The 55,499-nt window shown below is 43.5% G+C and carries 64 protein-coding genes and 2 riboswitches (1 of these 66 running past the window's edge); of the genes, 30 read left to right on the forward strand and 34 right to left on the reverse strand.

The window, feature by feature from the left end; translation table 11 throughout:
* Positions 1-937 precede the first annotated feature (937 nt).
* On the reverse strand, positions 938-3,121 hold the full coding sequence (locus D1B31_RS19620; RefSeq protein WP_118923613.1) for an MMPL family transporter: 2,184 nt from the start codon (positions 3,119-3,121) through the stop codon (positions 938-940).
* Positions 3,122-3,275: 154 nt separating this feature from the next.
* Between D1B31_RS19620 and D1B31_RS19625 the strand changes: the two genes are divergently transcribed.
* The 4 genes from D1B31_RS19625 to D1B31_RS19640 all read left to right on the forward strand — a co-directional run bounded on the left by D1B31_RS19625 (position 3,276) and on the right by D1B31_RS19640 (position 5,604).
* Positions 3,276-4,232, forward strand: a complete 957-nt coding sequence (locus tag D1B31_RS19625; protein WP_158587628.1) for a sugar-binding transcriptional regulator — start codon at positions 3,276-3,278, stop codon at positions 4,230-4,232.
* Between the two features lie 86 nt (positions 4,233-4,318).
* A complete protein-coding gene (gene deoC / locus D1B31_RS19630) occupies positions 4,319-4,993 on the forward strand; it encodes a deoxyribose-phosphate aldolase (protein ID WP_118923615.1) in 675 nt (224 codons plus the stop codon).
* Between the two features lie 24 nt (positions 4,994-5,017).
* A complete protein-coding gene (locus tag D1B31_RS19635; RefSeq protein ID WP_118923617.1) occupies positions 5,018-5,188 on the forward strand; it encodes a XapX domain-containing protein in 171 nt (56 codons plus the stop codon).
* A 20-nt stretch (positions 5,189-5,208) separates the two neighbouring features.
* Positions 5,209-5,604, forward strand: a complete 396-nt coding sequence (locus D1B31_RS19640) for a cytidine deaminase (protein ID WP_118923619.1) — start codon at positions 5,209-5,211, stop codon at positions 5,602-5,604.
* 61 nt (positions 5,605-5,665) lie between these two features.
* Here the strand turns inward: D1B31_RS19640 and D1B31_RS19645 are convergent, their stop codons facing one another.
* Entirely contained in the window at positions 5,666-6,280 is a 615-nt protein-coding gene (locus D1B31_RS19645; protein WP_118923621.1) for a DNA-3-methyladenine glycosylase, read from the reverse strand.
* A 215-nt stretch (positions 6,281-6,495) separates the two neighbouring features.
* Here D1B31_RS19645 and aspA point away from each other — a divergent pair, with 215 nt between their 5' ends.
* The gene (gene aspA, locus D1B31_RS19650) at positions 6,496-7,938 is read left to right on the forward strand and encodes an aspartate ammonia-lyase (RefSeq protein WP_118923624.1); all 1,443 of its coding nucleotides are present in this window, start codon (positions 6,496-6,498) and stop codon (positions 7,936-7,938) included.
* Between the two features lie 47 nt (positions 7,939-7,985).
* Here aspA and D1B31_RS19655 read toward each other — a convergent pair whose 3' ends face one another.
* Positions 7,986-8,984, reverse strand: coding sequence for an inorganic phosphate transporter (locus D1B31_RS19655; protein ID WP_118923626.1), 999 nt, complete (start codon positions 8,982-8,984; stop codon positions 7,986-7,988).
* An 11-nt stretch (positions 8,985-8,995) separates the two neighbouring features.
* Positions 8,996-9,613, reverse strand: a complete 618-nt coding sequence (locus tag D1B31_RS19660; protein ID WP_118923628.1) for a DUF47 domain-containing protein — start codon at positions 9,611-9,613, stop codon at positions 8,996-8,998.
* 277 nt (positions 9,614-9,890) lie between these two features.
* Between D1B31_RS19660 and D1B31_RS19665 the strand changes: the two genes are divergently transcribed.
* Both D1B31_RS19665 and D1B31_RS19670 read left to right on the forward strand, forming a co-directional pair.
* Positions 9,891-10,718 carry an aldo/keto reductase gene (locus tag D1B31_RS19665; protein WP_118923630.1) on the forward strand — a complete coding sequence of 276 codons (828 nt, stop codon included), beginning with the start codon at positions 9,891-9,893 and terminating at the stop codon, positions 10,716-10,718.
* A 274-nt stretch (positions 10,719-10,992) separates the two neighbouring features.
* Entirely contained in the window at positions 10,993-11,250 is a 258-nt protein-coding gene (locus tag D1B31_RS19670) for a GlsB/YeaQ/YmgE family stress response membrane protein (RefSeq protein ID WP_118923632.1), read from the forward strand.
* Positions 11,251-11,295: 45 nt separating this feature from the next.
* Here D1B31_RS19670 and D1B31_RS19675 read toward each other — a convergent pair whose 3' ends face one another.
* On the reverse strand, positions 11,296-12,216 hold the full coding sequence (locus tag D1B31_RS19675; RefSeq protein WP_118923634.1) for an RluA family pseudouridine synthase: 921 nt from the start codon (positions 12,214-12,216) through the stop codon (positions 11,296-11,298).
* A gap of 163 nt (positions 12,217-12,379) precedes the next feature.
* Here D1B31_RS19675 and D1B31_RS19680 point away from each other — a divergent pair, with 163 nt between their 5' ends.
* On the forward strand, positions 12,380-12,775 hold the full coding sequence (locus tag D1B31_RS19680) for a DUF5365 family protein (protein ID WP_240035359.1): 396 nt from the start codon (positions 12,380-12,382) through the stop codon (positions 12,773-12,775).
* A 104-nt stretch (positions 12,776-12,879) separates the two neighbouring features.
* On the opposite strand, the gene D1B31_RS19685 is transcribed toward D1B31_RS19680, so the two are convergent.
* Both D1B31_RS19685 and D1B31_RS19690 read right to left on the reverse strand, forming a co-directional pair.
* The gene (locus tag D1B31_RS19685; RefSeq protein WP_118923638.1) at positions 12,880-13,353 is read right to left on the reverse strand and encodes a thioredoxin family protein; all 474 of its coding nucleotides are present in this window, start codon (positions 13,351-13,353) and stop codon (positions 12,880-12,882) included.
* A 2-nt stretch (positions 13,354-13,355) separates the two neighbouring features.
* Positions 13,356-13,784 (reverse strand): disulfide oxidoreductase, encoded by a 429-nt coding sequence (locus D1B31_RS19690; protein ID WP_118923640.1) that lies wholly within the window; start codon positions 13,782-13,784, stop codon positions 13,356-13,358.
* Positions 13,785-13,974: 190 nt separating this feature from the next.
* On the opposite strand from D1B31_RS19690, the gene D1B31_RS19695 reads away from it, so the two are divergent.
* The 3 genes from D1B31_RS19695 (at position 13,975) to D1B31_RS19705 (ending at position 17,640) form a co-directional block, all read left to right on the forward strand.
* A complete protein-coding gene (locus D1B31_RS19695; protein ID WP_118923642.1) occupies positions 13,975-15,699 on the forward strand; it encodes a phospho-sugar mutase in 1,725 nt (574 codons plus the stop codon).
* Between the two features lie 164 nt (positions 15,700-15,863).
* On the forward strand, positions 15,864-16,982 hold the full coding sequence (locus D1B31_RS19700; RefSeq protein ID WP_118923644.1) for a GAF domain-containing sensor histidine kinase: 1,119 nt from the start codon (positions 15,864-15,866) through the stop codon (positions 16,980-16,982).
* Positions 16,983-16,995: 13 nt separating this feature from the next.
* On the forward strand, positions 16,996-17,640 hold the full coding sequence (locus D1B31_RS19705; protein WP_118923646.1) for a response regulator: 645 nt from the start codon (positions 16,996-16,998) through the stop codon (positions 17,638-17,640).
* A 260-nt stretch (positions 17,641-17,900) separates the two neighbouring features.
* On the opposite strand, the gene D1B31_RS19710 is transcribed toward D1B31_RS19705, so the two are convergent.
* Positions 17,901-18,155, reverse strand: coding sequence for a YhdB family protein (locus tag D1B31_RS19710; RefSeq protein ID WP_118923648.1), 255 nt, complete (start codon positions 18,153-18,155; stop codon positions 17,901-17,903).
* A gap of 176 nt (positions 18,156-18,331) precedes the next feature.
* Between D1B31_RS19710 and D1B31_RS19715 the strand changes: the two genes are divergently transcribed.
* Positions 18,332-18,670, forward strand: a complete 339-nt coding sequence (locus D1B31_RS19715) for a DUF3889 domain-containing protein (RefSeq protein ID WP_118923650.1) — start codon at positions 18,332-18,334, stop codon at positions 18,668-18,670.
* A gap of 85 nt (positions 18,671-18,755) precedes the next feature.
* Complete coding sequence (locus tag D1B31_RS19720) at positions 18,756-20,162, forward strand: SpoVR family protein (protein WP_118923652.1); 1,407 nt, start codon at positions 18,756-18,758, stop codon at positions 20,160-20,162.
* 314 nt (positions 20,163-20,476) lie between these two features.
* Here D1B31_RS19720 and D1B31_RS19725 read toward each other — a convergent pair whose 3' ends face one another.
* Entirely contained in the window at positions 20,477-21,016 is a 540-nt protein-coding gene (locus D1B31_RS19725; RefSeq protein ID WP_118923654.1) for a helix-turn-helix domain-containing protein, read from the reverse strand.
* 244 nt (positions 21,017-21,260) lie between these two features.
* Here D1B31_RS19725 and D1B31_RS19730 point away from each other — a divergent pair, with 244 nt between their 5' ends.
* From D1B31_RS19730 to arsC, 7 genes are all read left to right on the forward strand, one after another.
* Entirely contained in the window at positions 21,261-21,902 is a 642-nt protein-coding gene (locus tag D1B31_RS19730; RefSeq protein ID WP_118923656.1) for an alpha/beta hydrolase, read from the forward strand.
* 51 nt (positions 21,903-21,953) lie between these two features.
* Complete coding sequence (locus D1B31_RS19735) at positions 21,954-22,385, forward strand: DoxX family protein (RefSeq protein ID WP_118923658.1); 432 nt, start codon at positions 21,954-21,956, stop codon at positions 22,383-22,385.
* Between the two features lie 291 nt (positions 22,386-22,676).
* Entirely contained in the window at positions 22,677-24,245 is a 1,569-nt protein-coding gene (locus D1B31_RS19740; RefSeq protein WP_118923660.1) for a hypothetical protein, read from the forward strand.
* A gap of 372 nt (positions 24,246-24,617) precedes the next feature.
* Positions 24,618-24,911 (forward strand): hypothetical protein, encoded by a 294-nt coding sequence (locus D1B31_RS19750; RefSeq protein WP_158587622.1) that lies wholly within the window; start codon positions 24,618-24,620, stop codon positions 24,909-24,911.
* Between the two features lie 123 nt (positions 24,912-25,034).
* Positions 25,035-25,379 (forward strand): ArsR/SmtB family transcription factor, encoded by a 345-nt coding sequence (locus D1B31_RS19755; RefSeq protein ID WP_118923666.1) that lies wholly within the window; start codon positions 25,035-25,037, stop codon positions 25,377-25,379.
* A 14-nt stretch (positions 25,380-25,393) separates the two neighbouring features.
* Positions 25,394-26,692, forward strand: a complete 1,299-nt coding sequence (locus D1B31_RS19760) for an arsenic transporter (protein WP_118923668.1) — start codon at positions 25,394-25,396, stop codon at positions 26,690-26,692.
* 28 nt (positions 26,693-26,720) lie between these two features.
* Positions 26,721-27,140: an arsenate reductase (thioredoxin) gene (gene arsC / locus D1B31_RS19765; protein WP_118923670.1), complete on the forward strand. Its 420-nt coding sequence runs from the start codon at positions 26,721-26,723 to the stop codon at positions 27,138-27,140.
* Positions 27,141-27,192: 52 nt separating this feature from the next.
* Here arsC and D1B31_RS25080 read toward each other — a convergent pair whose 3' ends face one another.
* From D1B31_RS25080 to D1B31_RS19775, 4 genes are all read right to left on the reverse strand, one after another.
* Positions 27,193-27,327 (reverse strand): hypothetical protein, encoded by a 135-nt coding sequence (locus tag D1B31_RS25080; protein ID WP_275670733.1) that lies wholly within the window; start codon positions 27,325-27,327, stop codon positions 27,193-27,195.
* Positions 27,328-27,353: 26 nt separating this feature from the next.
* On the reverse strand, positions 27,354-28,220 hold the full coding sequence (locus tag D1B31_RS19770; RefSeq protein ID WP_118923672.1) for a permease: 867 nt from the start codon (positions 28,218-28,220) through the stop codon (positions 27,354-27,356).
* Positions 28,221-28,235: 15 nt separating this feature from the next.
* Positions 28,236-28,412, reverse strand: coding sequence for a hypothetical protein (locus D1B31_RS24450; protein ID WP_158587623.1), 177 nt, complete (start codon positions 28,410-28,412; stop codon positions 28,236-28,238).
* Positions 28,413-28,480: 68 nt separating this feature from the next.
* Positions 28,481-28,807 (reverse strand): ArsR/SmtB family transcription factor, encoded by a 327-nt coding sequence (locus tag D1B31_RS19775; RefSeq protein ID WP_118923674.1) that lies wholly within the window; start codon positions 28,805-28,807, stop codon positions 28,481-28,483.
* A gap of 153 nt (positions 28,808-28,960) precedes the next feature.
* Here D1B31_RS19775 and D1B31_RS19780 point away from each other — a divergent pair, with 153 nt between their 5' ends.
* The 3 genes from D1B31_RS19780 to cotJC are packed head-to-tail and all read left to right on the forward strand — an operon-like array spanning position 28,961 to position 30,086.
* Complete coding sequence (locus D1B31_RS19780; RefSeq protein WP_118923752.1) at positions 28,961-29,236, forward strand: spore coat associated protein CotJA; 276 nt, start codon at positions 28,961-28,963, stop codon at positions 29,234-29,236.
* Between the two features lies 1 nt (position 29,237).
* A complete protein-coding gene (locus D1B31_RS19785) occupies positions 29,238-29,504 on the forward strand; it encodes a spore coat protein CotJB (protein ID WP_118923676.1) in 267 nt (88 codons plus the stop codon).
* Positions 29,505-29,516: 12 nt separating this feature from the next.
* Positions 29,517-30,086: a spore coat protein CotJC gene (cotJC, locus tag D1B31_RS19790; RefSeq protein ID WP_118923678.1), complete on the forward strand. Its 570-nt coding sequence runs from the start codon at positions 29,517-29,519 to the stop codon at positions 30,084-30,086.
* Between the two features lie 139 nt (positions 30,087-30,225).
* Here the strand turns inward: cotJC and D1B31_RS19795 are convergent, their stop codons facing one another.
* The 6 genes from D1B31_RS19795 to D1B31_RS19815 form a co-directional block, all read right to left on the reverse strand.
* Positions 30,226-30,696: a flavodoxin domain-containing protein gene (locus D1B31_RS19795; protein ID WP_338036496.1), complete on the reverse strand. Its 471-nt coding sequence runs from the start codon at positions 30,694-30,696 to the stop codon at positions 30,226-30,228.
* Positions 30,686-31,732 carry a ribonucleotide-diphosphate reductase subunit beta gene (locus D1B31_RS19800; RefSeq protein ID WP_118923682.1) on the reverse strand — a complete coding sequence of 349 codons (1,047 nt, stop codon included), beginning with the start codon at positions 31,730-31,732 and terminating at the stop codon, positions 30,686-30,688. The genes D1B31_RS19795 and D1B31_RS19800 overlap by 11 nt, the downstream gene beginning before the upstream one ends.
* 23 nt (positions 31,733-31,755) lie before the next feature.
* Positions 31,756-33,966 (reverse strand): ribonucleoside-diphosphate reductase subunit alpha, encoded by a 2,211-nt coding sequence (locus D1B31_RS19805; RefSeq protein ID WP_118923754.1) that lies wholly within the window; start codon positions 33,964-33,966, stop codon positions 31,756-31,758.
* 70 nt (positions 33,967-34,036) lie between these two features.
* The gene (locus D1B31_RS24455) at positions 34,037-34,228 is read right to left on the reverse strand and encodes a hypothetical protein (protein ID WP_158587624.1); all 192 of its coding nucleotides are present in this window, start codon (positions 34,226-34,228) and stop codon (positions 34,037-34,039) included.
* Positions 34,186-34,381, reverse strand: a riboswitch (cobalamin riboswitch). It overlaps the preceding gene by 43 nt.
* A 167-nt stretch (positions 34,382-34,548) precedes the next feature.
* The gene (locus tag D1B31_RS19810) at positions 34,549-34,878 is read right to left on the reverse strand and encodes an ArsR/SmtB family transcription factor (protein WP_118923684.1); all 330 of its coding nucleotides are present in this window, start codon (positions 34,876-34,878) and stop codon (positions 34,549-34,551) included.
* A gap of 21 nt (positions 34,879-34,899) precedes the next feature.
* Positions 34,900-36,657 (reverse strand): SulP family inorganic anion transporter, encoded by a 1,758-nt coding sequence (locus D1B31_RS19815; RefSeq protein ID WP_118923686.1) that lies wholly within the window; start codon positions 36,655-36,657, stop codon positions 34,900-34,902.
* 185 nt (positions 36,658-36,842) lie between these two features.
* Here D1B31_RS19815 and D1B31_RS19820 point away from each other — a divergent pair, with 185 nt between their 5' ends.
* Entirely contained in the window at positions 36,843-37,532 is a 690-nt protein-coding gene (locus D1B31_RS19820; protein WP_204563046.1) for a copper homeostasis protein CutC, read from the forward strand.
* A 133-nt stretch (positions 37,533-37,665) separates the two neighbouring features.
* Here D1B31_RS19820 and D1B31_RS24460 read toward each other — a convergent pair whose 3' ends face one another.
* The 5 genes from D1B31_RS24460 to D1B31_RS19845 form a co-directional block, all read right to left on the reverse strand.
* Positions 37,666-37,893: a hypothetical protein gene (locus D1B31_RS24460; RefSeq protein WP_118923688.1), complete on the reverse strand. Its 228-nt coding sequence runs from the start codon at positions 37,891-37,893 to the stop codon at positions 37,666-37,668.
* A 94-nt stretch (positions 37,894-37,987) separates the two neighbouring features.
* Entirely contained in the window at positions 37,988-38,395 is a 408-nt protein-coding gene (locus D1B31_RS19830) for a hypothetical protein (RefSeq protein ID WP_118923690.1), read from the reverse strand.
* A 57-nt stretch (positions 38,396-38,452) separates the two neighbouring features.
* The gene (locus tag D1B31_RS19835; protein WP_240035360.1) at positions 38,453-38,740 is read right to left on the reverse strand and encodes a hypothetical protein; all 288 of its coding nucleotides are present in this window, start codon (positions 38,738-38,740) and stop codon (positions 38,453-38,455) included.
* Positions 38,741-38,810: 70 nt separating this feature from the next.
* Entirely contained in the window at positions 38,811-39,113 is a 303-nt protein-coding gene (locus tag D1B31_RS19840; protein ID WP_118923692.1) for a hypothetical protein, read from the reverse strand.
* Between the two features lie 72 nt (positions 39,114-39,185).
* Positions 39,186-39,524 (reverse strand): hypothetical protein, encoded by a 339-nt coding sequence (locus D1B31_RS19845; protein WP_118923694.1) that lies wholly within the window; start codon positions 39,522-39,524, stop codon positions 39,186-39,188.
* Positions 39,525-39,709: 185 nt separating this feature from the next.
* Between D1B31_RS19845 and D1B31_RS19850 the strand changes: the two genes are divergently transcribed.
* From D1B31_RS19850 to D1B31_RS19860, 3 genes are read left to right on the forward strand one after another with little or no spacing between them, the layout of a single operon-like run.
* The gene (locus D1B31_RS19850; protein ID WP_118923696.1) at positions 39,710-40,078 is read left to right on the forward strand and encodes an ArsR/SmtB family transcription factor; all 369 of its coding nucleotides are present in this window, start codon (positions 39,710-39,712) and stop codon (positions 40,076-40,078) included.
* Positions 40,071-42,191 carry a heavy metal translocating P-type ATPase gene (locus D1B31_RS19855; protein WP_240035361.1) on the forward strand — a complete coding sequence of 707 codons (2,121 nt, stop codon included), beginning with the start codon at positions 40,071-40,073 and terminating at the stop codon, positions 42,189-42,191. The genes D1B31_RS19850 and D1B31_RS19855 overlap by 8 nt, the downstream gene beginning before the upstream one ends.
* A gap of 20 nt (positions 42,192-42,211) precedes the next feature.
* A complete protein-coding gene (locus D1B31_RS19860; protein WP_118923698.1) occupies positions 42,212-42,829 on the forward strand; it encodes a class I SAM-dependent methyltransferase in 618 nt (205 codons plus the stop codon).
* Between the two features lie 613 nt (positions 42,830-43,442).
* On the opposite strand, the gene D1B31_RS19870 is transcribed toward D1B31_RS19860, so the two are convergent.
* From D1B31_RS19870 to D1B31_RS19885, 4 genes are all read right to left on the reverse strand, one after another.
* On the reverse strand, positions 43,443-44,399 hold the full coding sequence (locus tag D1B31_RS19870) for a DUF3939 domain-containing protein (protein WP_118923702.1): 957 nt from the start codon (positions 44,397-44,399) through the stop codon (positions 43,443-43,445).
* Position 44,400: 1 nt separating this feature from the next.
* A complete protein-coding gene (locus tag D1B31_RS19875) occupies positions 44,401-44,784 on the reverse strand; it encodes an ATP synthase F0 subunit B (protein ID WP_158587625.1) in 384 nt (127 codons plus the stop codon).
* Between the two features lie 14 nt (positions 44,785-44,798).
* Positions 44,799-45,512, reverse strand: coding sequence for a F0F1 ATP synthase subunit A (gene atpB, locus D1B31_RS19880; protein ID WP_118923706.1), 714 nt, complete (start codon positions 45,510-45,512; stop codon positions 44,799-44,801).
* A gap of 277 nt (positions 45,513-45,789) precedes the next feature.
* On the reverse strand, positions 45,790-46,107 hold the full coding sequence (locus D1B31_RS19885; protein ID WP_158587626.1) for a HesB/YadR/YfhF family protein: 318 nt from the start codon (positions 46,105-46,107) through the stop codon (positions 45,790-45,792).
* A gap of 233 nt (positions 46,108-46,340) precedes the next feature.
* On the opposite strand from D1B31_RS19885, the gene D1B31_RS19890 reads away from it, so the two are divergent.
* Complete coding sequence (locus D1B31_RS19890; protein ID WP_118923710.1) at positions 46,341-46,700, forward strand: hypothetical protein; 360 nt, start codon at positions 46,341-46,343, stop codon at positions 46,698-46,700.
* Positions 46,701-47,120: 420 nt separating this feature from the next.
* Here D1B31_RS19890 and D1B31_RS19895 read toward each other — a convergent pair whose 3' ends face one another.
* From D1B31_RS19895 to D1B31_RS19905, 3 genes are all read right to left on the reverse strand, one after another.
* Positions 47,121-48,473 (reverse strand): hemolysin family protein, encoded by a 1,353-nt coding sequence (locus D1B31_RS19895; RefSeq protein ID WP_118923712.1) that lies wholly within the window; start codon positions 48,471-48,473, stop codon positions 47,121-47,123.
* 58 nt (positions 48,474-48,531) lie between these two features.
* Positions 48,532-48,966 (reverse strand): MerR family transcriptional regulator, encoded by a 435-nt coding sequence (locus D1B31_RS19900; RefSeq protein ID WP_240035362.1) that lies wholly within the window; start codon positions 48,964-48,966, stop codon positions 48,532-48,534.
* Between the two features lie 140 nt (positions 48,967-49,106).
* Positions 49,107-49,655 carry a GNAT family N-acetyltransferase gene (locus D1B31_RS19905; protein WP_118923714.1) on the reverse strand — a complete coding sequence of 183 codons (549 nt, stop codon included), beginning with the start codon at positions 49,653-49,655 and terminating at the stop codon, positions 49,107-49,109.
* 209 nt (positions 49,656-49,864) lie between these two features.
* On the opposite strand from D1B31_RS19905, the gene D1B31_RS19910 reads away from it, so the two are divergent.
* Positions 49,865-51,142, forward strand: coding sequence for a dicarboxylate/amino acid:cation symporter (locus tag D1B31_RS19910; RefSeq protein WP_118923716.1), 1,278 nt, complete (start codon positions 49,865-49,867; stop codon positions 51,140-51,142).
* A 47-nt stretch (positions 51,143-51,189) separates the two neighbouring features.
* Here the strand turns inward: D1B31_RS19910 and D1B31_RS19915 are convergent, their stop codons facing one another.
* Positions 51,190-52,095 (reverse strand): cation diffusion facilitator family transporter, encoded by a 906-nt coding sequence (locus D1B31_RS19915; protein ID WP_118923718.1) that lies wholly within the window; start codon positions 52,093-52,095, stop codon positions 51,190-51,192.
* 178 nt (positions 52,096-52,273) lie between these two features.
* Positions 52,274-52,380: riboswitch (TPP riboswitch) on the forward strand.
* Positions 52,381-52,551: 171 nt separating this feature from the next.
* Between D1B31_RS19915 and thiT the strand changes: the two genes are divergently transcribed.
* Positions 52,552-53,133 (forward strand): energy-coupled thiamine transporter ThiT, encoded by a 582-nt coding sequence (gene thiT, locus D1B31_RS19920; RefSeq protein WP_118923720.1) that lies wholly within the window; start codon positions 52,552-52,554, stop codon positions 53,131-53,133.
* Between the two features lie 74 nt (positions 53,134-53,207).
* Here the strand turns inward: thiT and alr are convergent, their stop codons facing one another.
* The gene (gene alr / locus D1B31_RS19925) at positions 53,208-54,404 is read right to left on the reverse strand and encodes an alanine racemase (RefSeq protein WP_118923722.1); all 1,197 of its coding nucleotides are present in this window, start codon (positions 54,402-54,404) and stop codon (positions 53,208-53,210) included.
* Positions 54,405-54,702: 298 nt separating this feature from the next.
* A protein-coding gene (gene ald / locus D1B31_RS19930; RefSeq protein WP_118923724.1) for an alanine dehydrogenase crosses the window boundary here: on the reverse strand, positions 54,703-55,499 show its 3' portion. Its footprint extends 337 nt past the window's final position; only the last 797 of its 1,134 coding nucleotides appear in the window; the start codon falls outside the window, past its right edge; the stop codon is at positions 54,703-54,705.

The raw sequence follows: 55,499 nt of genomic DNA on the forward strand, positions 1-55,499 counted from the left end.
TATCGTATGCATGAATGATTTTGATTTTATCTTGGAGGGAAAGTGCCCTTTTTGACATAATAAAAACTCCCCTTAAAGTAAACAGATTTTTATTTTTTAATCTGTCTACCTTAAGGGGAGCATATCAATGAGAGGGAGCAGGCACTTTTTTTATTGTTTAGGAAACCACCAAGCGCCGATTCTCGCCGCCACCGTCTGGTTTTTTTATTCTGAGGTCGTTTAGAAGCTAGTTATGCGACAACCATCCCGATTTTTACTTCGTTTCTGCCGCATAGAGCCTTGTTATGCGACACCGCCCTGGGTTTTCACTGGATTTGTGTCGCATAGAGCCTTGTTATGCGACACCGCCCCGTGTTTTCACTGGGTTTGTGTCGCAAAGAGCCTTGTTATGCGACACCGCTCCGGGTTTTTACTGGATTTGTGTCGCATAGAGCCTTGTTATGCGACACCGCTCCGGTTTTTTACCGGATTTGTGTCGCATAGAGCCTTGTTATGCGACACCGCCCCGGTTTTTTCCTGGATTTGTGTCGCATAGAGCCTTGTTATGCGACACCGCTCCAGATTTTTAATGGGTTTCTGTCGCATAGAGCCTTGTTATGCGACACCGCCCCGGTTTTTCACTGGGTTTGTGTCGCATAGAGCCTTGTTATGCGACACCGCCCCGGGTTTTTATTGGATTTGTGTCGCATAGAGCCTTGTTATGCGACACCGCTCCGGTTTTTTACCGGATTTGTGTCGCATAGAGCTTCGTTATGCGATACCGCCCCGGGTTTTTTCAGGATTCCAGTCGCATAGAGCCTTCATATGCGACAAGAACACAGGGTTTTTATAGCTCTCCTGTCCCATGGAACCAACCCTTCTTTGCAAAAACAACCGATACTGATTGCGAAGGCTCGTTAGTTCATGATTTCAAGCAAAAAAGCACCCGGCACTATCACTAGCTCTCTCGCTGTACTTTCTTCTTTCCGTGCCCAAAAAACCACCAGTTCCAGTCGCCCAGCAGCTTCATCAGCGACGGGACGAGAACCATCCGGACGAGTGTTGCATCAATGAAAATCGCAATCGCGATCCCGACTCCAAGCTGTTTCACAGGCATTACACCGGTAAAGGCAAAAGCGCCGGTTACGACAATCATGATGGCCGCTGCGGATGTAATAATCTTACTTGTTGTTGTCAGCCCAAGGATTGTTGATTTGCTGTTGTCACCAGTCTCAAGATAGAACTCCTGAATACGCGAAATCAAGAACACCTCATAGTCCATTGACAGCCCGAAGACGAGCGAAAAAACAAAGACAGGCAGGATGAGGGCGATATCAACCGGCTCCGTCCCCAAGTGCCCCTGTTGGAAAGTGTAGACGACAATCCCGAAAGTCGCGCCAAGGCTTAGCACATTCATTAAGATGGCTTTTAGTGGAATCAGAATCGAACGGAACGCCATCATCAGTATGATAAACGTAGAAAGAAAGATTAATGCCAATCCGTATGGTGCTTTTTCATAGATTTCATCGAAGATTTCCTGTTCAAATTTGATGTGTCCGCCGAAGTAAGTTTTGAGACCATAGTCCTTTTCAGACCACTCCCTTACCCATGCCCGGGCTTTGTTCGAATGCTCCCCTGTCTTCAAAAAGACATTTACAAGCATCTTATTTTCCTTGATAAAATGTTCCTCAGCCATGGCAAACTTTTGAGCCGCTGCTGCCTCACCCGAAGACAGGATCTTGGCTTGTGTATATTCCACTCCATTTGAAATCCCGGTGGCGGTGAAAATTGATTCAATGGAATTGACTAGTTTGCTGTCCTCCAAATTGGCAATCGCCTTACTAGCCGCATCCAGATTCTCCTCATCTACCATCCTTCCATTTGCTTCAAACACAACGGTGATTTTTTGATAGTCCCGTTTGTCCTCTGGCTGGAATTCCTTTCTGAATGTTTCATAAGCAACTCTGGACTCAACATTTTTTGGCAGTGAATCGGTCCCAGGAATCGTCAGCCGCATATCCATGGCTGGAATAAGGCAAGCAATCAGGATGGCGAAAGCCGCGAGCATCATGATAACTGGATGCTTCATGACCGTTTTGGCAAAAGAATGCCACCAGCTCTTCTTATTCTTGCCAGGTTTAATGAGAGTAAATTTATGGATTCGCTCGCCTAGGAGCGACAGGAAAGCGGGCAGAAACGTAACGGCGCAAAGTGCAGATACGAATACCACGACCATGCCGCCAAGAGCGACATTTTGGAATATATCAATTTGGATGAACAGAAGTCCCGACAGCCCGATAAAGACGCATAATGCAGAAAAAATGATTGCCCTGCCAGCAGTTGCAACTGTTATTTCAATGCTTTCCCGTACAGATTTCGTCTGCAGTTCTTCCTTATATCGGTTAATAATTAACAGCGCGAAATCGATACTTAATGCAAGCCCAATCATCGGGACTATATTTAAAACAAAAATCGATAAATTTGCTGTATAGCTGAAGAAATACATGATGCCCATCGTCGTTAAAATGGAGACGATCCCAATAATCAGAGGGATGGAAGCAGCGACGAGGCCGCCAAATGCAAGAATTAAAACAACTAATGCAATCGGGAGGCCAATCATTTCCGCCCGGGCAAGATCCTTCTGGCTTGCTTCATTCAAGTCTTTTACTATTACCGGCTCTCCGGTCATTTTGACACGGATGCCCTTGTCACTTTTCAAAAAAGTTTTTAACTCGCGGATTTCATCTGCAAGGCTGCCCGCATCTTTATCATAGGAAATGACTCCATAGGCGTAATTTCCCTTGAACATCCCTTCCATTTCAAAAGGGGATGTCACGCTTGAAGCAGATTTGACCTTTTTAAGCCGTTTAAAAGTATCCTGAATATAAGCATGCCATTCCTGTTCCGGCACTCCTTTTTCTTTCTCAAAAAGAAGAATGACGGTTGATTCCGGCTGCCCAAAGTCTTTTTCAAGGATGTCCCTTGTTTCATTATATGTCCCTTCGTAGTCGAAACCATTACCGCTTAATACAGATGGAAGCTTGAAGGCAAATAATGCGAAAAAAACAATGATTGCCACCCATACCGCCAATACCGAAAATTTATATTGATCTGCAAGCCGTCCGAGCCTACCCAAACCCATGACCTCCTTTTCTACTCTCCCTTATACTCATTCTTTCATATTTAAACGCAATTTTAGCTGAATTTTTAAACAGAATGATGAAATAAATTGGAATGCCGCATTCACCATTCCTTTTTGGTAAAATAAAGCTATGACTAGGATGCGGGTGATTTATTTGGAAAAAGAAAAACTGGCCAAAATAATAGAAGCGGCCAAGCTTTATTATCTTTTAGACTACAACCAACATGATATAGCAAAAGTGCTCGGTGTTTCCAGGCCGACGGTTTCCCGGCTTCTGCAAACGGCAAAGGAAGAGGGCATTGTCCAAATTACGATCAAAGACCCTACAGAGAACGTTGAAAACCTGTCTGCCGCACTTGAGGAGAGATTCGGGCTGAAAAAAGCCATCGTTGTTTCGATTCCGCAGTACGAGGGAAATATTATTAAAACATTTCTTGGTGAAGTCGCGGCAGGCTACCTTCATGAAATCGTACAGGACGGAGATACGATTGGCGTGACGTGGGGAACAACCCTACACCATGTAGCTGTTGAACTGAAGCAGAAGGCAGTAAAAGATGTGAAGGTTGTCCAGCTAAAAGGCGGGGTCAGCCACTCGGAAACAAATACGTACGCTTCTGAAATCCTCTATTTGTTCGGGAAGGCGTTCAATACGGCTCCACATCACTTGCCGCTGCCGGCGATTGTCGATCACCCGGTTGTGAAGCAGGCGATGGAGGCGGACAGGCATATTAGGAAAATACTCGAACTTGGCAAGAAAGCGAATATCGCCATGTTTACGATTGGTCCGGTTAAGGAAGAAGCGCTTCTCTTCCAGCTTGGCTATTTTTCAAAAAGCGATCTCGACACCTTGTATGGGAAAGCGGCCGGCGATATTTGTTCGCGCTTTTTCGATAAGGACGGCAAGATTTGCAATGAAAGTCTAAATGAACGGACTCTCGGCATCAATCTTGAGGACTTAAAGGGAAAGGAGCATTCCATTCTCGTCGCAGGAGGCCAGAATAAAGTTGATGGCATTTTCGGGGCATTAAAAGGGAAATATACAAATGTGCTGATTACAGATCATGTTACAGCTCAAAGCTTAATCGAAAGGTCCGAATCGTTGGAAAAATAAAACTTAAACATTTGTTCATAAATGCTTTTACAAATGTTCGCCCTTTTTGATATAGTTGAATTAGGAATTAATAGGAGGTTGTTAACATGTCAAAAACGGTTGCAAAAATGATTGATCATACGTTATTAAAAGCGAATGCGACAAAAGATGAAATTACGAAGCTTGCTGAAGAGGCGAAAGAATACCAATTTGCATCGGTCTGTGTAAACCCTACCTGGGTAAAAACGGCGGCAGAATTGCTACAGGATGCGCCGGAAGTAAAAGTGTGCACTGTCATTGGATTCCCACTTGGCGCCAGCACACCTGAAACGAAAGCATTCGAAACAAAGGACGCTATTGAAAATGGCGCAACAGAAGTGGATATGGTCATTAACATAGGGGCACTCAAAGATGGAAATGAGGAGCTTGTTGAGCGTGATATCCGTGCGGTTGTCGATGCGGCGAAAGGGAAGGCGCTGACAAAAGTAATCATCGAAACGGCACTGCTGACGGACGATGAAAAAGTAAAGGCTTGCGAACTGGCTGTTAAAGCCGGTGCTGATTTTGTCAAGACCTCTACAGGATTTTCCACAGCTGGCGCAACGTTCGAGGATATCAGCCTGATGAGGAAAACAGTCGGTCCGGATATCGGCGTGAAGGCTTCCGGCGGAGTCAGAAGCCGTGAGGATGCCTTGAAGATGATTGAAGCAGGGGCAACAAGGATTGGCGCAAGCTCAGGAGTATCTATCGTAAAAGGTGAAACATCGAGTAATTCATACTAAACCATCAAGTGAAGAGGGTATGAGATGAAAGAAGTCATTTTGGCACTAGTAGCCGGCATGCTTGTAGGGGTAGTTTTCAAATTTTTCAAGCTACCCCTGCCCGCTCCTCCGGTTTTATCAGCAGTTGTAGGTGTATTCGGCGTGTATTTTGGCGGAATTGTATTCGAATGGATGTTTAAATTATTACAAAGCTAGCTAACGGGAGAGTGGACAGGGTGGACGAAAAGGACTTGATTAAGGAAGCGATTAAAGCGAGGGAAATGGCGTATATCCCTTATTCGAAATTCGGGGTTGGAGCGGCTCTTCTTGCAAAGGACGGCCGGGTATTCCGCGGCTGCAACATCGAGAATGCAGCATACCCAATGACGAATTGCGCAGAGCGGACCGCTATTTTTAAAGCGATTTCAGAAGGTGTGACAGAGTTTTCAGCGATGGCTGTCGTCGCTGATACAGACAGGCCATGCTCGCCATGCGGTGCCTGCCGCCAAGTCATTGCCGAACTGTGCGGCCCTGAAATGGACATCATCCTCACGAATCTGAAAGGCGACGTCTTAAAGGTCCATTCTGAGGACATTCTGCCAGGGGCTTTCCTGCCTAAAGACCTCGAATAAATGATTCTTCTTTGCAAAACAAGAGCCGGCCCCCGAGTCGGCTCTTACATTTTCTATTAGGTCATCTCGAAACAAACGGGTTCCCTGTAACCCAAAAACGCCATGGGTAATCCTTCGCTTCATCTGAGTTGCCAATTCCAATCCGTGGGCCGGTGGAAAAGGCCTCAGGGGGAAACCCCTTTGCGATAAAAAGCGGCGGTTCGGTAAATTTCCTGCCATAATCCTCTTTCGTAATCCCCATTGCCTTTGTCAGCTTCCCCGGTCCGCTCGTCAGTTTGACCGTTTCCAAAACGCCTCTCCGTTCATGCATCAAGGCCTCTCCGTAAACAGGCTCAAGTGCCCTGATCAGGACAGCCTCCGGATTGTCAATCCCTCCGCTGACAACATTGACAAGGCAATGGGTATGCATGACATATGTATAAACCAAACCGGATTCCCCGAACATAATTTCTGTCCGCTTTGTCCGCCGGTTCATATAACTATGGGCAGCGCGGTCACCAGGGCCTATGTAGGCCTCAGTTTCAACGATATAGCCGGCTGTCAGCCCTTCAGGTGTTTCTTTTGCCAAAATACAACCGAGAAGGGAGCGGGCAAGCTCCAATGTTGGCTGTTCAAAAAATGGCTGGGCAAGGGGAGCCAGAGACGGCCCATTTTTCCCTCCAATGTCTAACTTCATAATCTTCCTCCACAAAAATGCTGTTTTTAAAACAATTCCCCTTTATTCAAGTGATTAATCAGGGGAATTAGGAAGGTGATCCAATAAGTTAAAGGCCAGCATGCCGCAAAGGGGCTTTTTGTCATTGAATATCCCTGATTTTCAACCCCTATATAAGGTATAATAAATATGTTAAAGAAGTAACAACGATAGGCATAAACAAAGGGGCGGACGAAATGAGCAAGATGACAGAGTACAGAATTGAACATGACTTCCTGGGGGAAAAGGAAGTCCCGGCAGAAGCCTATTACGGAGTTCAGACTCTCCGTGCAGTGGAAAACTTTCCAATCACGGGGTATACAATTGATCCCAGTCTTATTAAAGCGCTAGCAATAGTCAAGAAATCAGCGGCTATGGCCAATAGGGATACGAACCAGCTTGATCCAAGGGTAGCGGATGCAATTATTACGGCGGCAGACGAAGTCATTGAAGGGCACTGGCATGACCAATTCATTGTCGACCCAATTCAAGGCGGAGCTGGCACGTCTGTCAATATGAATGCGAATGAAGTCATTGCCAACAGGGGCCTTGAGCTTCTAGGCAAAGAAAAGGGCAATTACGAAACGATTAGCCCAAATACACATGTAAACATGGCTCAATCAACGAACGATGCTTTTCCGACAGCGATCCATATCGCTGTACTATCTTCCCTTAGGGGACTGCTGCAAAACATGGAGGCGCTGAATGCGGCATTCGAGGTTAAGGCGAAGGAATTTGATGATGTGATTAAAATGGGCAGAACGCATTTGCAGGATGCAGTGCCGATCAGGCTTGGCCAAGAATTCCAGGCATATGCCCGCGTCTTGGGGCGTGATATTGAGCGGGTAAGGAATTCGCGCCAACATCTATTTGAAGTGAATATGGGTGCGACCGCTGTAGGGACAGGCCTGAATGCGGATCCCGAATATATTGACAAAGTCGTGCGCTATCTTGCACAAAATAGCGGTTTTCCGCTCGTAAAAGCGGAGCATCTTGTCGATGCCACACAAAATACTGATTGTTACCTTGAAGTCTCCTCTGCACTTAAGGTATGCATGATGAATATGTCTAAGGTCGCAAATGACCTGAGGATGATGGCATCCGGACCAAGGGCAGGGCTAGGGGAAATCGTGCTTCCGGCACGCCAACCAGGGTCGTCCATTATGCCAGGTAAGGTGAATCCGGTTATGGCCGAAGTGCTGAATCAGGTCGCTTTCCAGGTCATCGGCAACGACCATACGATTTGTCTTGCTTCAGAAGCTGGACAATTCGAATTGAATGTCATGGAGCCGGTGCTTGTCTTTAACTTGCTGCAGTCGATTAACATCATGACCAATGTGTTTGATGTTTTCCGTAAGTATTGCCTTGAAGGCATTGAAGCGAACAAAGAAAGGCTCCAGGAATACGTAAACAACAGCGTAGGAATCATTACGGCAATTAACCCACATGTCGGCTATGAAACAGCCGCATCCATTGCCAAGGAAGCCATTGAGACGGGGAAGTCAGTCAGAGAGCTTTGCCTTGAAAGGCAAGTACTGACAGAAGACGAACTCGATGCCATCCTCCATCCATTTGAAATGACAGACCCAGGAATTTCAGGAAAAGAACTGTTAAAGAAGAAGGACTTAATCGGAGTATAATTTTTGCAAAAAAACAAGGCATCTTCCGCGGGGAAGATGCCGTTTATTTATAAGAAAATATTCAAAATATAATAGAAGGTCGCCGCTATCAAAGCTGAAATCGGCAGTGTAATCACCCACGTAATCAGCATCCTCTGCGCAGTACCCCATTTCACGCCCTTTAAGCGGTGAGACGCACCCACACCAAGGATTCCAGAAGAAATAACATGCGTGGTGCTGACAGGAAGGTGAATGTACGTAGCACCAAAGATAATCGCTGCTCCTGTTAAATCTGCCGCGACTCCGTTGATTGGGCGGATTTTCATGATTTTACCGCCGACTGTCTTAATGATCTTCCACCCGCCGACAGATGTACCTAATCCCATCGCAGTCGCACAAGCCAATTGGACCCAGAAGGGAATATCGGCTGTGTCTACATAACCATTGGCAATCAGGGCCATTGTAATGATCCCCATTGCCTTTTGAGCATCGTTCGTTCCATGAGTGTATGACTGCAGCGCGGCAGTTCCAATTTGGATTAACCGAAAATTGCGGTTTGTCTTGGTCAGATTGGCGTTTTTAAAGACAAATTTAAAAATGGTATAGACAATATATCCAACAACAAAGGCAAGGATTGGCGAGAAAATAAGAGCCTCAAGGATTTTCAGGAAGCCTTGGTATTCAATGGTTTGAAATCCTGAAGAAGCAATAGCCGCCCCTGCAATTGAACCGATTAACGTATGGGATGAACTGCTTGGAATCCCATAATACCAGGTGAGCAAGTTCCAGGTAATACCTGACAGAAGGGCGGCCATAATGACGACAGTCCCGTTCTGAAGGGTAAATGGATCAACAATCCCCTTCGTAATCGTTTTGGCAACCCCGGTAAATGTCATAGCACCGACGAAGTTCATAATGGAAGCAAGAATGATTGCGTGCCGAGGTTTGAGGGCTTTGGTTGATACGGAAGTGGCAATTGCGTTAGCCGTATCGTGAAACCCGTTAATAAAATCAAACGTAAGAGCGAAAATGACAATTGCTACGGTTAATATAAATACAGCATCCATAGTTAAGCTCCTTACGCGTTTTTCATGATGATGGTTTCAAGTGTGTTTGCAACGCCCTGGCAGCTGTCGGCAATATCTTCCAGCGTCTCGTAAATCTCTTTGTATTGAATGATCCGGATGGGATCTTTTTCTACAGAGAAAAGATGCTTGATTGATTGTCTCAAAATACCGTCACATTTTGATTCGTAGTCCTTAATTGAAATGGCGTGTTCACGGATTTGAAGCAATTTTTTCGTTGCCAGTAGTGTGATCGCCTTTTCAATTTCCAGCACGCTGCTCTGGATTGCAGAGGTGAACTGGAGCATGTAGTCATCCGCATCAGTGATCGAGTACATTTCAAAAAGTGCCGCGCAGTGCTCAAGACCGTCAAGCACATCGTCCATGCTGTTCGAAAGGTGAAGGATATCTTCCCGTTCAATTGGAGTAATAAACGCGTCATTCAGTTCTTTAATCACTGTATGTACAAACGTATCACCTTTTGTTTCAAACTCCTTCATACTTTCAGAAAAAATTCTTAAATCACTTACGTTTTTTAGCTTATAGTCAGTAAAGTAATTTACACTTTCTCTAAGGTTTGAAGCAATTTCAGCAAGAAGTATAGAAAACTTGTCATTCTTCTTAAAAACCATTTTGGATAACCCCCGTTTTTTGATCCAGTTTCAAAAGACTTAAGCTAAACTATTGTATAGGAATTTTGTCGAAAAAGAAAAGATGTTTACATCAAATTTACAAAAACTTAACATTCGGGACTAAAGGGCATAATAAGCAATCTTTGATAAATATATTCCTTCTTTATATATCCTTGTTTTTGATAATAAAACCGGCGGGAAAGAGTTTTAATGCTATCTTGTGCAAGTTGGCGTTGTAAAATGTAAACTTTACATATAGAAAAGGAGGAGTTTAAAAATGTTTTCAATCCATAATACTGCCCGCCTTTACAATGAAGTGGAAATGCCCCGGTTTGGCCTGGGGGTTTATAAGATGGAACAAGGAACAGAGGTGGAGGCTACAGTAGCGGAGGCGCTTAAGCTTGGCTACCGCTTAATTGATTCAGCGGCCATGTATCAAAATGAGGAAGGGGTCGGACAAGCTGTTAGGAAAAGCGGATTGCCCCGGGAGGAAGTTTTTGTAACAACGAAAGTCTGGAACAGTGACCAGGGTTACGAGTCAACCTTACATGCTTTTGAAACAAGCCTGGAAAAGTTGGGGCTCGGTTATATTGATCTATATCTCATCCATTGGCCAGTAAAAGGCAAGTACATTGAGACATGGAAAGCCCTTGAGGAAATATACAAGCAGGGGAAGGTACGCGCCGTAGGGGTGAGCAATTTCAATATTCACCATTTAGAAGCCTTGGCAAAGCACAGCACTTTGAAGCCAGCCGTCAATCAGGTGGAATTGCACCCGGCTCTGGCGCAAAAAGAGCTGAGGGAGTATTGCTCAAAAAACAATATACTTGTTCAGGCTTGGTCCCCACTTGCCAGAGGAAGAATTCTTGCTGATCCTCTATTAACGGCACTCGCTGAAAAAGCTGGTAAAACGCCAGCTCAAATCATATTGCGATGGCATCTACAGAATGGCGTTGCTGTAATACCGAAATCAGTAAATTTCTCAAGGTTACAGGAGAATGCTGATATTTTCGACTTTGAACTTTCAAAGGATGACATGGAAATAATCAATAGCCTTGACGTAAATACCCGTTTCGGTGCTGACCCGGATAACTTTGATTTCTAAAAGGACTTATTGAAAAAACGGAGGACATTGTCCTTCGTTTGTCCCCTCCAACAAGCGTAACTTCACGGCATATGCAAATCGGCAAAAAGAAGGATTTGCTGCCTTTTTTTTGTAAGTTAGATTTTCTATGTGTTTATTTTAAATAAATGCGGGTAATTTAAAGGTACAAACAGTTAGGAAAACAAATTGTTTTAAACCTCCTGTTTGTGGCTGCAGCAGCCTAATGTTAGGCGCACTTTACTATCTATAAACTACTTTCAAGGAGTGAAGTTACATGGGATTTCTTTGGGCATTAATTATCGGAGGAATTATCGGTTGGCTTGCAGGAATGATTGTAGGCAGGGATATTCCGGGTGGAATCATAGGTAATATTATTGCAGGTTTTGTAGGTGCTTGGTTAGGTACAGCGATTTTTGGTAACTGGGGACCACACGTAGCAGACTTTGCGATTATACCAGCAATAATTGGAGCTGTAATCCTTGTCTTCCTGTTAAGCTTGATTATGAAATCTTTCAGAAGGTCAAACCATTAACAAACAGAAAGGCCTCCCATTAGGGGGCCTTTTTTTGGGTATGTTTTAAATCTTATCAAGGTCAAGTCCATTAAATATGGGAGGGTCATCCAGAAATGGCGCCTTAACTTCGATGTTTTTAAACGTGATCGGATGAGGGAACGCCAATTTTGCAGAATGGAGAGCCTGTCTTGGGAAGATTGGTTTTCCTCCATAAAGAGGGTCACCGGCAAGTGGATGGCCGATATGGCTGAAGTGGACACGGATTTGGTGGGTTCGGCCGGTATCGAGCCAGCAGGCAATCCATGTAAGCTTTGCGGAACGATCTACTTTTAATACTTTATAATTTGTACGTGCAGCTTGCCCGGTTGCTGACACACGGCGCCGAGTCGGATGATGCCTGTCTCTGCCGATTGGTTCCTCAATTGTCCCATTATTTTTAAGGACTGTTCCATGGACACCTGCAATATAGGTCCTATGAATGGTCCGTTCTTCAAGCATCCGCCCAAGAATGGCGCCGGCTAGAGGGTGCTTTGCAAAAAGAATTGCGCCAGTTGTATCCCGGTCAAGGCGGTGGACATGCTGGAGTGAAGCGCCTTCGCCAGTCATCTGTAAGTGGTAAGCCATAGCATTCAGCAACGTATCATGGTCGCCTTCCTTGTTTGGATGGGTATTCATGAATGGCGGCTTATTTACAATTAACAAATGGTCATCCTCATAGAGAATGTCAATTTCCTTGCAAAAAGGTTCAAGAAGCGGTGGCGACTCTATAAAGAGCCCGATATGAATTTTATCCCCGGCAGCCAGGGGAGTTTCCCATCCTGCTTTTTCCCCTCTAATTTTCACTCTCCCGCTCATCCGGAAATCGTGGACGAGTTTTTTTGGGGCGTTCCATTTCACTTTAAAAATCTCTGCGATTGTCAGTCCATTCCATAAATCCGGAATGGTTAGCTCCATGAAAGTTCCTTGCCGTTTTGTAACAAGCATTTTATGGCTCCTTTGTTAAAAATAAGCTTAGTGTATCCTGTCACGAGGCGCTTACGCTTTTTAGATTGCGTGGTTTAAATTACCATCCTTTTTACAGTTCTGTATGTGCTATTCTAATGGTATATTACATCGATATGACAATTGTAACAAAGGTGGTTATTACGTGAAAATCGTTTTTGCCTCAACTCCAGGCCAGGAGGAAGAAATTCATGAACTGATTCATTATTTTTATTCGAATGTATTGCCAATGTACTTTACAGACAAAGAGATTAAAGGATTTCTCAGGCGAGGAGTATTACATAAGGATAGCACAGCTGATTCCTTTGGCACATTGCGGGATGCTTTCTATGTCATGGCGAGCCTTCAAACGCTCATATCTATTTTGGAGGAGCCTCTTCCGAATGACCATTACCGTGCACTTTTCCTGAAAAATGCCGAACATCTAAGATATTACGGACTGCGTTTCCCATTTGAATATGACTCTTTCATTTCCGTGCAAAAAAATGCTAAACCACTATTCAGCATGTACACGCCTGCCGCCAATCAATTGCTGGTGTAATCAAAGGATTAAAGCCGTCTTTGTCTGAAACAACCGATTTTTATCGGACAGATCTACCAGCAAACGCCTGCTCGAGCAGGCGTTTTTTCTGTGTTAAGCCTCTTCTATTTTGCGACATTTGCTTCGAGCCATTCCTGATATTCCGATTTATCCCGTCCGCCAGTTACCCTGGCAGTTTCCTTGCCATCTTCAAAACGAATCAAAGTCGGCGTTCCTTCAATACGAAAGATGTCCCAAGCTTGTTCATATTCCAGTACATTGAGCTGAACGATTTCAATATCAAGTTCTTTCGCCAATGGCATCAGGATCGGTGTCGCTTTTTTGCAATGGGAACATGTCGGGCTGTAAAAATAAACGGTTAAATCTTCCCCAGCAGAAAGCTTTTTCTCCAAATTCTCAATCGTAATGATATTTTGGTAATTTGGGTCATCCAGCTGGGCGATTGTTTCAGGAAAGAGAGACTTATCTCCGTATGGATTCTTCCCCTTTGTCTTTTCCTCATTTTGTTTGCCAGTCAAGTAGGCCATTCCGACGAATAAAACAAGGATGATGCCAAGAAATAGTACAATTTTTTTCATTTTTATTGAACCCCTTTTTCTCTTTTAGATAGAATCATACTGCAGGCGAAAATAAGTGTGAAGGCAATGAGAGCAAGAAAAGGGATGGTAATAAAACCAAGCCAGTTAATATATTGTCCCGTGCAAGGAATCCTTCCGCATGCGGGAGCGGCCTCGGCCATGAAAGATAATTTTTGCAGGGAATAATGATACGCTGATACAGCCATTCCGATTACAGATAGCCATTTACTGTAAACCGCTATCCTGTAATCCTTTTTTACAATCGCAATCCCAAGTAGGAGTGCCATCGGATACATGAGGATTCGCTGATACCAACACAGTTCGCATGGCTCGTATTTACGGATTTCCGAGAAATACAGGCTTCCAAACAGTGCAATAATAGAGACAGCCCATGCAAAAAATAAAATGTTCTCTTGGTTGTCCTTCTCCATCTTTTCACCCCTTTTTCTTAAATTTTAGTGGAAAAAGTGGAATTGTACAAATCAGGAGGACTGGCTCGAATTTTGACGAATGTGGAAAAAACGGACTTAACCCTTTAAAATGAAGAGGACATGTTTTATTATGCGGATACACCGCACGGTCTGAAATAGAAAAAGGCTTTTCAGAAGTGGAGGAATCAGAATGGAATGGAAACGGAAAGCAGATAGGTGGCTCCTGTTCGATAAAATGGATCCCGAGTTGAAGGAAGAATTGGAAGCATTGAAACTAGATGAAAAAATGCTTGAGGAAGTTTTTTACAAGGACCTTGAATTCGGAACTGGCGGAATGAGGGGAGAGATTGGGGCAGGTTCAAACAGAATGAACATTTATACGATCCGCAAGGCCACGGCGGGTCTTGCCGCTTATATTGAAGCGCAAGGGGAGGAGGCCAAAAAACGCGGAGCGGTCATCGCTTACGACTCACGCCACAAATCACCCGAGTTTGCAATGGAGGCTGCGAGGACGCTCGCGACAAAAGGGATTAAAGCTTATGTTTTTGATGAGCTAAGGCCGACTCCTGAATTATCTTTCGCGGTCAGGTATTTGAATGCGGCAGCCGGGATTGTCATTACGGCAAGCCATAATCCTCCGGAATACAACGGCTTCAAAGTTTATGGAGAGGATGGGGCACAACTCCCGCCAGCTGCGGCAGACCAGGTTATTGCGAAAGTAAATGAATTGGAAAATGAACTATTAATTGAGGTTGAAAGTGAAGAAGTACTCAGGAATGCTGGATTAATTGAGATGATCGGCCTGAACGTCGATGATGCGTATACGAAAATGCTGACAACGATTTCTGAAAATCCGGATATAGCGAAGGAATCTCCAATCGAAATTGTCTTTACGCCATTGCATGGAACTGCCAACAAGCCTGTCCAAGCAGCGTTGAATGCACTTCATTATAAAAACGTCCATATTGTCCGTGAACAGGAGCTCCCGGACGCTGATTTCTCGACTGTAAAAAGCCCGAATCCGGAAGAGCATGCAGCCTTTGAATTAGCAATCCGGGACGGAAAAAAAGTGGATGCCGACATCCTAATTGCCACCGACCCAGACGCGGATAGGCTAGGGATTGCAGTCAAAAATAATGAAGGTGAATATGTCGTTTTGACAGGAAACCAGACCGGCGCATTGCTGCTCGACTATATACTTGAACAGAAGACGGCAAAAGGGACACTTCCTCAAAATGGCCTCGTTTTAAAAACGATTGTCACTTCGGAAATTGGCCGGAAAATTGCCGATGCGTATGGTCTTAAGACAATGGATGTTCTGACAGGATTCAAATTTATAGCCGAAAAAATCAATGAATTCGAGCGGACTGGCGAGAACACCTTCCTGTTTGGCTATGAAGAAAGCTATGGCTACCTGATTGGCGATTTCGCCCGCGACAAAGATGCCGTCCAAGCTGCACTTATGTCAGCTGAAGTCTGCGCCTACTACAAGAAAAAAGGGTTGAGCCTGTATGATGGCCTGATGAATGTCTTTGAAAAGTACGGCTATTTTCAGGAAGGTCTTCAATCCCTTACAATGAAAGGAAAGGACGGAGCGGAAAAAATTGCGCAAATCATGGCGGGCTTCCGCTCAACCCCTCCGGCTACACTTGCAGGCCTTTCGGTTGTTTCTTCCGAGGATTACCTTGAAAGCGTTCGGATTTCATCTGCGGGAATGGAGAAAATTGATCTGCCTAAATCAAATGTGCTCAAGTATTTCCTTGAAGACGGATCCTGGGTCTGCCTGAGACCTTCTGGCACTGAACCGAAAATTAAGTTTTACTTTGGAGTGAATGATGAAAGCCTTGAAGCAAGCAAGGAAAAACTCAAGGAAATCGAAACAGACTTCATGAAACTCGTTAACCGCAAGCTATGAAAAATTAAGTGACCCGGCAGCCTGAATGGCTAGCCGGGCTTTTTGTATTCGGTCTTTATTGCAGAAATCTAAGTCTTTCGTCGTAGTCGCAGTCCTTATTTCGGCTAAGGCAATCCTTTGCAAAAAAGGTATAATGAAAGAAAATGACGGCGGGGGATCGTGAGATGGATGCGGAATCAAGATTGCAGGAGTTAGGAATTCTGAAAGAGATTGCCGAACTGTTAAATAAGGGGAAAGATACAGACGAAATACTATCCGATGTTTTAGCAAAATTGCTGCATGTAACTGGGTTGAAAACCGGCTGGATTTTTTTGATTGGGCCGGATGGTTTCTATACCCTGTCGGCAAAAAAGGAATTGCCAGAAGCGCTGTCCCGCTCCAATTTTGCGCCAATGTGCTCAGGAGATTGCTGGTGCATTGAACGGTATACGGATGGAAGGCTTGATAAGGCGACAAATATTATTGAATGCAAACGGCTGGAAGACGCGATTTTAAATAATCTCGGTGATACTGGTTCACTGACCCACCATGCAACTGTGCCGCTCAGAGCGGGGGATGAAAAATTCGGCCTTCTGAATGTCGGCTCACCGCATAAGACCCATTTTGACAAAGAGGAATTGGCCCTCCTTGAATCTGTAGCCCTTCAAATCGGTTCGTCACTGAAGAGAATCAAACTCGCTCAACAAGAGCAGGAACTGGCGTTGACTGCTGAGCGGAACAGGCTTGCCAGGGATTTGCATGATTCCGTCAACCAGTTGCTGTTTTCCGTAAGCCTGACTGCAAAGGGCGGTGCGGCAATGGCGGAAAGTGCCGAAATAAAGGAAACGTTCTCTTACATCCAGGAGCTCGCCCAAGAGGCTTTGAATGAAATGAGGGCCCTGATTTGGCAGTTAAAGCCGCGGGGGCTTGAAAACGGCATTGTTAGCGCGTTAAGGGGTTATGCACAGATGCTTGGGCTGGAACTTGAGATGCGTGTTAAAGGCATCGTAAATTTACCAGGCAAGATTGAGGAAGGGATATGGAGAATTGGCCAGGAAGCAATGGCGAACTGCAAAAAGCATTCTGGGCAAGACAAAATAGTCATTGAACTTGCAGCTGTAAAAAATAACGTTGTACTCGAAATTCGTGATCCAGGTTGCGGATTTCATTTTGATGAAAAAAATGAGATGCCTTCACTTGGGTTAAAAAGCATGAAAGACCGGACAGAAGGGTTGGACGGCCAATTTTGGATTGAGAGTACTGCAGGTGCGGGTACCAGATTAATTGCCATAATTCCTATATGAAGGAGGAGAGACAATGGGCATTCGAATATTAATCGCTGACGATCATCATGTCGTCCGGAGAGGGCTGGCTTTCTTTTTAAAAACACAGCATGATTTTGAAATAGCCGGTGAGGCGGCAAACGGGGAGGAAGCCGTCAAGATGGCCGGAGACCTTCAGCCAGATATTGTTTTGATGGACTTGGATATGCCGGTCATGGATGGAATTGCAGCGACAGCAAGAATAAAGGAACAACTTCCTGACATGAAGATCATGATTTTAACGAGTTTTTCTGATCAAAACCATGTCATCCCGGCTATTGAGGCCGGTGCAGCCGGTTATCAGCTGAAGGATATCGAACCGGATGAACTTGCTGCTTCCATTAGAAAACTGGTCTTAGGGGAAAATCAACTTCATCCAAAAGCGACTTCCCATCTATTATCCCGGTTTTCCGCAAGTGGAAAAGGGGGGAGAAAACCCATTGAGGACCTGACAAAACGCGAAATGGAAGTTTTGAAAGAAATCGCCAGCGGAAAAAGCAATAAAGAAATTTCATCAGCATTGTTTATAACCGAAAAAACGGTGAAAACCCATGTCTCTAACATTCTTTCCAAACTCGAGTTGGCCGACAGGACCCAGGCAGCCTTGTATGCGGTCAAGCACGGGCTAGTCGGTGAATGAACATAAGACTGTGTTATGAGTATGTTAATTTTTTTACTACGTGGATTGGAGCGAAGGGCACCGACTCCTGCGGGATGAAGCGGCAAGGTGGAGACCCCGCAGGCGCAAAGGCGCCGAGGAGGCTCCACTGACGCCCCGCGGAAAGCGTGTGCCCGTAGCGGAAATCCACAGCCAAATTTAACACAGCCAATCATAAAAAGAGCACGGCTGTGATCGCCGTGCTTCATTGGTGTAAGGTGGTGGAATTCGTATCCCTTGAATTAGGGCAATTGGTAAATCGAATGCTCTGGTAATGCAGCGCTATGCTCCTTGGCCGCATGGTCTAAATAGCGCAGCAGGGAATAAAGCTTCCGTTCAAGGACAGCATAATCACGCTCGAAATGGTATGCGTGAAGGAAATACTCGATTTTTTTTGCCAGGAAGTGGTCCTTTGTTCGGACCATCAGGATCAGCAGGTTGTCCCATTGTGAGCGGTAAATATAATACAACGCCCTGTCATACTCCAGTGTATTCATTTTTTCTCCTCCTTGGTTAGGAGTTGAAATTAGTGTATGGAGTTCAAGGGTAATTTTCCGCGAAAAAATTTGGAGATGCCGGTGGAGCAGCCTTTCTAACATCTGCCAGGATAAGTTGCTTGCAACCTATTCCATGTGAATAGGATAAGCGTGCAAGGCCAAACTAATCGTGATAAATGATGAAGGGGATGACCGATGTGAAGAGATTGGCTGCCGTGATGATAGCGGTTCTGGCATTTTTAGCTTTCCAGCCCAATGGGACGGAGGCGCAGAATCCCGATTATGAAAAGTACGGAAGAATGGCGATCGCGATTGTTTCCGCGGATTATCCAGGTGACCCAATCCGGGATTATCAATACCTGGGAAGACAGAATATTAACGAATCTGAAGTGGCAGATACGTTCCGTTTTCGTGTTGTAGATAAGGGACGGTCACTTTATGTTCGCGTGACTGCCCAGCATAACTTAACGACGGGAAAACTAGTTACACTTAAGGTTGAACCGGAAAAACGGTAAGAAATAGCTGCTTGGCGTTATTTCACATTTCATCATTCACCCTCTATCTTCATACATTGTTGTAAGAGGATAAGGGGGAATAGCCATGAATAGTGAAAACAGGAAGGAGCTGGAGCTAGCGATTGGCGAGATTACGGAAATCGCGAGCGGCTTCGGCCTTGATTTTTACCCGATGCGTTATGAAATTTGCCCTGCCGATATTATTTATACGTTTGGCGCTTATGGAATGCCGACTAGGTTCTCGCACTGGAGCTTCGGTAAGCAGTTTCACAAGATGAAACTCCAATATGACCTGGGTCTCAGCAAGATTTATGAACTTGTCATCAATTCAAATCCTTGCTATGCATTCCTTCTTGACAGCAACAGCCTCATCCAGAATAAACTAATTGTCGCCCATGTCCTTGCACACTGCGACTTTTTCAAAAATAACGTCCGTTTCCAAAACACAAAACGGGACATGGTCGAAAGTATGGCTGCAACTGCCGAAAGGGTCCGCAGCTATGAAATCAAGTATGGCAAAAAAGAAGTGGAAAAGTTATTGGATGCGGTGTTAGCGATTGACGAGCATATCGATCCTTCCTTGATGAGGCCGAAACTTGCCTGGACGCTTGAGGATGAAGAAGAAGAAAGTCCTGAACCAGCACCAAGTCCATACGATGATTTATGGAAACTAGATCAAAAGCCCGCAGGACCTAAACAGCCTAAGACAAAAAAGTTCCCGCCAAGGCCGGAAAAGGATCTATTGTTATTTATAGAGACGTACAGCCGTGAACTAGAGCAGTGGCAACGGGATATTCTGACAATGATGCGGGAGGAAATGCTTTATTTTTGGCCGCAGCTTGAAACAAAAATCATGAACGAAGGCTGGGCATCGTACTGGCATCAGCGGATTATCAGGGAAATGGACCTGACCAGCGCCGAAGCCATTGAGTTCGCAAAATTAAATGCAGGTGTTGTCCAGCCTTCCAAGACTGGAATCAACCCGTATTACCTCGGAATCAAGATTTTTGAAGATATCGAAGAACGGTACAACAACCCAACCGAGGAAATGAAGCGCCGCGGGGTGAAGCCTAATTCCGGCCGGGAAAAGATGTTTGAGGTCAGGGAAATGGATTCGGACATTTCATTCTTAAGGAATTACCTCACCAAAGACTTAGTCATGCGTGAAGACATGTACTTGTTTCAAAAGCAGGGAAGGGATTACAAAATTGTCGATAAAAAATGGGAGCATGTCCGAGACAGACTTGTCAGCATGCGGGTCAATGGCGGCTTCCCGTATATTACTGTCAACGATGGCGATTATTTGAAAAACGGCGAACTTTACTTGAAGCACTGGTATGAAGGAATTGAACTTGATGTGAAGTATCTCGAGAAAGTGCTGCCGTACATCCGCCAGCTCTGGGGCAGGACCGTCCATATCGAAACCATGATTGAAGAAAGGTCGATGCTGTTCACGTATGACAGCAAAGGCGTGCATAGGAAGTATTTATAGAGAAGTTTTGGGGCAGCGTCTGGGAGATGCTGTCTTTTTTGCGTGACAGCATCTTAGATTTTCGCCCAGTAATTTCCTGTTAACACCACAGTTTGTTGAAGTGGGTTAAAAGTAGTACTTCGTATTTGACCTCAATATCATCCCATGTCTAAAGACGGTCTGCGACCTACATGGGCTTTCTCGTTCGGAGAATCTGTAAGTAGATAGTCGCGATTAAAAAGAACCAACACCTTTGTGCTGGTTCTTTTTTTCTTGAGCATTAGCCCCACTAATTAGCAAGTAAAGCCGTAAGGTTTTGATTTTACTTTTCACAATTAAAAAATATCGTTTAGCTCGGTATCAGTATAGATTGAAATCAATACAATAGCAGATTCATCTGTAATGTTTTTGACAAAATGAGGGACACTTGCATTCCAGCTAAAAGAATCCCCTTTCTCCAACAATACAGTGTCTTCACCTTGTTCAGCCAATACAGTGCCTTTAAGGACTAAATGGCATTCCTCTCCCTCGTGGGCGTTCGCTTCGCCCATGGATGCTCCAGGAGGAAATTCAACAATCATCATCCGTAAACCGCCCCTTGATGTAAGATGTTCGATTTTTAGGTTATTGTAGGTTGAATTTCTTCTTTCATCCTTTTTAACGACCTGCATATGTTCATTCTTCTCAAGTAATAAGTAGGGCATAGGAACATTCAGGAAATTTGCAATGGTTTGCAAAGTGTTAATGGATGGAGAGGTATTATTGTTTTCCACGTTACTGATAAATCCTTTTGACAATCCTGTTCCGTCGCTCATTTGTGCGATGGTTAACTTTTTTCTATTCCTTATGGCGCGTATTTTCGTGCCTAATTCCAATTATGTTCACCTCGTAAGTTTCTTAATAAAAAACTTAATTCTATATTAGCAAAAAAGGTATTGACATTCCACTTTGATTTTGTTACCTTATATACATATTTTATTCATATTTGAAAACATTACTCCTCTAGAGGGGTTTTGTTTTTTGGAAATGAGTTTTCCAATATGAACATTTTATTTTTATAACGATTATTAGAGAAGAGGGGAAATATAGATTTGATAGCCATTAGAAAGGAGAACAGATATGAATTCACCCATGGTGTATGAAATGCAACGCCCTAAACAAGAAAATCCAAATAAGTTGTATCCTGCTATCTTTGTTATGCACGGAATTGGATCTAATGAGCAAAACATGCTTTCTTTGGTAAAGGGGCTTGAAGAAGACTTCATTATTTTCAGTATCCGAGGCCATTTGAAGCAACCACCAGGTTTCTCCTACTTTACAATTGAGGGATATGGGAAACCACATAGGGAAGTATTTGATGATGCAGTCAAAAAAATATCCGATTTTATTCACTATGCAAGCGAGCGATATCCGATAGATAAAAGGAATTTATACCTTTTAGGGTTCAGCCAAGGGGCAATCCTTTCCATGACATTGGCACTTTCTCTAGGTAACAGCATAAAGGGGATTGTAGCTTTGAACGGATATATTCCACAGTTTGTAAAGGACGAATATGATGTTCAATCATTAGATCATTTATCCGCATTCGTCTCACACGGAGAAACGGATCGTGTTTTCCCTATTGACTGGGGTTTTGCCAATAACGAATACCTCCGAAGTCTCGGAGCATCAGTGACATTTAAGGTCTATCCAGGAGGCCATACGGTTTCAATGGAAAATTACAATGACTATGTTAAATGGCTCTTGGACTCATTGAATTAAAAAAACGATAATTAGGACAAATATAAAGAAATCTATTGGAGGATTAGAAAAATGATAAACAAATTTGATGCAAGTGTACTTTTATTACGTGTTTTTCTTGGCATAAGCTTTTTTATACATGGGTTTTCTAAATACCAGGGTGGGATTGAGAATACAGCTGGATGGTTTGCAAGTATAGGATTGCCAGGGAATTTAGCATATGTAGCCGCAACCACAGAATTAGTTGGAGGAGTTTTCTTGATACTTGGATTAGGAACAAGGGTTGTATCAGTTCTATTGGCAATTATTATGGTTGGCGCAATTGTAAAGGTGAAATTGGCAGCTGGCTTTTTAGGAAACGGACAGATGGCTGGCTATGAATTGGACCTCGCATTCCTTGTAATGGCGGTTTTCCTGACAATCAATGGCAGCAAGCTGTTTTCAATTGACCAACTCCTTTCAGATAAAAAAGAAGTTGCTAAAAATTCTTCCAAAGCAGCATAATTGTAAATAAGAAAATGGGGAATGGCAATAAAAGCCAATCCCCATTTTTGTGCCTATAAGGCTAGCCTGTTGCACTACGTCAATGAACTTTTACTCTTACAGACTCTCCGAAAGGGAAAGCCCACTTCTTCAGGGGTGGGATGGGAGTGAGGCCGGGTATTGGAATTTGATTCAACAGCTTTTCCGGAGGCATCATAATCTTTTATCATCCAAACAGGCTATTTTTTGTCTCTTTGCTTCAGCTATAGTATAATAAACACAAGAACGTATGTTTGTTTGGGGGTGTTTGAGATGACCATTCCACGCTCACCCAGCTTTGTTCTCACCTTGGAGCTTGACAGCCACCACCGCTTGTTTTCCGTTGCCGACAAAGAATTGGAAATCCTCCGTGTCCTCTACAACACCGTCCTTGGCAACTATCTGAAGCTGGAAAACCAGATGAAACGGCTGAAGGAATATAAAAGATGGATCCGGCAGCTGAAGGGAATCAAAAGGAAACTAGCACGTGACGAAGCAAACCCCTTTCTGCAAAACGAGCTGAAATGCGTCCGGGAAAAACTCAACGACTTAAGGAATCAATACCAGCTTACAGAATATGCCTCCCATGCTTGGATAAAGAGCATCCGTAAGCATTTCGGGGACAGGGTAAACGCGGCTGTCTCCCAAAAAACCGCTTCCCGCGCTTGGCTTGCCTTCAGGAAGAAACTGTACGGGCAGGCAAAGAAGGTCATGTTCCTCCGAAAAGGGGAAATGGCGAGCTTCGAAGGAAAAACCAACACCACAGGCTGGCGGTATGTCAATCAGCATCTCATCTATAAGGATATGTCCACCCCGTTGAAGCGGAAGGGGAATGACAGCTTTGTATCCGAAATCCTCACCCATATCGAGAAGAAAACCCCATTCACCTATACTATCAAGAAAAAAGGGGAAACCCAAACCATCACCGATTTTTATCATGTCAAATACGTCCGGATTGTGAGGAAAGTCATCCGTGGGAACGTGCGTTTCTTCGCCGACCTGGTCATCTCGGGCTTCCCCATGTCAAAAGGCAGGGAGCTTGGGAAAGGAAGAGTAGGGCTTGATATCGGCACGGCGACCCTCGCTGTTTCCTCCCTGAAAAAAGTGGCCCTCTTCAACCTGGCAGAAGAGATGAAGGAGCTGGCGAAAGTCATCAGACTGACCCAGAGAAGGATGGACCGTTCCAAACGTGCGATGAACCCCGGTAACTATCACGAAAACGGCACGGTGAAAAAAGGAAGAAAAGAGTGGCAGTTATCCAACCGCTATCGAAAACAACGGGCAAGGGTAAGGGATTTGAACCGCAGGCAGGCCGCCATCCGGAAACTCTCACACCTGAGGCTTGCGAACACCCTGCTTCCGCTCGGTGATGCGTACTTCATTGAAACCATGCACTTCAAAGCCCTGCAAAAAAGGGCAAGGGAAACAAAGGTCTCCGAAAAAACAGGTAAAGTTGCCAGGAAGAAACGGTTTGGCAAGACCATTGGCCACAGGGCACCCGCTATGTTTGTCAGCATACTTGAACAGAAGGTGAAGAGCCTAGGCGGGAGTTTCAAAAAGGTGAACACCCAAACATTCAAAGCAAGCCAGTACTGCCATGTCCGGAACAGCTTCACGAAAAAACCACTGTCAGAACGATGGCATGTAATTGATGATGAGACAAAGGTCCAAAGGGATCTGTACTCAGCCTTTTTGTTGATGAACGCAAATTCTTTAGGAGCAAAAGCTAAAAGGGATACATGCCTGGAGACCTTTCCACTGTTCAAGAGCCTCCACGACCAGGAAATCAATACAATCAAAAAAGAGAAAAGAAGGATCTTCAATTCCGGAATTAAACTGTAATGAAAATCCCTGATAGGCGGTGTGATGCCACCGGGCTTGCGAAAGCCAAAAGATACGGCCGTTAATGGCAGCAGGGGCTGCTTTGGCCGTGAAAGTCCTGAAGGAAATTGTCCCAGTGTCCTGGCCCTAGATGCCGAGCGTATCAAGATGCGTACTGTGGCTGCCGGCAAGGAGGAAGAAGGCAATGGATTCAGAACCCCACAGCTTTAGCTGTGGGAGTATCAGAGCCATGAGGTCTAAGGAATTGCTTTCCCTTCGTCATGTTCCCTCATATAATAAAGATGAGGTGATTATATGTGCGTCTCAAACGATAGCTACAACCTTAGGGTGTCCCCTGTGATAAATAAAATAGTGAACGAATCCATTTACCATGTGGCAGGTCTTGAAATAAGCGGTGGAACTGTTTTGGAAATTAATCCGGGAGCCATTCAAACCCTAAAGCAAACAGACATAATCAAAAATGTTCTTTTAAAAGATAAGGCGGAAGTGGTATATGCCGTTGAACCTGATTCAACTGGTTTGAAATTTGCCAATGGCCAAATATCATATGAAGAATATAAGAGGATTAAGAAAAAAGCGGATAGACTAAGTTTTGTTTTATTCTGCGGGATTGTCGCTTTTCTTTTTGCAACGGGATTTCTGTTTATGAGGTTGTATCTAACGTAAGAAAAAAGTGCTTGATTAAAAGTAGCGGTCAGGGCAGCATCAGAGTGATGTTGTCTTTTTTTTTGTGACATATATAAGTAAATTGTTATATGCTTATTTAGTGATTTGTTGGAGGTGGAAGGATTGGCCAAAACTTTGATTGAGATTGAAAATGGGGCATGGGTGCTAAAGCTGCTTGGAGACAAAACCCGCTTAACAATGATCATGCTGCTGGATAGCCATGACTGCTGTGTTTGCGAATTTACCGCTATGTTCAATATGAGTCAACCGGCGGTCAGCCAGCATCTTCGCAAGCTGAAAGATTCAGGGCTTGTCGGGGAAACTAGGAGGGGGCAATGGATCAATTACTCTTTAAATAAACAAAGTGTCTATTACCCTCTCGTACAAGACATCTTAGAACATTTCCCTAATCAGGATGGAAAATTAAAGGAGCTTGAGGAAAAAGGACTTCGTATTTCATGTGAATAATTGGAGGTAGGATTTTGGTTTCAACAATATTGGCGTCATTCATATTTTTACTTACTCTAGTATTAGTTATTTGGCAGCCTGGAAAGTTGTCCATTGGCTGGTCGGCATGTGGTGGGGCGATAGTGGCTCTCCTTGTCGGGGTGGTTGACTTCGCCGATGTCATCGATGTGACTCAGATTGTGTGGAATGCCACTTTCTCGTTTATCGCGATCATCATTATTTCACTTATTTTAGATGAGATTGGCTTCTTTGAATGGGCGGCGTTGCATATGGCAAGGGCGGCCAAGGGAAACGGCGTCAAGATGTTTATTTTTATTTGTATACTTGGAGCTCTTGTAGCAGCATTGTTCGCAAACGATGGGGCTGCGCTGATCCTCACCCCCATTGTGCTTGCGATGGTCAGAAACTTGAAATTCCAGGAGAAAATGGTGTTCCCTTTCATTATTGCGAGCGGATTCATTGCGGACACGACATCCTTGCCTCTGGTGGTAAGCAACCTTGTAAATATCGTATCTGCCGACTTTTTTGGCATAGGGTTTAATGAATTTGCCTCCAGGATGGTTGTGCCCAACCTGTTCTCGCTCGTGGCCAGCATCGTTGTTCTTTATCTTTACTTTAGAAAGAACATTCCCCGGCAATATAATCTTGGCCAGTTAAAGGAGCCGGTGGAGGCAATCCGGGACGGGAAGATGTTCCGCTTATCTTGGATTGTGTTAGCGGTATTGCTCGGCGGTTACTTTATTAGTGAATTGTTTCATATCCCGGTTTCTATTATTGCAGGCATTGTTGCACTCTTCTTCTTGTTCATGGGACGGAGAAGTCCAGCAGTGAATACGAAAGCTGTTGTAAAAGGTGCGCCGTGGGCGATTGTGTTCTTTTCCATCGGAATGTATGTTGTGGTGTATGGCTTAAGGAACGCAGGATTGACAAATGTTTTGGCTGACTTGATACAATGGACAGCGGACCACGGGTTGTTCGCTGCTACAATCGGAATGGGCTTTATCGCGGCCATTCTTTCGTCCATCATGAATAACATGCCTACGGTTATGATAGACGCCCTTGCGATAGCCGATACAGATACAACAGGGGTTATAAAGGAAGCCTTGATTTATGCCAACGTAATTGGTTCAGACCTCGGACCAAAAATTACACCAATTGGTTCGCTTGCTACTCTGTTATGGCTGCATGTTTTATCCCTTAAAGGAGTTAAGATATCGTGGGGAACTTATTTTAAAACAGGAATTGTTTTGACCATTCCAACCTTATTCATAACATTAGCAGGGCTTTATATTTGGCTGTCCATCATTTCATAATATTTTTCTTAGAAGGGAGTCGTCAATTATGTCTAAAAAAACATTATACTTTTTATGTACAGGCAACTCGTGCCGCAGTCAGATGGCTGAAGGATGGGGGAAGCAAATTCTAGGGGAGGAGTGGGAAGTAAAGAGTGCTGGCATTGAAGCCCACGGTGTGAATCCTACTGCAATAAAAGCAATGAAGGAAGCTGGAGTCGATATTACCAACCAGACTTCAGATATCATTGATCCCGAAGTTCTACATAATGCGGATTTTGTGGTTACACTTTGCGGAGATGCGGCTGATAAATGCCCGGTCACCCCTAAACATGTGAAACGTGAGCACTGGGGATTTGATGACCCTGCAAAAGCTGAGGGAACAGATGGAGAGAAGTGGGCTTTTTTCCAGCGGGTTCGGGATGAAATCCGTGACCGTATCAAAAGGTTCGCTGAAACCGGTGAGTAGTAATCCAGAAAGCCAAGAGACGTTCTCTTGGCTTTCGCTTCAATTTAATATACTAATTCTTCTCGGCTGAACAGCATACCGGTTGTTCAGGCTCCTTACAGCAGTCCGTCTTTTCTTCCTTTACTTCCTCAATTTTCACATGACAACAGCTTGATTCTTTGCCGGTTTTCTTGAAAGAATTAAACATTCCAATCCTCCTCCGATTTTACTGTTTTAGATAAGGTAAAAGATAAAGCCAGAAATAGTGGACATTGCGACAACGGACAACACGAACATCACAACAAGTTCTTTCTTAAAGATTGACTTTAGAAGAATCACTTCTGGCAGGCTCGCTCCAGCAGAACTGATGAGCATGGCCATCACCGGTCCCAATGCCATCCCCTTCATAATCAGGATTTGAGAAATAGGGATCATGCTGGAAAGCCTAATGTACAATGGAATGCCGACTATGGCAGCCAAGGGGATAAGCCACCAGTTATCCCTTCCAAAGACAGAGGAAATAAATTCGGTTGGAACCAATCCGTGAATGACGGCACCGATGGCAGCCCCTATTACAAGATAAGGGTATACACTTTTCATAAGGTCTAATGTTTCTTGCGCAGCTAATTTTAGATTGAACTTCTTTGAGTTTTCCTCATAACCTGACATAACCACATTTTTCACATATTTTTCGGCACCCATGAACTCAAGGACAAAGCCGATAATAATAGAAAGGAAAGAGGTCAAAACAGTATAAATGACGCTCACCTTCCAGCCTAGAACAACTCCCATTATGGTTAAAATGGTCGGATCCAAGACGGGCGATGAAAATAAAAAGACCATCACAATTCCAAACGGCAATTTCCTTTTCAGCATATTGACAACAACAGGAATCGTTGAGCAAGAACAAAAGGGAGTAATGAATGCGAATAGAACGGCGAACATAGCCCCGATGAATTTGTTTTTTCCAGCCAGCTTTTTCTCAATCTTTTCATAGGGGATAACCCCTTGCAAAAGACTGATGGCAAAAGAGATGACAATAAACAATAGAGTTAATTCAGCAGCGATAGACAAAAAACTTTTTAACATATCAATCCACATACGCAATCCCCCACTTTAGCAAACACAGGCGCGGCCGCATGTTGAAGGCATAACGGGTTTGCGGCTGAACCATCTTTTAAAGACGGATTTCACTTTACTCTCTTTTTTAATGCCCTGGTATTTCCAAGCTTCCCTCGCCATTTGCTCAATCTGTTCTTGTTTCAGCTGAACTAATAAATGTTCAATGTACATCGTTTACTCCTCCTATATCAAATAAATTTGATTTATCAATCAAAAAAAATGATGAATTTGATAAAAAATTAACAAGAAGATGGACGGAAAAGGCAGCAAAGTTCTTCGGATAATAAATGGTTAATCTCTTTTTGGTTCAGCATGTAATAACTCCAAGTGCCTTCAGTTCTCTTAGTAATGATTCCAGCATCCAAAAGGATTTTTAAATGGTAGGACAACCTGGATTGAGCCATTTCCATTAATGGCGCAAGATCACAAACACACATCTCGCCTTTTTCTGTAAGGATGTTCATAATTTGCAGTCGTTTCTTATCCGCAATAGCCTTAAACTTAGTCTCATATACTTCAAATAGCTTTTCCGTCGAAACATCTTTTAGAGAAATTTGCAAATCCATTCTTTCACTTCCTTTATCAAAAATACTTGATGTAAACATCATATATCCAAGATTTGCTAAAGTCAATCCTAAAATCAAAAAAAGTTGATGTGTTTTTCATTCTAATTCCATATCGTTTTAGCATGAACTTTTCTAAGAGAGCATACTGTGTTAATGGTACCGACTTTTTGGAAAGGAGGAGATGGTTTGTACCCGCGAGATTATCCAATTCATTTTACCCCAATCAAATCTTATCAGCCTTTTCATAGTGTGTTTGATCCTTGTCCGCCAATTGGAAGTAAATTTTATCGAACCCCACCTCATATATATATGACTTTTCAGCCGCCAAATCTGGAACAATTCCCGCCTTATGAGGCTTTAATGAAAGGAACCCTCTGGAAGCCGTTGTATGATTTTTACGAAAATCCTTATAAAGAGAGGAAGGCTTAATTTGGCCAAGCAAATTGATGATGAATACTATCAATTAATGAGACAAATTCAGGCAGCGGATTTCGTTCTGGTCGAACTTACACTTTACCTTGATACCCATCCGGATGATGAAAATGCGCTACAGCAATTTAAACAGTATTCCGACTTTTCCAGAAAAATAAAGCAGGAGTTTGAACAGAAATATGGTCCTTTGCTGCAATTCGGTGTCAGTAACAATCCAGGTCCCCGCTGGGATTGGGGAAGCGGCCCTTGGCCATGGCAGGTGTAAGGAGGATGTAACATGTGGGTTTATGAAAAGAAACTGCAATATCCTGTTAAAGTGAGTAAATGCAATCCAACCTTGGCAAAATATCTAATTGAACAATATGGAGGGGCGGACGGCGAACTCGCAGCAGCACTCAGATACTTAAATCAAAGGTATACAATTCCCGATAAAGTCGTCGGCCTGTTGACCGATATTGGGACGGAAGAGTTCGCCCATCTTGAGATGATTGCGACCATGATCTATAAGCTTACAAAAGATGCCACTCCCCAGCAGCTTAGAGATGCCGGGCTTGGAGATCATTACGCCAACCACGATGGGGCCTTATTTTACAATAACGCGGCAGGAGCGCCATGGACCGCCACATATATTCAGGCAAAAGGGGATCCGATTGCGGACCTATATGAAGATATCGCCGCAGAGGAAAAAGCGAGGGCGACTTATCAATGGCTGATTGATATTTCCGATGATCCGGACATTAATGATTCATTGAGATTTTTAAGGGAACGGGAAGTCGTTCACTCCTTGAGATTCCGTGAGGCTGTGGAAATGTTAAAAGAAGAGCGGGATAGAAAAAAGGTGTTTTAGGAATTATTTCTCGGGAAACTGGCTGCTGAATATGCCGCCTGTTTTTGTTATTACCCTGAATAGTTATAAATGCTGGGTAATGCTAAGAAGCGCGGGCAATCCCGCGCTTTACTTATCTATACTAATTGCAAAATAATTACTATGACTCTAATTGTTTTTGAAACAATTCTTTTTCAAGCCGCTTCAAGATGCTCTTTGCAAAAAGCCGGCAGCGGGGGATATCACTTTCTTGCGGAGCCAGTTCAATCTTCAAGGTCGCAGCTAAGGTACTCTTCACGTATAGCATATCCCTGAACGCATCAACCGCCCCGCAAAAACTAGGATAGAAGCTGTCTCCGGTGCCGGCAACACCAGTAATAATAGACTTGGTATTTTGCTGTTCGAAAGCATCATAAAGTGGCTGCATGCTTGCAGGAATATCTCCATTACCCCAAGTATAAGTCGCGATTATAACAACATGAAATCTTTCAATTTCAGAAAAAGGAAACTTACTTATATCATATAGAATAGGAAACTGGCCATTTTCTTCAAAACATGAGCATAGGTGTTCCGCCAGATCCTTTGTATTGCCAGTCACGGACGTGTAGATAATGGCAATATTATAATTCATCAAACCCATTTGACTGTGTTACCTTTGTATACGTCCGTGACTTTTGTTCGAAAAAATCAGACTTTGTTTCGTTTATCATCTCGTCACTGAACACTTGAATCCAAGGCATGGGATTATTTTGATCTTCATATAGATTTTTTAAGCCGAGCTGGCGAAACCGCTTATTTGCCAAGTACTCAACATACCCGTAAAACTCCTCAAGATTGATCCCGTTTATTTCTTTAAGAATTTCGCTCGCCCATTCCTTCTCCAATTCAACCGCCTGTCCAATTGCATCATATATATACTGGATGTTCCTCTCTGTATGAAGTTCCGGATTTTCAGCGAGAAGAATCCTGATAAATTGTGAAATGAAATAAGCATGTTGCATTTCATCCCTTTGAATATAGCTGATCATCGTGCTTGTCTTGACCATTTTTTGCTGGCGGGCAAGATTATAAAAGAACGCGAACCCAGCGTAAAAGTAGATGCCCTCCAATATGATCGAATTGATACCCAGTTCGAATAAGTGCTGAGGAGTAGGGTTTTGGCGGAATTGGTCATATGCATGCAGGATTACACAGTTTCTCTTTTGCACAATCGGATCGGCCTTGGCTTCATTGAATCGTTTGTTCTGCTCGCTTAATGGCACAAGTGAGCTTAAGACATACGAATAAGATTCATTATGGACGGCTTCCTGTTGGGCAATGACCGCAAAAATGGCTTTGAAGCTGGAATCCGTTACATAATCCATCACTTGGCTCATCGTCGGTGTCTGCAGGCTGTCCAGGGAAGCTAGCTGTGTATTGACCCTAAGGAAAATATCCTGTTCTACTGGCGAAAGGGAATCCCATTGTTTAATATCATCCTGCATGTTGATTTCCTGCGCCTTCCAAAAGTTTGATAGGAGCGTTTGGTATAAATCATACATTTGTGGATGGGCAATATCATTCCAATTGAGCAGGCCGGACGATTCGCCCTGAATAATTCCCGTTGAACGATTTGGTTCCGCATGGTTGAATAATTTGCTCTTTTGTAAAGGTGAAACTGTCTTCATGTTTTTTTATTCTCCTCTCAAGTCTAGCTGTGGCAAGCTTCGCATTCCTGGATTTCTTCTTGTGAAGTGCTTCGCACATAGTAGGTTGTTTTCAATCCTTGCTTCCATGCCTCTAAATGAAGTTTCAATAAATCTTTTGCTTTAATATCGTGCCTAACGTATAAATTAAAGCTGATCGATTGGTCGATGTGGCGCTGCCGCCTGGCGTTTTGGCGAATGCTCCAGGCCTGGTCCAGTTCGTGCCTAGCCCTCCGGTAGAAGTTATAAGTAATATGGTTTAAATCGGGAGCCGTCACCTTGAATTTAAAGTTTTTCTTTTCCTCCGCGTATTCAACCGAGTACAATGGGTCAATTCCATCTGTGGAACCGCCGATTTTCGCTGTTGAAGAGTTGGGGGCGACCGCCATCAGCCAGCCGTTACGGATACCATATTTCCGGACATTCTCTTTTAGTTCCTCCCATCGTCCTGAACTATAGCTTTTACGATCAAAATAGCGGCCTGTTTCCCATTCCGACCCGATAAAATGGCGATATTGGCCTTTTTCTTTTGCGAGCTCCATTGAAGCCCGGATTGTAAAGTAAGCAATATCTTCATAAAGTTTATCCGCATAATCGACAGCCTCATCGGTTTCCCAATGGATATGCTTGAGGGCAAGAAGATGGTGCCATCCGAATGTTCCAAGGCCAACCGCCCGGAAGGTTTTGTTTGTTAGGTGTGCCTGTCCGACCGGAATATTATTTAAGTCGATGACATTATCGAGCATCCTCACCTGTATTGAAATCAATCTGTCAAGAACCTCGGCTGGCACTGCTTTTGATAGATTAATGGATGAAAGATTGCAGACGACGAAATCTCCTGGCCTCCGGACAATCACAACGTCCCCATCTTCATTCACATACTCTTTCACAATGGTAGTGGGGGACATATTTTGAGCAATTTCAGTACAAAGGTTGCTGCAATAAATAGACGTCCTTCCTTCTCCGGCCAGATGCTTGTTCGGGTTCTGCCTATTGACTTCATCCCGGTAAAACATATAAGGAGTCCCCGTCTCCAGTTGGGCCACCATGATCCTTGCCATAATATCCATTGCCCGGTACGTCTTCCGAGGGAGAAGCGGGTTGCTGACAGCCTCAAGGTATTTCTCAGTGAAGAGCTTTTTACCCTCTTCATCATAAAAATCCTCCAGGCCAAGCGGGTGCCCGTCTTCATCCCGCCAACCCATAAGCTGCTTTACTTGATGGGGGCAGAAGGTGTGCCATTCGCCAATGCTTTTTCCGTTCTCATCGGTTTCGAGCAGCTTTTGCATGAACAGGTCAGGGATGGCGATGCCCGTAAAAATATCATGTGCCTTTCTGCGTTCATCTCCATTATTCGTTTTTAAATCGAGGAAGCCATTCATGATGTCCTTGTGGAAAATATCAAGATAAATGGCGATGGCGCCCTGCCTTTGCCCAAGCTGGTCGACACTTACGGCCGTATCATTTATTAGCCGGATCCATGGAACGACCCCCGAGGACATCCCTTTAAATCCTTTAATATCTGAACCAAGAGCTCTGACTTTTCCAAAATAAACACCTATGCCGCCACCATTCTTGCTAAGGCGCGCGATATCCCAATTGTTCAGGTAGATTCCATCAAGGGAATCATCGACGGTATCAATAAAACAGGATGACAGCTGGCCATAGCTTTTCCCTGCATTTGAAAGGGTAGGGGTTGCAACGGTCATGTATAAATGGCTCATTGCCCAATACGCTTCTTTTACAAGTTCAAGTCTTTTCGCCCTATCCTCAAAAATCATCAGGGACATGGCAATAATCATAAACCGTTCCTGCGGAAGTTCATACAATCTCCGTTCGTAATCCCTTGCAAGATATCGATCCGCAAACAAAAACAATCCTATGTACGTAAAAAGCTTATCTCTTTCCGGATTGATTTCACGGGAAAACTCATCAATTTCTTCCTTCGAATAGTTATCAAGCAAGTCAGAGGAATAGATTTTCCTTTCTGTAAGTGAAGTTATCAAGTTGTAGAAGTCCGCATATTTTTGCCGGGAATCATAACCCCTGTTATCCGCGGCCTCCTGATATAATTGCTCAAGATAAAGCCTGGTGGCCACAAATGTCCAATTTGGCTGGTCAATAGCAATGTTATTTAAAGCGTAAAACAATGCCTGCTGTTGCGCTTCATTTTCTGATGCTTTGGATTCCAGAAGTTTATTTTCGATTTCTGACATATCCAGCCCGTATTCCGCTGATACAGCTTTCAAAATTTGCAGTGTGCATAATTGCCGCTCCTTTAGTTGTTTACTCAACTCTCATCCCTCCAAAATAAAAAATCCGCTCAAGTAATTGAGCGGATGAAACGATCACATCAAAAGGCGCCGAGATAGGAATACATACATGAACGAGCCTTCTGATTGCCATCGTTTCATCTTCCCAATCCCCGAAGAAGTGAAACATCTCAAGAAAGGACAGGTCTCCTGACTTATGCGTCATCCTACTTTGAACCCTTCCCTTACAGGCACCTTTTCTAAAGCACGTTGTAAAGTGGTTTGTTCATTTCGTCTGCATTTACAGTTGCGGGGGCAGTTCTGGTTTTGCACCAGATTCCCTATTAAGCCTACTGGCATCCTATCTCAAGGCAATACTATATATGGTTGTAATAAAAAGATTTTCTATCAATATATTGATTGTGTTTCCTATACTAGCTGATTCAGTTCTAGTTGGCAAGCAAAAACAAAATAGAAATTGAAAAGGGATAGCCAATGCTATCCCTTTTTCATTGGAGTTCCGATTATTTTTTGCTGCTTTTGCTTCTAGGCATCCTCGCTGAATTTATCAAGCATTGTAATCGTATCAACCAAGTGGTTGTTGAAAATCTGCCGTGCAACTGCCAGAAGTTCAATAATTAAAGGATCGCGTAATGAGTAAATAACACGGTTGCCGTCTTTCGTTCCGGTCACAATGTTTTTTGATCTTAAAATCATCAACTGCTGGGAAACCGCCGAGCCTTCGCTGCCGACAAGGCTCTGGATTTCATTCACGCTTTTTTCGCCTTCTCCGAGCAGCTCAAGGATTCTGATCCTTAAAGGATGGGACATGGCTTTAAAAAAATCCGCTTTAAATTTTTGCATTTCAAGATCCAAATCGTTTCCTCCTATACCCCGCTAATTCGTAAGGGCCTGTCTTTGTTCGCCTGCCTTTTGTTTGATTGCCGATAACATTTCGCACTCCCTGAAGGCGAAATGCTTACACCCGAAACATTCATGCTTATTCACTAGCTTCAATGCGTAATCAATAGCTTCCCCTGTATGTTCAAAAAAGTGTTTCTCACCTATGACATCATACAGGCCAGTTTTAATTAGAAGTTCTTTGGGGCCGGGCTTTATTCCGGTAATCAACACTTGCCCATGAACCGAGAAGTCTTTCACAATGCTAGATAAGTGCGCTTCTCCGGTTGTATCCATAAACGGGACTTTGCCAAGCCTTAAAATTAATACCTTTGGCTTATAGTTTATTGTATTTAGTATCGTTTGTTCAAATGTTTGTGCCGCACCGAAAAAGAGCGGGCCTTCAATACTGTACATGCTGATTTGCGGGCAATCGTGTGAATTGGCTGCCGAAGGCGATTTTATTGCTTCAAGCTTATTGTCGTCGTTCGGCAAAACTTTTGCCGTAACGAGGGCTTCACTCATCCTTTTTGTAAAGATGATTACCGCCATCAGCAGGCCCGCCTGCACTGCAACAGTCAGATTGACAAAAACAGTCAATAAAAAAGTCACCATCAAAATAATTGAATCAAGGGTTTTTGTTTTGAGTACATTGACAAATACAGTCCGTTCACTCATGTTCCAGGCAACAATCATCAGAATTGGCGCCATGCTTGCCAAAGGAATTTTGGAAGCATAAGGGGCGAAAAGCATTAGCACAATCAGAACGGCGAAACCATGGATGATTCCTGACATAGGTGATACCGCGCCGTTTTTAATATTTGTTGCCGTCCTTGCAAGGGCTCCTGTCGCGGGAATCCCGCCAAACAAAGGGGCAATAATATTGGCGACACCTTGTCCCATCAATTCTTTATTGCTATTATGCCTGCTTCCTGTCATGCCATCCGCAACCACTGCAGATAGGAGTGATTCGATTGCTCCAAGAATGGCAATAATAAATGCCGGCTTAATGAGTAGCTGAATTTTCTCAAAAGTAATTACAGGCAGCTGGAATTCGGGCAGGCGGCTTGGAATATCGCCATACATCGAGCCAATGGTTGCAACATGGCCCGGATATAAATACGTGGCCACGAGCGTAGAAGCAATCAGGCCAAGGAGCGGGCCGGGTACTTTAGGAAACAATTTCGGCGTAAACAAGACGGTTACAAGACAGATTGCCGCAGTCGCAATACTGAACATGTTCATACTTTGAATATGCAGGTAAATTTCCCGCAAATTGTTAAAGAAGTACTCATGCCTTTCGACTCCTGTCAGACCAAAGAAATTCGGGATTTGCCCTACAAAAATGATGACTGCAATCCCTGCCGTAAAGCCAATCGTGACAGGCCGGGGAATAAATTTAATCAGTGATCCAAGTCGGAAAACGCCCATTAAAAATAAAATAATTCCCGCAAGAAATCCAGCTATCAGAAGATTTTCAAAACCATATGTCATCACAATCCCGAACAAAATCGGAATGAATGCACCAGTTGGGCCGCCAATTTGATACTTGGAGCCGCCAAGTAAAGAGATGAGGATTCCCGCAATAATGGTTGTATAAATACCATATTCCGGTTTTACCCCCGATGCAATTGCAAATGCCATCCCGAGAGGAATGGCGATAATGCCGACGACAATACCTGATACGAGGTCTTTTTGCAGCGAGGTGAGAGAATAATTCTTAAATCTTTCGTCAAAAGCAAATCTGCGCAGCACAATGACACTCCCTTATTATTATAATATTTATATATTTGATTATTTGAATATAGATACCACAATATACAATTCTACTCTTTTTAGCAGGTAAGTCAACAGTTTTAGTTTGGATTTATATTACAATTTAAGACAATGGTGGTATTCTGTATATAAAGAGCCAGGAAATAAAAGGGGAGGTTATTTCATTGCTGATTGAATATATTGCGACCACGATAGAGGATGCGATCCTTATTGAACAATCCGGGGCGGACCGGATTGAGCTGGTTTCCGCTTTGACTGAAGGCGGACTGACACCTAGCTACGCTTTAATTGAAGAAGCGGTTAACCGTGTGAACATTCCGGTAAATATCATGGTCAGGCCCCATAGCCAGTCGTTCGATTATTCAATGGAAGATATTTTGGTCATGAAGAGAGATATTCAAATGATCAAATCAATTGGTGCGAATGGGGTTGTATTAGGTGCACTAACAGAAGAAAATGAAATCTGCCGGCATACTTTGGAGGAGTTGTTGGTCGAATGTAAAGGATTGGATGTGACGTTCCACCGGGCAATTGATGAAACAGCCAATCCGAGCCAATCGGCGCATCTTCTGTCCGAATATAAAGAGGTAACTAGTATATTAACTTCAGGCGGGCATGGGGACTTTTCAGAGCGGCTTAAGGTGATCAGCGAGATGAAAAAAATGTCTGGGCATATAGACATTTTGGTTGGAGGCGGATTAAATAAGGGGAATATTCTTTCAATCCATTCAAGGGTAGAGACGGGGCACTATCATTTTGGGACAGCAGTACGGAAAAATAACAGCTCGGTTGCCGGAATTGATTTGCAGGCGGCGAAGGAATTGAGCCGTATGCTAAAAGGTAATGTATACTAAAAGGAGACTGGTTTAAAAGCCGGTCTCTTTTTGGGGGATAAATTCGATTTGTGGATACAGTTTTCTTTTTTTTGTCTTTGTTTAGAAGGCATGGATCTTGGTACGGCTCGCCTTTTCCAAATCGCGAACCAATTTATTCATCAAGCTCTTGACTGATCTTCTGGTTAACCGGACTAGCATAGACAGCCACACCTAATCCAAGGGAAGAGGCGGTAACAGGAAGAATAATGAGAATGCGTTTTGCCAATCTTAACCCTCCAACCATTTGCTGATACTTTATTTTATCAATAAGTTTATAGTGGAAATCAATGAAGATATGTACAAAAAGGGAAACAATAGAAAGCTGCTCCAAAAGTACCATTTATCGGGTTTTGGAAACAGCTTTTTTCCAATAAGTAAGTTTGCACTCACATCTGAAAATTTCAGGAGTGCATTTTTGAAAAAATAGTCGCTTTTTATTCGTATCTCCTCATATTTCTATTAAAATATTTCACGTTAGAAACATCATTTTTTTCCTCAAAAGCTACTGGACTCCTTTTGCCTGTAAGACTTTCAAGCCTTTTGACTGCTTCTTCAAACTCTTCCGAACTCATTTGCTTTGTAGCTAATAAAGAAGTTAATAAGGCAAACGCAATCGCGGTTGTATCAACATGGACATCTATCTGAATATCTACATCGGAATTCCCGCTTTGGCCAATACTGTTCAAATTCTCATTCTTTATTTTCACCGAATCTTCCACAACTGAACGTGAGGTTGAATCATTCACATTGTCGGTGGAGTTCTCTAAAACATTATGATTCCTGGTGGTCCGCCGTCCAGAAAGAGAATAACGCCTTCTAGGTTTTCCGTTGTATTCTTCCATTCCTTCACCACATCCTTTAAAAGGTGGGGCTGCTAACCCCACCCTTAAGTTTAATGCTTAAATATCAACATCGACGTCTACGTCTTGGTCCTGCTCGTTATCCTGATCCTGTTCGGAACGAACCCGAGAAATACTGCGGCTGTTAAGAGTAATATCCACTCGTGAATTGCCGGAATTTGTTACGACAGAACGGGCAATATTCGTATTCCTGTCAACGTTGCGGACATCTGCTTCCGCTTCTGCTTCAGACCTGTTTCGCACATCACTTTCGAAATCTGTATCGATATTCACATCGACATTAACGTCTTCATTTTCTCTGCGGTTTCGATTCCTTTTGTTGCTCATAAAATATGCCTCCTATTATTCGCTATTCATTTAAAAATGATTCCGAACATGGAGTGGATGATGAAGATAGCTAACGCCTTCTACCTTCTACATCAACATCGATATCCACATCTTGGTCCTGTTCATTATCCTGATCCTGTTCGGACCGAACCCGGGAAATACTGCGGCTGTTAAGAGTGACATCCACTCGTGAATTGCCGGAATTTGTCACAACAGAACGGGCAATATTCGTATTCCTGTCAACGTTGCGGACATCTGCTTCCGCTTCTGCTTCAGATCTGTTACGCACCCTATTTTCGAAATCTGTATCGATATTCACATCGACATTAACGTCTTCATTTTCTCTGCGGTTTCGATTCCTATTGTTGCTCATAAAATATGCCTCCTATAATTCGCTTTTCATTTGAAAATGATTACATGATTCTGAAATTGATGGTGGAACTACTTAACGCCTTCTACGTTCTACATCCAAATCAATATCAATATCCTGGTCCTGTTCGTTATTTTGGTCTTGTTCGGAAACGACTCGGGAGTTGCTTTTGGTATTCAGTCTTAGATCAACCCTCGAATTGCCGGAATTAGTTACGATTGTCTTTGCGATATTTGTATTTTTGTCGGTATTCCGCACGACTGCATCTGCATCCGCCTCTGCAGTATTCCGGATGTCATTCTCGAATTCGTTATCAATATCAACATCAACACTTACGTCGGTATTGGATCTGCGTCTATTGGAATTCCTGAAAGAATTCTGGTTTCCGAATCGGTCGAATTCTCTGTCGCTCATTTTAGTCCACTCCTTTCTCTCATACTTACTAGCTAGCTTATTCGCACAACTATCATTGGACTAGACGGATGAAGGAGGACAAATACCCGTTTTTCCTGGCAAAAAAAATATGTTTATTGTTTGACAATCAAACGCCCATTTGAATATCATATACTCAAACGATTATTTGAATGTGGGGTGCTTCCGTGACTCAGCATGATATATGTGAAGTTGCTTCAGTAGATAAACAGAAAGTGGATCATATTAAAGATAAGCTTCAAAGGCAAAGTACTGACGGGGTGGCGAAAATTTTCAAGGCTCTTGCTGATAATACGAGAGTGCGAATCGCCTATGCCTTATCCATTGAGGAGGAGCTTTGCGTTTGTGATGTCGCCACAATTGTCGGCTCATCCGTTGCAACAGCTTCCCACCATTTGCGGACTCTCCGGAGCCTGGGTATTGCAAAGTTCAGGAAAGAAGGCAAGCTCGTCTATTATTCTTTAGATGATGACCATGTAAAGCAGCTCATTGAAATAGCTTTTGAACATCACGAGGAGGTGGCCGGACGTGGCTGAAGCGAAACAGACTTACCGTATTCAAGGACTATCATGAGCAAGCTGTGCCGCAAAGTTCGAAAAGAACGTTAAACACCTGGATGGTGTTTCTAATGCTGCTGTTAATTTTGGCGCTTCGAAAATTACTGTATATGGCGATACGTCCATAGAAGAGATTGAAAAAGCGGGTGCATTTGACAGGCTTAAAATTGTTCCTGAAGAAGCCCCCTTAGAGAGTATTCAGAAGCGGCCGTTTTTGCAAACATATGCGCGGGTCCTTGTTTCATTGGCATTTATTATTATAGGTTATGCTTTTCAGTGGTTGAATGGGGAAGAATCCCCTTATACAATTTTGCCCTTTTTGGTAGCCATTGTAATAGGTGGTTACCGGTTATTTAAAACAGGCTTCAAGAACCTGTTAAAATTGGAATTTGATATGAGAACGCTGATGACCATTGCGATTATTGGCGCTGCCATTATCGGGGAATGGAGTGAAGGGGCTGTTGTTGTCATCCTGTTCGCCATTAGCGAAGAGCTCGAGAAATACTCGATGGATAAAGCCCGGGCATCGATTCGTTCGTTAATGGATATTGCGCCTAAAGAGGCTATGATTCGCCGGAACGGGGAAATGAGCGAAATCCCTGCTGATGAAATAGAAATCGGTGACATCATGATTGTAAAACCTGGGCAAAAACTGGCGATGGACGGGGTAGTCGTAAAAGGGCATTCCTCAGTCAATCAGGCGGCTATTACCGGTGAATCGGTACCTGTTGAAAAAAAGGAAAATGATGAAGTCTTTGCAGGGACGTTAAACGAAGAAGGGTTGCTGGAGGTTAAGGTGACAAAGCTTGTGGCGGATACGACGATCGCCAAAGTGATTCACCTTGTTGAAGAAGCCCAGGCGGAACGGGCGCCATCCCAGGCCTTTGTAGACCGTTTTGCAAAATATTATACGCCGATTATCATGGTGATTGCCGCGCTCGTTGCCATTGTTCCTCCGTCATTCTTTCAGGCGGATTGGGATACATGGATTTACCAGGGGCTTTCTGTCCTTGTTGTTGGCTGTCCATGTGCATTGGTTATTTCAACACCTGTTTCAATTGTCACGGCAATCGGCAATGCAGCACGGAACGGGGTTTTAATGAAAGGCGGCATTTATCTCGAGGAAACCGGGTCTCTGAAGGCGATTGCGTTTGACAAAACAGGCACGCTAACAAAAGGGATTCCCGCAGTAACCGATTTGTTGGCATTTAAGGGGCAAAGTGAACAAAGTGTCCTCGCCATTCTGGCCGCTTTGGAATATGGCTCCCAGCACCCGCTCGCTTCTGCCATACTGAAAAAGGCTGACGAACTTGGGCTTCAGTTCAAAGGGAAAGAAGTCGAAGGGTTTACATCGTTGACCGGGAAAGGCATAAAAGGGAGGATTGGCGGGGTGGACTACTTTGCCGGAAATCCGGCACTCATTTCAGAGGTGTGTGCTGAAAAGACCGATGTTCAAATGGAGGAGAAAATCGCTTCTCTTCAGAAACAGGGAAAAACAGTCATGATGCTGTGTACTCCTAGCGAGATTCTATCCCTGGCGGCTGTTGCTGATGAGGTGAGAGATAGCAGCCAGGAAGTCATTTGCAGGCTTCATGAAATGGGCATTAAAAAGACGATTATGTTGACAGGGGATAATAAAGGAACAGCCCGTGCGATCGGCAGCCAAGTTGGGGTGGCTGAAATTCAATCGGAGCTGCTCCCTCAAGATAAACTTACTTTTATAAGGAATTTACGAAACGAATACGGAAAGGTTGCCATGGTTGGGGACGGGATTAATGATGCTCCCGCACTTGCTGCGGCGACAGTCGGGATTGCGATGGGAGGAGCAGGAACGGACACGGCTCTTGAAACAGCAGATATCGCTCTAATGGGAGACGATCTAAGAAAGCTTCCTTTTGCGATAAGGCTGAGCAGGAAGGCACTGACAATCATTAAGCAGAATATTACCTTCTCGCTTGCCATTAAACTCGTTGCACTCCTTCTTGTTATTCCAGGATGGCTGACACTATGGATTGCGATTTTCGCCGATATGGGTGCTACGATTATCGTGACACTAAATGGCCTGCGGCTCTTAAATGTAAAAGAAAAGTAGCCGTTTTCAGGGGGATGCTAATGAATAGCAAATGGAATAAGGTTATTTACAAGCTATGGGCACCAATATATGATCTGTTTTTTGCTAAAGGGCCATTTAAAAGAGCGCGGGAGTCAATCTACAGCTCTGTTCGATTCGCTGAAGGCGACCGGGTCTTGTTTGTCGGAGTTGGCACAGGGGCAGACTTCATGCATATTCCTGTTTCCGAATTAACCGTCACAGCAATCGATTATTCAAAGGATATGCTCGCAAAAGCAAAGGAGAAGGCAGGAGGGCAATTGATCGACTTCCTTGAAATGGATGCCCAGCAACTGGACTTTCCTAATGATTCCTTTGATTGGGTGATTGGAAGCCTGATCTTGTCTGTTGTTCCTGATGGGGAGAAAGCCCTTGAGGAAATGGTTCGGGTCGTAAAAACAGAAGGCCATATCTTGATATTTGATAAATTTGTACCAAAAGAGGGAAGCCAGAACATTTTTAAGAAATTAATCAGGCCGGTGGTCCGCCTACTGGGGACGGATATAGGTCTTTCTTTTGAAAAAATCATGGGAGTTTCAAGAAACAGGGTAAGGATTAAGGAGGACTCAGGCATCCTGTTTAACGGGATGTACCGGAAAATTGTCCTGCAGAAGAAGTAGGGGTTCCGAAATGGCTTTTTAAACTCGAAGAGTGAAATAGAGAATAACAGCTGGGCAGACACTGGGGAAACTCAGTGTCTGCTTTTTTGATGGGTGCCGCCACATCAACACCATGAAAAAAATTTTCCTAACTGAGTTTTTGCAAAACAAAAAGGCCTTGATCGGCCTCAATGAATGTTTAATGGTGTGTTCGCTTCTAAATTATTTCAACCTCAACATTGAGGATTCAGATAAATTCAATTGATAGACTAATTCACTCAATGCGATGGTGACCAGATCCCTTTCAGAATAGTTGAAGGTGTCCATAGGAGAGATACTGTGTAGTTCAGCTAACTTTTGTCTAATTTGCTCACACATCCAAAGATGATAGTCTGAAAGCTCAACCTGTTTTAGCAAAAGGTAATCCCCCCTTCCAATCCTCCCCGAAAAGCCAGTAAGGATTTCAGCCTGCCATATGATAATGACTGGAATCCTCCTTTAAAAATTGTCGTGAAATCAGTCTGCTTTTTAGGAAGTGTCATTTGATTTTTCCCCAAATCAGAGAGGGGCAAACGTGTCAAAATAGACAGAATATCAATTTCTAGCAGGGAATTTAAGGAAAGAGACTTTGGTTTCAGGCCCGCTTTTCAGACGGCCTGATATGCGTAACAAGCCCATCACAGTCTGTGATGTAAAATTGGATATCAGGATGTTCCTTTAAGTAGTGATCTTGAAGAAGCTGGTAATAATTCACTCGCTTGCTTGGATCGAACGGCAGCATTGGATATTTTTGATTGTCCTTGACATACTGGTCGACAGCATTCTGAACCATATCCATCTGTACAGGAATATGATTTTCCGCTTCTTCAAATAAATCATACGTTTCCTTAGACATATAAAATTTTCTTGAAGGAATGCCATTAAGAATATGGGCCAATTGAGTGAAGTCTATACTATTGTCATCATTGACCAGAATGGTCCTGTAAACCCCTTTTGGCAAATCATCAGAAAATTTCCGGACAGCTTTTCTTACTTCATCAAGTGATACGTCAATCTCCTGCCATTTCCGCTCAGGTTCCGTAACCGCAACTTGTTTTTTCTTTTCTTTTTTTTCGAGAAAGGAGCCTGGTTTAAAGTACTTAATCGCCATGGCATAAACAGAATATCCCCCTAGCGCCAGGCCGCCAGCAAGTCCAATGAGAGTGAAAAGTGGATAGACATCAATGCGCCCATCAAGGTAAGCACCTGATTTATAACCTATGAAAATTGATACCGCAAGGGTGACAGCAAAGACCATGTGGAGTGATAACGCTTTCATAAGAAAATCAGTGAATTCACTCCATTGCTTTCCGCTCAGATTCTTGGCATCCTGCAGATATTCAATCACTTCGGTCTTCAATTCCTCCGACACATTGTTCTCCTTCAAAAAGGAATCCACATACTCTTTCAAAGGTCTATTCTCATTTTTTAATAAACATGCTGATTTTTCAATATTTCCTCTCTTATAATGAACAAAAATCATGTGTTCCTCAAGTGCCAATTCGATGTCTTCATTCACCCTTCCGTAAGTTTTTGAGAATTTCCGCTTCATGTCAAGCCCCCCAGTGCTCGTTATGGCCAGGGTGGATTCTCCTAGCGTCATCTTTAGCATTGTGAATGATTTCCCTGGCTTCTAATCTGGTTTTTTCAAATAGAGCGCGTGCTTCTTCTTCGCTCTTTGATCTGATCTTCCTGGCCTCTTGTCTGGCTTGGGCCACAAGACCGTTTTGTTCAAGAAGCTTTTGCTCAGCTTCTTGTTTATATAGCTCCGCAAGCATAAGTTGCTTCCCAATATAAGTTTTCCTCTTTTCCAGCACAGCTATAAGCCGGGACATGACGAATTTTTTTATCAGGAATACGAGGATGGTAAATATCAATGCCTGGTAAATCATTGTTCCGAGTGATACAGGGATACCGAGAATCTCAAAATCCCCCATTTTGCTATCCCCTTTCATGTGATTTTATGAGCAATATAGACCATGGTCAATGTAACAAAAATATACGCCTGAATTGCACCGATGAATAGACAATAAGCCTGCCAGATCAAAAGCGGTACTGCAGCGAAAAGTGCGGGAAGAAAACCATTGACAATCGTTCCAGTTAAAATGACAAGCATGACTTCACCGGCATAAATATTTCCGTATAGACGGAGACCTAGGGTGAGCGTTGTGCAAAATTGCTCCAAAATATTAATAGGAAGAAATGCTTTGAACGGTTTGAAATAACTTGAGAAGTAATGTTTGAATCCATGCAGGCGGATATCTATGAAGTGAGTATAAGCAATGATCATGATGGCAAGCGTCATGGTAACGTGAGCGTCTGCTGTGGGGGATTTCCACCATGAAACTTGATGGGCGTCTCCAGTAACAAGGGAGAAGGGGATGCCGAGACTGTTGGAGATGAATAAATACAGGAGCAGCGAGACGCCGGTAGAAAGAATAAATAAGTTTTTTGAGGCACCAATTGAATGGCCCATGATGCCCTGGACAAATTCAATTGCCCATTCCATAAAATTCTGGACGCCGGCTGGAACCCGTTCATCTATATGCCTGATTGACAGCATAGCGATGAGGAAAACCAGAACTGATGCGATGGTACTGGTTAAAATGATTGATAAATCAAAGGTGATGCCTAGCCATGTGATTAATGGCCTGTCATAATCCATGATTCCCTACCCCTTTCTGTAGAATAAGTAAAAGGAGTGTACCTGTACGGCGAAGTACATTCCTTATGCACGCACATTTTACGTTATATTTAACAGATAAGGCAATGAAGGTGGGCAATAGGTCTTTATATCTATTTTATGAACTATTTATTTTAATTGTAACACTATTCGAAAAACTTTTGTGAAGAACTTCGGAACTTTTTTCCGAAAAAGTGAAAATAAAAAAACCGGGGAAATTCATAACGAATTCCCCCGGTTTGCATATTGCTTACTTGGGCTAATTTAATAGAAAGGTTTCCTCTTCATATCTAACGGCTAATTCTTTCAACACTTCATCAAAAAACAAATAAGTTTTTGTGTCTTCAAAAAACCAGCGATCATTTTCCTCTATGAAAAAGATCAGTCCGTTCATTTCTTGTGTGAAGCTGGCATTTACAGGTGTTTCTGCAGAGAAAGCGAGACTGTATCCTTTATGTTTTTGTCCGAAGCCTGCGTATTGAGGGAATAACCGGATGCTGAAGGGAGCATTTATTTCAAACTCTTTCGAAAACCAGTGAATTGCTTTCTCATCTAGAGATAGGAACATTTTTGCCACCAGCCTTTTTTAAGTATTTAAATCCGGGCATTGTCTGCCTGATTATAAGATACTCCGATTCCGCCATCATTTCTATGATATTATTCACACGCAGATAGGTTTAAGGGGAAGTTCATGAATCGTTCACGTTTTTGCTTCAATTAACAGTTTTCTTTATTTTGTAACATTCATATAGTACATATGGTGATAAGATGAGTAGAAGAAAAAGTAAAACGGTAAAGGAGTAATCCAAAATGGATGATACAAAAAAACAGCTTGCAGATGCGGTAAATGATATAAAGAATTTAATCGACTCATTCGGTTCAACGTTAGAGAACATTGAGAAGAGGTTAGCAAGACTTGAAAAGGTAGACAGCATTGAACACCGAGTGGCTGTTAACCAAATAGACCTTTCGGATATAAAGGAGTCGCTTCAGAGGATTGAAGAAAGGCAGACCGATGAAATTTTGAAGGCAGTGAAGGAAATCAGAGAAGCAACAGGTACTGCGGGCAGGGAGGAAATCAAACACATTAACAGAAGACTTGATTCCCATCTCGTAAAACTCGCAAAAGCCGAAGAAGATTTAATTATATTGAAAAACAACAGATCATGAATGATTTAATAAGATTTATACATTTAAAAAAATGTTGATTTTTTACTACGTTGATTGAAGCGGAGGGCACCAACTCCTCGAAAATTGTGAATTATGCTATCGCATAATTCCTGCGTGGCCAATTCACGGAAGCTTTCCTTGTGCTATCGCATTTTCTTCGTGCAAAGCTAATTCGATGATGCTGGTTTGTCCTGCGGGATGCGGCGGCAAGGTGGAGACCCCGCAGGCGCCAAAGCGCCGAGGAGGCTCCACTGCCCCCCCGCGGAAAGTGTGTGCCTCGTGACAGGCAAAAACCGCCTGTCTCTACGATGCTATTTCATGGAAGCATTCCTTTGCGCAGCGGAAATCAACAGCCAAATTTTAATTGAAAATATAAAAATCAGGCACTTCCTAAAACAAATAGGAAGTGCCTTTTCTGATTTAAGATAATATTCCGGGATTCGAAAGCGGAACCTGTTTCAATGATGGCTCGGCATTTTCGGCCTTTTTCATCACTTCAACATACCGAATATGGTGTTCTTCCATTTCAATAATTTTAAAGGAAAACGCACCATGATGGATGATATCGCCTTCCCGGGCCTCGAAGTTTTCAGTCAATATCCAGCCGCCAATCGTATCAACGTCCTCTTCCAGGAGGTCCAGGCCGAGCAGATCATTCACTTCACTGACAAGTACCTTTGAATCAATGATGAAGTGTTCATCTTTGACTTTCCTGATCATTGGAACTTCATCCATGTCAAATTCATCCCTGATATCCCCGACAATTTCTTCGAGGATATCCTCGGCTGTCACCAAGCCGGACGTACCTCCATACTCATCCATCAGGATGGCCATATGGATCCGTTCCTTCTGCATTTTCACAAGCAAATCGTGGATAGGAATTGTATCGATAACACGGATAATTGGGCGGGTATACTGAACAATTGTTTTTGCGGTTATTTTTTCTGTACCGATTAAGTCTGTCAAAATTTCCTTAATATTGATTTGCCCAATGATGTGGTCTTTATCCCCATCAATAACCGGATAACGGGTGAATTTTTCTTCTTTAATGACCGTTAGGACATTTTCAAGCGTATCGTCTTTGGACAGGGAAACGATTTCTGTCCGGGGCACCATGATTTCCTTGGCAATCCGGTTGTCAAATTCAAAAATTTTGTTCACATACTTAAACTCTGATTGGTTTATTTCACCACTTTTATAGCTTTCAGACAGAATGATCCGAAGTTCTTCTTCAGTATGGGCCAATTCGTTCTCTGTCGCAGGTTTTAAGCCGAAAAATCTAACAATCATCTGCGCGGAACCGTTTAATGCCCAAATGAACGGATACATCAGCTTATAAAAGAAGATAAGTGGTTTTGACGTTAAAAGGGTAATTGTTTCTGCCTTTTGAATGGCCACTGTTTTAGGGGCGAGTTCACCGACAACGACGTGCAGGAACGTAATGACTCCAAAGGCAACCGTAAACGTAAGAATTTTTGAAACGCCCGCTGAGATGTTCAACAATTGCAATGCAGGCTCTAGAATCCTTTCCATTGTAGGCTCGGCTATCCAGCCCAGGGCAAGCGCGGTAACTGTGATACCTAGCTGGCATGCTGAAAGATATTCATCCAAATTCATAATTACTCTTTTTGCGGCAACCGCACTGGAACTTCCTTCTTCGATCAACTGATCAATCCTTGAGCTTCTCACCCTGATAATCGCAAATTCCGATGCGACAAAAAAGGCTGTCAAAGCAATAAAAATGGCTATTAAAACCAAGTTTAATATGTCCAATAAATTTCCTTATCCCGCGGTATGCGGGTAAAGGAGTCACCTCCTGGTAATTTCAAAATCAACTCGTCAGTTCCTTTAGTGATTGCAAAAGTGCCGAACATTCCTGATTGAGGTTCCTCGATACAGAGTCCCTCTTTTGTGCATCCAGTTTCCGGATAAGAGGCAAAAGAGCAGTTAAATCGTCCTGCAGCTGCTTCATTTGCTGGGCAACCGAATAAGCCTGTTCACAAACTTCCGATTCGCGAATTATTCCCGCCTTCTTGATTTCTAGCTTTCTCCTAATCTCTTCAAGGGGAAAGTGCATGCTTTTACATTCTTCGATATATTTTAAATCACTGAGTGCTTCATCATCATAAAGACGGTAGTTGGAGCGGGTTCTTTCAGCGTTCAAAAGACCGATGGACGTATAGTAATCAATGGTTCTCTTGGAAACCCCGGCTCTCACTGCTAATTCGCCAATTCGATAGATAACCCCATCATACCACCTCGACAAGTAAAATTAAGATAATTATAATGGAAAACAAACTGTACAGTCAAACGTGGCAGTTAGATCATAATGTAATCTAGTTTATGCGAAAATGGCCTTCTTATGATGCAAAACCGGCATTATATAACGAAAAACGAATCCACCTTCTATAATTTTCTGTTCCAGTCCCTGGCCAGCATTCCATACACAATCAAATCATGTGGCTTATTGTATAAAAATTCCCCATCCCTGATTCTCCCTTCGATCGTAAACCCCAGACGCTCAGGTATGGCGCGGCTTTTACTATTGCCTTCCCCGCATCGGATTTCAACTCGGTTCAATCCAAGATCGATAAATGCGTAATTCAGGAGAGCCTGGACTGAGCGAGTCATGATCCCGTTACCTTCCGCATTTTTTGCCAAATAATAGCCAATGGACGTATGCTTGTTTCTCCAGTCAATATAGTGGAAACCTATTGCGCCGACCAGCTCTCTGTGATATAAAATACCAGTGTTGAAGCCATTATTATCGGCAAATTGTTTCAGCCACATAGGAATAATTGTTTCATACTGATAATGGCTTGACATATCATCCACCCAAGGAAGCCAATCCCGTAAATGGTTCCGATTTGTATTAACTAAATGGTATAACCGTTTGCAATCTTGTAATTGAAATAATTGCAATTCTATTTCCGCGTCAACTTTAAATGTAAACATCAACAATCCCCCCTATTGTTGGTTGAAAAGAAAATGAATAAAAACTTGCCAGTTTGTCTTGCGTGTTTTACGGGTATTTAAAATCAAATTCTGTTGCATTAAATCGAATGCTGTAAAATAGAAAAAAATCTGTTCGGTTTAATGGATGTACAGAAGAGTTTAGTCTATTTTATGAAATTAGCCAATATGGAAAAACAGGAGGTATGGATATGAAGCTGACAACAAAGATTATCATTGCGCTATTGGCAGGTGCGATTACAGGATTATTACTAAACTTATACGCAATGGATGTATTTAATATCTTGGATAAATTTTTATTCAACCCGGCTGGTAAGATATTTATCAGCCTGATTACAATGCTAGTTGTGCCACTCGTTTTATTTTCAATCATCCTTGGTGTCGCCGGACTTGGAGACCCGAAAAAGCTTGGAAGGATGGGCATTAAGACAATCGCTTACTTCCTGGTGACAACTGCCCTCGCGATTGTCATCGGCCTGATTTTGGCGTTGTCAATCAAGCCTGGAAAGCTCGGTCATTTCGATACGAAATCCGCTGAATTCAGTGCTGAAAAAGCCCCGCCGGTCAGTGAAACGCTGTTGAATATCATCCCGACAAACCCAATTGACGCGCTGGCGAGCGGGAATATGCTTCAAGTCATTGTATTTGCTATTTTTGTTGGACTTGCGCTTACCGCCCTCGGTGAAAGAACAAAAGGATTTTACAATGTCATTGAACAGGGCAATGAAATTATGATGTATTTAGTGAATATCGTAATGAAATTCGCTCCATATGGTACATTCGGATTAATTGCGTCCGCTATTGGAAGCCAAGGGCTGAGTGCTATTAAGTCCATGGGAGTTTATATGATAGTTGTCCTGCTCGGACTGTTTATTCATGCATTCGTTACTTATGGGAGTGCTGTCTATTTCCTGGGGAACATGAGCCCGCTTAAATTTTTTAAAGGTTTTGCGCCAGCCATTGGTGTAGCTGTTAGTACTTCCAGCAGTAATGCTACTCTACCGGTATCCATGGAAACCGCGCGCAAAAATTTAAAGGTTCCCGAGCCTATTTCGAGTTTCGTCCAGCCGCTTGGAGCGACGATTAACATGGACGGTACAGCAATCATGCAGGGGGTTGCGACAGTATTTATCGCTCAAGTCTATAACATTGATTTAAGCTTGACACAAATTTTGACTGTCATTTTGACGGCTGTTCTCGCCAGTATTGGTACGGCGGGGGTTCCCGGCGTCGGACTGATCATGTTGGCTATGGTCCTGCAATCAGTTAATCTCCCGGTTGAAGGAATTGGACTCATCCTCGGGATAGACAGGCTGCTTGATATGGTAAGGACAGCTGTCAATATCACTGGTGACGCTTCCTGCGCCGTTGTAGTCGCTGAAGGGGAAAGGCGGCGTATGGATAGGGAAAAAGAGAGTGGGAAAAGAAACCTTTCAAAGCAAACTCCTTCCATCGTTCAAGAAAAATAAAGGCATAAAAAAACCCGTACTTTTTTTCGAAAAGTACGGGTTTTTGACTATTTTTTTTTATTTCTCTTGGGACTATCGTGTTCTGTTTCCCAAAAGGGTTCAACATGGATAATCGCATAGCGTACGCCATGCTTTTTCTTTAGTCCCTTTTCAATAGCCTCTGTAATTGCATGTCCCTCAATAATAGTTAGCTTTGGATCGACGAGGATGGTCGATTCAATTAAGGTCTGGTTGCCATGTGTCCTGGCTTTGATTTCTGTGACTCCTTTTACCCCGGCAGTCTGCTGTATCGTCTCTTTCAGTTCTGGAACTTTCGTGACATCGAAACCGTCTGTCAAGGCGTGTGATGCATCCCTGAATATCTCCCATGCAGTTCGGCAAATAATCAGTCCGACTACTACGGCGGCTAACTTATCGAGCCAGATGATTCCGATTCTTGCACCAAGAATCCCAACGAGTGCGCCAATGCTGACCAAGGCATCGGAACGGTTATCCTGGGCGACTGCGTAAATGGCGGCGCTGTCGATTTTTTTTGCCAGCCGCCTATTATAAGCATAAACACCTAGCATGACGACGGCCGAACCGAGTGCAGTCCAGGCTGTCAGCCAATTTGGAACCGGCCTTTCTCCAGAAAAAAAAGATTGCCCCGCATTGATCAGAACCTCAATGCCGACACCGAGCATAATAAATGCCGCAAACAGGGAAGCAATGGTTTCCGCCCTGTAGTGGCCGTAATGGTGATCTTTATCGGGTGGTTTCCGGGAAATTTTAAGCCCGATTAATACTGCAATGGAGGCAACAACATCGGTCATATTATTGAGGCCGTCTGCGGTTAATCCTTCTGAATTTCCATACCGGCCAACTGCCAGCTTACAGGAAGCAAGCAAGATGTAGGCAATAATGCTTACCCATGCGCCTGTTTCTCCTGCTTTCAATTGCTTGTCCCTTTCCATCTGCTGTCCCCCTGAGCGTTTGTCCGTATTTACCTTATCAAAAAAAGGAATCCGTAATCAACTTTACCATCTTAAAAAGGCAATACCCAAATGAACCTTATCAAAACAACAGGCCTGCGTTGCTTATTATTGTCAAAAAGCAGGGAGAATAGTATAATGTAAATGGATATCAATTGAATACTTCCACAAGGGGAGCTGTCTTGGCGGCTGAGAGTGAACGATAGGAGTTCTGACCCTTTGAACCTGTTAGTTAACGCTAGCGTAGGGATGTGGCATGCCATAATGGCAATACAGGACCCTTTTTAAGCGTTTTTGTATTGCTTTTTTATTTGGCCAAAACTGCCCGAAAGGCATACCCGATAGCGAAAGGAAGCTTTCAAACGGATACTCCGGAAAAGGATGGGATTACGCGGGAACTTCCGCACCTGTCCCGGACAAAAAGGGGGAGACGTTTTTATGGAACAAAAAAGAAAGACATTATTTTTGGTAGAGGTTGCCATTTTTTCTGCGCTGGCATTTTTATTGGACCTCGCGGCAAGCTTTTTTTCATTTAAAATTTGGCCGCAGGGTGGTTCATTATCAATTGCCATGGTGCCAATCTTTTTAATGGCATACAGATGGGGATTAAAAGGCGGGCTGCTGACAGGGTTTTTGCTAGGTCTGCTGCAGATAGCGCTTGGACAGGCGTATATCATCCATCCTGTACAAGGGGCACTTGATTACTTTGTTGCTTTTACAGTTGTTGGTTTTGCAGGGGTTTTTGTAGATTCTATTAGGAAAGCCAATGGAGAAGGGGAGCGCACCCGCTGGATGTCCCTAATCGTAGCAGGAATTTTTCTAGGGAGCGCCTTAAGGTTTATCGCACATTTTATTGGCGGTGTTGTTTTCTTTGCCGATTCGGCTCCGGCAGGAACACCAGCTGCCCTTTTTTCATTCTTGTATAATGGGTCGTATATGCTTCCGAATGCTATTTTATGCTCAATCATCGTCATCCTTGTCTTCAATGCATCACCAAGGCTGATTTCAAGCCCCAGCTAGGAATTGCTAAACCAATAAACTATAATAAAACCGTTAAAAAAGGAAAAGGGAACCCCCCTTTTCCTTTTTCACTCTTATGAAGCACCAATCACTAAAGGGTGAGTGTTTCGTTGATCAAGCTCAATCTCATTGCCGCGGGAATCGATGAATAATCGAGGAACCCGCTTGCCCACCATGCAGACCACTTCATAATTTATTGTACCGATTTTCTCAGCAATTTCATCTACAGACTGAAAAGCTGAACCGTCACGTCCAAAAATCGTTACCGTATCACCCGGCTGGCAACTTGAGATTTTTGTAACATTCAATATGGCCTGGTCCATGCACACACGGCCAACAAGCGGTGCGGATTGTTCATGTACAAGCAGATTTATCCGATTTGATAGAAGTCTGGAAAACCCATCCGCATATCCAATAGGCAAGATTGCCAGAATAGAATCCCGTGAAGTGGTCCATGTACATCCGTAGCCAACCGGCTGGGTAGCAGGGACTTCTTTAACCATTGAAATTTTTGTTTTCAGCGCCATCGCCGGTTTGAGTTGGATGGGGTGTTTTTTAAGTGTTGAATCGGGATATAATCCGTATAAGGCTATGCCGATGCGTACCATATCAAGGTGCATAGATGGATAGTTCATAGCCGCGGCGCTGTTGCAGCAATGCTGGAGTGGTATTTCGACGCCAGCCTCTTTTATGCCTTGGAGAACCCGCTGAAATCGCTCGAACTGAAGGTGAGTATAGGAGGCATCGGGACTGTCGGCATTTGCAAAGTGGGTAAAGATTCCTTCCAACCTGATATAGTTTGATGAGGCAGCCTTCAGGGCCATTTCCACTGCCTCTGTTTGTGAAACAACACCAAACCTCGACATTCCCGTATCAATTTTCAAATGGATGCCAGCTGTCATTTTCAACAGCTGTGCTTGAGTAATGATAGAATCAAGCATATCCATACTTGCAACTGACAGTGTGATTTGATTCATGATTGCCGTGCGGACCGATCTTTCGGGCGTGTAGCCAAGAATGAGCAAGGGATGGCTGATGCCAGCCTCTCTTAATTCCAGGGCTTCATCCAAAATGGCCACAGCCAAATAATCAGCCCCAGAAGCAATAGCAGCTTTTGATACCTCTACTGCTCCATGGCCGTAACCATCCGCTTTTACGACGGCCATTAGTTTCACTCTCTGGCCAATGAATTTTCGGAATTGATGGAGATTACCTCTCACTGCATTCAATGAAACTTCTGCCCATGTATCTCTGAAACTGTCGAACTTCACTCAAAATCCCCCTTTTAAAAACTGCCCCTCATTTCCATTGAGGGGCAGCTTCCTTTTGAGCTATACCGTGTGTATGTTTAAAAATATAAATCCAGACTTAGAGAAATGGGATTGGCTAAATAGATTGAACTTGAATTTAATACAAGCTAGGTTCTAAAGCTGGTTGATTGGAACGGAAGGCGCGAAGACTCCTGCGGGATGCAGCGGCAAGGTGGAGACCCCGCAGGCGCCAAAGCGCCGAGGAGGCTCCACTGACGCCCCGCGGAAAGCGAAGCGCCTGGAGTGGAAATCAACCGTATTAAATTGAAGCCAGTTCTTTTTCAAGGGCAGTTTCTACCGGCATATAAGTGTAGCCAAGATCCCTTGCCACTACTTCATAAGTCACTTCACCATTTGCTGTATTTACGCCAAGCTTTAAGTGAGGATTATCCACAATCGCTTTACATACCCCTTTATTGGCAATTTGCAGCGCATATGGAACCGTTACATTTGTAAGAGCGATTGTCGAAGTGCGTGGAACAGCACCAGGCATATTCGCAACCGAATAATGGACCACATCGTGCTTTAAGTAAATTGGGTTGTCATGGGTTGTTACATGATCGCTTGTCTCGAAAATGCCGCCCTGATCGATGGCAACATCTACAATAACAGCGCCAGGCTTCATGTTTTTGACCATTTCCTCTGTAACAAGCTTCGGTGCTTTCGCTCCTGGAATAAGGACAGCGCCAATGACTAAGTCCGCTTCTGCGACAGCTTCGGCAATATTAAATGGATTAGACATAAGTGTTTTAATTTGGGCGCCAAAAATATCATCAAGCTGGCGTAGACGGTCTGCATTCAAATCAATGATTGTGACATCTGCTCCTAGACCGACAGCCATTTTTGCCGCGTTCGTCCCGACAATCCCGCCACCGATAATTGTGACCTTGCCGCGGTTTACCCCGGGAACTCCGGAAAGGAGGATGCCAAGGCCGCCATTCGTTTTTTGAAGGAATTGCGCGCCAATTTGAGCAGCCATCCTTCCGGCTACCTCACTCATTGGTGTAAGCAATGGCAGAGTCCGGTTTACCTCGACTGTCTCATAAGCAATGGCGG

Origin of the sequence: Neobacillus notoginsengisoli (assembly GCF_003515685.1) — a bacterium.
In the GTDB taxonomy this organism is placed as follows: domain Bacteria; phylum Bacillota; class Bacilli; order Bacillales; family Cytobacillaceae; genus Bacillus_D; species Bacillus_D notoginsengisoli.

What these genes read in the sequence shown, in the direction of transcription:
- D1B31_RS19620 (WP_118923613.1), bottom strand. Translation starts at nt 3,121, where the DNA reads ATGGGTTTGGGTAGGCTCGGACGGCTTGCAGATCAATATAAATTTTCG.
- deoC (WP_118923615.1), top strand. Translation starts at nt 4,319, where the DNA reads ATGTCAAAAACGGTTGCAAAAATGATTGATCATACGTTATTAAAAGCG.
- D1B31_RS19635 (WP_118923617.1), top strand. Translation starts at nt 5,018, where the DNA reads ATGAAAGAAGTCATTTTGGCACTAGTAGCCGGCATGCTTGTAGGGGTA.
- D1B31_RS19645 (WP_118923621.1), bottom strand. Translation starts at nt 6,280, where the DNA reads ATGAAGTTAGACATTGGAGGGAAAAATGGGCCGTCTCTGGCTCCCCTT.
- aspA (WP_118923624.1), top strand. Translation starts at nt 6,496, where the DNA reads ATGAGCAAGATGACAGAGTACAGAATTGAACATGACTTCCTGGGGGAA.
- D1B31_RS19655 (WP_118923626.1), bottom strand. Translation starts at nt 8,984, where the DNA reads ATGGATGCTGTATTTATATTAACCGTAGCAATTGTCATTTTCGCTCTT.
- D1B31_RS19660 (WP_118923628.1), bottom strand. Translation starts at nt 9,613, where the DNA reads ATGGTTTTTAAGAAGAATGACAAGTTTTCTATACTTCTTGCTGAAATT.
- D1B31_RS19665 (WP_118923630.1), top strand. Translation starts at nt 9,891, where the DNA reads ATGTTTTCAATCCATAATACTGCCCGCCTTTACAATGAAGTGGAAATG.
- D1B31_RS19670 (WP_118923632.1), top strand. Translation starts at nt 10,993, where the DNA reads ATGGGATTTCTTTGGGCATTAATTATCGGAGGAATTATCGGTTGGCTT.
- D1B31_RS19675 (WP_118923634.1), bottom strand. Translation starts at nt 12,216, where the DNA reads ATGCTTGTTACAAAACGGCAAGGAACTTTCATGGAGCTAACCATTCCG.
- D1B31_RS19685 (WP_118923638.1), bottom strand. Translation starts at nt 13,353, where the DNA reads ATGAAAAAAATTGTACTATTTCTTGGCATCATCCTTGTTTTATTCGTC.
- D1B31_RS19690 (WP_118923640.1), bottom strand. Translation starts at nt 13,784, where the DNA reads ATGGAGAAGGACAACCAAGAGAACATTTTATTTTTTGCATGGGCTGTC.
- D1B31_RS19695 (WP_118923642.1), top strand. Translation starts at nt 13,975, where the DNA reads ATGGAATGGAAACGGAAAGCAGATAGGTGGCTCCTGTTCGATAAAATG.
- D1B31_RS19700 (WP_118923644.1), top strand. Translation starts at nt 15,864, where the DNA reads ATGGATGCGGAATCAAGATTGCAGGAGTTAGGAATTCTGAAAGAGATT.
- D1B31_RS19705 (WP_118923646.1), top strand. Translation starts at nt 16,996, where the DNA reads ATGGGCATTCGAATATTAATCGCTGACGATCATCATGTCGTCCGGAGA.
- D1B31_RS19710 (WP_118923648.1), bottom strand. Translation starts at nt 18,155, where the DNA reads ATGAATACACTGGAGTATGACAGGGCGTTGTATTATATTTACCGCTCA.
- D1B31_RS19715 (WP_118923650.1), top strand. Translation starts at nt 18,332, where the DNA reads ATGATGAAGGGGATGACCGATGTGAAGAGATTGGCTGCCGTGATGATA.
- D1B31_RS19720 (WP_118923652.1), top strand. Translation starts at nt 18,756, where the DNA reads ATGAATAGTGAAAACAGGAAGGAGCTGGAGCTAGCGATTGGCGAGATT.
- D1B31_RS19730 (WP_118923656.1), top strand. Translation starts at nt 21,261, where the DNA reads ATGAATTCACCCATGGTGTATGAAATGCAACGCCCTAAACAAGAAAAT.
- D1B31_RS19735 (WP_118923658.1), top strand. Translation starts at nt 21,954, where the DNA reads ATGATAAACAAATTTGATGCAAGTGTACTTTTATTACGTGTTTTTCTT.
- D1B31_RS19740 (WP_118923660.1), top strand. Translation starts at nt 22,677, where the DNA reads ATGACCATTCCACGCTCACCCAGCTTTGTTCTCACCTTGGAGCTTGAC.
- arsC (WP_118923670.1), top strand. Translation starts at nt 26,721, where the DNA reads ATGTCTAAAAAAACATTATACTTTTTATGTACAGGCAACTCGTGCCGC.
- D1B31_RS25080 (WP_275670733.1), bottom strand. Translation starts at nt 27,327, where the DNA reads ATGTTTAATTCTTTCAAGAAAACCGGCAAAGAATCAAGCTGTTGTCAT.
- D1B31_RS19770 (WP_118923672.1), bottom strand. Translation starts at nt 28,220, where the DNA reads ATGTGGATTGATATGTTAAAAAGTTTTTTGTCTATCGCTGCTGAATTA.
- D1B31_RS24450 (WP_158587623.1), bottom strand. Translation starts at nt 28,412, where the DNA reads ATGTACATTGAACATTTATTAGTTCAGCTGAAACAAGAACAGATTGAG.
- D1B31_RS19775 (WP_118923674.1), bottom strand. Translation starts at nt 28,807, where the DNA reads ATGGATTTGCAAATTTCTCTAAAAGATGTTTCGACGGAAAAGCTATTT.
- D1B31_RS19780 (WP_118923752.1), top strand. Translation starts at nt 28,961, where the DNA reads ATGGTACCGACTTTTTGGAAAGGAGGAGATGGTTTGTACCCGCGAGAT.
- cotJC (WP_118923678.1), top strand. Translation starts at nt 29,517, where the DNA reads ATGTGGGTTTATGAAAAGAAACTGCAATATCCTGTTAAAGTGAGTAAA.
- D1B31_RS19795 (WP_338036496.1), bottom strand. Translation starts at nt 30,696, where the DNA reads ATGAATTATAATATTGCCATTATCTACACGTCCGTGACTGGCAATACA.
- D1B31_RS19800 (WP_118923682.1), bottom strand. Translation starts at nt 31,732, where the DNA reads ATGAAGACAGTTTCACCTTTACAAAAGAGCAAATTATTCAACCATGCG.
- D1B31_RS19805 (WP_118923754.1), bottom strand. Translation starts at nt 33,966, where the DNA reads ATGTCAGAAATCGAAAATAAACTTCTGGAATCCAAAGCATCAGAAAAT.
- D1B31_RS24455 (WP_158587624.1), bottom strand. Translation starts at nt 34,228, where the DNA reads ATGACGCATAAGTCAGGAGACCTGTCCTTTCTTGAGATGTTTCACTTC.
- D1B31_RS24460 (WP_118923688.1), bottom strand. Translation starts at nt 37,893, where the DNA reads ATGGTACTTTTGGAGCAGCTTTCTATTGTTTCCCTTTTTGTACATATC.
- D1B31_RS19830 (WP_118923690.1), bottom strand. Translation starts at nt 38,395, where the DNA reads ATGGAAGAATACAACGGAAAACCTAGAAGGCGTTATTCTCTTTCTGGA.
- D1B31_RS19835 (WP_240035360.1), bottom strand. Translation starts at nt 38,740, where the DNA reads ATGAGCAACAAAAGGAATCGAAACCGCAGAGAAAATGAAGACGTTAAT.
- D1B31_RS19840 (WP_118923692.1), bottom strand. Translation starts at nt 39,113, where the DNA reads ATGAGCAACAATAGGAATCGAAACCGCAGAGAAAATGAAGACGTTAAT.
- D1B31_RS19845 (WP_118923694.1), bottom strand. Translation starts at nt 39,524, where the DNA reads ATGAGCGACAGAGAATTCGACCGATTCGGAAACCAGAATTCTTTCAGG.
- D1B31_RS19860 (WP_118923698.1), top strand. Translation starts at nt 42,212, where the DNA reads ATGAATAGCAAATGGAATAAGGTTATTTACAAGCTATGGGCACCAATA.
- D1B31_RS19870 (WP_118923702.1), bottom strand. Translation starts at nt 44,399, where the DNA reads ATGAAGCGGAAATTCTCAAAAACTTACGGAAGGGTGAATGAAGACATC.
- D1B31_RS19875 (WP_158587625.1), bottom strand. Translation starts at nt 44,784, where the DNA reads ATGGGGGATTTTGAGATTCTCGGTATCCCTGTATCACTCGGAACAATG.
- atpB (WP_118923706.1), bottom strand. Translation starts at nt 45,512, where the DNA reads ATGGATTATGACAGGCCATTAATCACATGGCTAGGCATCACCTTTGAT.
- D1B31_RS19890 (WP_118923710.1), top strand. Translation starts at nt 46,341, where the DNA reads ATGGATGATACAAAAAAACAGCTTGCAGATGCGGTAAATGATATAAAG.
- D1B31_RS19905 (WP_118923714.1), bottom strand. Translation starts at nt 49,655, where the DNA reads ATGTTTACATTTAAAGTTGACGCGGAAATAGAATTGCAATTATTTCAA.
- D1B31_RS19910 (WP_118923716.1), top strand. Translation starts at nt 49,865, where the DNA reads ATGAAGCTGACAACAAAGATTATCATTGCGCTATTGGCAGGTGCGATT.
- D1B31_RS19915 (WP_118923718.1), bottom strand. Translation starts at nt 52,095, where the DNA reads ATGGAAAGGGACAAGCAATTGAAAGCAGGAGAAACAGGCGCATGGGTA.
- thiT (WP_118923720.1), top strand. Translation starts at nt 52,552, where the DNA reads ATGGAACAAAAAAGAAAGACATTATTTTTGGTAGAGGTTGCCATTTTT.